Consider the following 57,046-nt stretch of genomic DNA (forward strand, 5'->3'; position numbering starts at 1 on the left):
TCAGCGGCGGCCCGCTGGAACTGGCGGTCCTGTGGGGTGGCTTTCCGCTTCTCGGCGCGGGCGCCGGATGGCTCCTCGCGGCGGCGACGGGCTGGCTCGCCCGGCTGCCCTGGGTGCCGTTCAGCGACCTGATCGAGTGGTTGGACCGGCTGCCCGAGCCGCAGGCCACCGCCGGCACCATCGGGGTGGGCGTCCTGGCCGGCCTGGTCATCGCCGGGATCGGCACCGCCGAACGGTTGATCGTCACCGTCGACGGGGCGCAGGTCCAGCTGCGCCGCTCGGATGAGAACCGGACCATCGCCCGGGTCGACACCCGGGTGGTCTTCCTCGCCGACAAGCACCTGGTGCTGCTGGACGCCGACGGCGCGGAACTCGTCCGGGAGTCGACGGACCTGCCGGCGGCCCAACTGGCGGCGGCGTTCCGGGAGCACGGCTGGGGCTGGGCGGACGACGACCCGCACCGGTCGGCGTACCGGCTGTGGGTTCCGGACCTGCCCGGGTTGCCGGCCGGCGCGGACGCGCTGTTACGGGCCCGGGATCGGGCGATCGAGCGGGACCGCCGCGACGACACCCGGGAGTTGCGCCGCGAGCTGGGGCAGATCGGGGTGGTGCTGCGCGACGAGGGCAAGCGGCAGTACTGGCGGTTGACCACCAGGGCACTCGCTCCCGGGCCGGAGCGGCCGACTTCGGCCGAACGGGAGCCGGACGGGCGGTAGCGTCTGTCCCAGCAGACCCTGGGAGCCGCGCGATGACCGAACAGCAGCCGTACCGGGTGGTGTCCCGACACCCCGGTTTCGAGCTGCGTCGGTACCCCGCCCACCTGGTGGCCGAGATGCAGATCCAGGCGTCGTTCACCCGGGCGCCGATCGAGGCGTTCCGGCCGCTGGCCGCGTACATCGGTGGCGCCAATCGGGCCCGGCACCCGATCGGCTCCGCCGCGCCAGCGCTCGCGGCGGTCAGCGGCTCGGAGAAGATCGCCATGACCGTGCCGGTCGTGCAGATCGAGGGTGAGTGGCCGGGCGCGTACCTGATCCAGTTCGTCATGCCGGCCAGCTTCACCGCCGCCACCCTGCCCGAGCCGGTGGACGCCCGGGTACGGATCCGCGAGGTTCCGGCGCGGCTGGCGGCGGCGATGCGGTTCTCCGGGCGGTGGACGGAGCAGGCGTTCAGCCAGCGGGCCACGATGCTCGGCCGGTCGGTGACCGCGGCCGGGCTGCAACCGACAGGTGCCATCCGGTACGCGCGCTTCGACCCGCCGTGGAAGCCGTGGTTCCTGCGCCGCAACGAGGTGGTGCTGCCGGTCGTCGAGTGAGCTAGCGGAGCTGCCGACGGTCCTCGACGCTCGGCCGCGCCAGCAGCACTGCCATTCCCAACCCGGCGAGCAGCCCGACCAGGGAGACCAGTAGATCGGAGTCGGCGGAGTTGATCGGGCTGTTGCCGGCCAGCGCGGTGAACGCCGCGCCGATCGGCATCAGGATCACCATGGGGATGGCCGTGGCCACCAGGAACACCACCGGACCCACGAGGGCGATGAGCGCGGCCAGGGCGTGGTGCCGCCAGATCGGCCGACCGCCCGGCCAGTCCCAGGCCAGGAGTGTGACTCCGGTGAGCACCACCGCCCCGAGAGCGGCCTCCGGCAGGAGGCGTGTGCCGGGCGCTGTGGCACGGACCCACCCGACGCCGAGCAGGGCCACCACTGTGAGGCCGGCCGCCAGCCCGGCGCGAACCCGGGTCCGCGCCGGCGCCGCCGCCAACGCGGCACCGACGGCCAGGGCCACCAGCAGCGCCGCCGTGGCCAGCGCACCCTGGTGCAGTTCCGGCTCCCGATCGGTCGGTGACTCCATCCCGGCCGCCACCAGCGTCAGGACCCCGGCCACGCAGGCAGCACCGGTCAGCACCCGCCGGTCGGTGGCCGGAGTCGCGCCGCGCTCCCGTGCCGACTCCGTATCGGGCTCCCCCATTGGCGGCACGGCGCGCTCCCACCAGAGCAGCAGCGCCGCGACCACGCCGAGCACGGCGTAGCCGGCGACGGCGAGGCGCACCGTCGCGTCGACGCCGATCAGGTCGGCCCGGTCGACAGCCACGTCGGCCGCGATCCAGCAGCCGCCCAGCACCACAGCCGGGCCGCTCCACCGCATCTGCCCCCGCCCGGCCAGCACCAACCCGAGCGGCACCGCCATGATCGCCATGAAGCGCAGATCGCGCGCCCAGTAGGCGTTGTTGCCCGGCAGGTGCTCCGACCACGGGCCGAGCGGCTCGGTCAGCGGCTGCCACGTGGTCATGCCGTACGCCCAGAGCGCGACGGCGGCGGCGGAGAGGAGCAGCCCGACCGGGCGCGCGGATCGCATCCATGGACGGTAGCTGGCCGATCGTCCGCGCGGGGGGCGCTGTCATCCGACGAGGCCCACCGGTGACCGGGCGGGACGGTGGCGCAGCAGCCGCCACGTCGGCAACACACTGGACAGCACCGCGAGCAGCAGGCACAGCCCCACCACCCCGGCGATCACCGACCACGGCATCACCAGGTCGACGGGGGCACCGACCTGCTCGGCGAGGCCGGCGCTGATGCTGAGCAGACCGACGAACGCGACAGCCCCACCCAGCAGCGCGCCGATCAGAACCACCAGCGCGGATTCCGCCGTGACCAGCCAGATGACCTGCCGTCGGGTCGCCCCGGCCATCCGGATCAGCCGCAGGTCCGCAGCGCGGCCAGCGGCGGCCAGCAGGAGGGTGTTGGCCACCGCGACGGCCCCGTAGCCGGCGGACACCCCGATCAGCAGCAGTGTGAAGAGCCAGACGAGGCGGTCCTCGGCGGCGTCCGCCTCGGCCGCCCAGCCCGGCACGTCGAGGATCCGCGCGCCGACCGGTGGATCGATGCGGTCCCGGACGTACACGGTGGACGTCAGCGCCGACGGGTCGTGCGCCCGCACCACGGCCCGGGGCACCAGCAGGTCGCCGGGGATCGAGGTGTCGTCGACCACGGCGACGACGCGCAGCGACACCGTCGTCCCGTCGGCGAAGACCACCGGGTACGGCTCCGACGGCAGGCGGTTCGCCGAGGCGGTGACCACCACCGTGTCGTCGCCCCTCAGGTCGTTCAGCGAACCGGCGACGACGGTGAGCACCCGGTTCGCGGCGGCGAAGCCTTCCGGGTCCACGCCGAGCGCGGTCATCGGCCGATCCGGTGGCGACGTTCCGGGGTCGGTGCGGTAGACGGTGGTCGGCAGGAGCGCGGTGCCACCGGTCGAGGCGACGGCCCGGTCGGACAGGCCGGGTGCGCGGTCCGGCACGACGATCCAGCCGGCGTTCACGTTGTCCGCCCGACCCGCGGCGTACGCGGCGGTGCTGGTGCGCACCATCCCGGAGACCAGCAGCGCGAACGCGACAGTGAGCAGCACCGGCGCGGCGATGGCGGCGGTCCGCCGGGTCGCGGTCAACGCCCCGCCCCGGACCAGCATCCCGATCGCGCCACCGGGCCGACGCACCGGAGAACGCAGCAGGCGCACCAGCGGCCCGACCACCACCGGGGCGAGCACCGTGGTGCCGGCCACCAACGCCATCACCGCGTAGAGCGCGTACTGCGCCCCCACCTGAGCCTCGTCGGCGGTCGCCGTACCGAGGCTGAGCGCGGCCCCCGCCGCGAGGAGCAGCACCCCGGTGGCGGCGCGCACCCGCCCTACCGGTCGCTGTTCCACAGCAGCCTCGCGTAACGCCTCCAACGGGCGGACCCGCGCCGCCCGGCGCGACGCCGACCAGACGGCCAGCACCGCGATCACCGGCCCGGCCGCGAGCGAGACCGCGATCGGCCAGAGTTCGTAGCGGACCCGGAAGGTCGACGGTTCGAAGCCGACGTCGACCAGCAGCCCACCCAGCAACGGGGCGAGCGCCGCGCCCACCAGCAGGCCGACGAGCCCCGCCGAGACGCCGACGGCGAGCGCCTCGGCGTACACCATCCGGCGGACCTGGCCTCCGGTGGCGCCGACGGCGCGCAGCAGGCCCAGCTCACGGCGGCGCTGCGCGACGGTGAAGGCGAAGGTGGAGGCGACCACGAACACCGTGACGAAGCCGGCGAGGGCCGCCGTGGCGGCGAGCACCTGCATGCCGATCCACCGGGTACGGGCGTCGCCGCGCGGCTCCAGCGCACCACGGGCGGCACCGGTGAACACCAGTCCGTCGCCGCCGACGACTCCGCGAGCCGCCGTGGCGACCCGCTCGGGGTGGGCGTCCGGGGCGAGCACCAGCCCGATGGCCCGCACGCCGGGCGCGAGCGCGGCGGCGACCCCGTCCGCGACGTGGACGCCGGGTCCGTCGACCAGACCGGTGACGGTGTACGACTCCGGGCCCGCCGCGGTCAGCACTGTGACCGGTGCGCCGGCGCGCAGTCCGAGCGCGCTGTCGACGACCACCTCGCCGGGCCGGCGGGGTGGCTCGCCAGCCGTGAGGCGCAGCCCACCCAGTTGGGCGCTGGACCAGCCGTGCCCCTGGTAGGCGTCCTCGCGCCGGGTGTCGGCGGCCGAAGGCCGGCCGTCGACGAGCGGCTGGGCGTAGAAGGTGCGGTCCGGCACCGCCGCCACCACGTCCGGCAGACCGGCCAGCCTGCCGACCAACTCCGCTACCGCGCTGGCCGACCAGGGCCGGGTCGGCATGAACTCGTCAGCGGACGCACCCGCCTCGGGGCTCTGCACCACGACCGCCGCCCGCGCCAGCCGGTCCGGCACCTGCGGGCGGCCGGAGGCGAGCAGCACTGTGGCCGCCGCGACAAGCGTGACCCCGATGGCCACCGCCACGAAGGCGCTGGCCGACCGCCGGACGCTCAGCACGACGACTCCGCGACGGCTTCCCGCTGGGCGATCCGGGCGGCGACGGCGGCGGCGGTGATCCCGCCGGTCAGCTCGTCGACGACGCGGCCGTCGGCCAGCAGAAGGACCCGATCGGCGTACGCGGCGGCGGCGGGATCGTGGGTCACCATCACGACGGTCTGCCCGTGGTCGTCGACGAGTGCCCGCAGCAGCCGGAGCACCTGCCGGGAGGACGCGCTGTCCAACGCCCCGGTCGGCTCGTCGGCGAAGACCACCGCCGGGCGGGTGATCAACGCTCGGGCCACGGCGACGCGCTGCTGTTCCCCGCCGGACAACTCACTCGGCCGGTGCCCGGCCCGGTCGGCGAGACCGACGGCGTCGAGGGCTGCGGCCACGTCCCCGGCCGGCGGACGGCGACGGGCCAGGCGCGACGGCAACTCGACGTTCTGCGCGGCGGTCAGCGTGGACACCAGGTTGAACGCCTGGAAGACGAAGCCGACCCGGTCGCGCCGCAGCCGGGTCAGCGCGTCCTCACTGAGGTCGTCGAGGCGGGTGCCGTCGATCGTGACGGTTCCCTCGGTCGGGCGGTCCAGCCCCGCCGCGCAGTGCAGCAGTGTCGACTTTCCCGAGCCGGAGGGCCCCATCACCGCCGTGAACGTGCCGCTCGCGAAGCGCGTGGTCACGCCGTCGAGCGCCGTCACCCGCCGGGTTCCGGTGCCGTACACCGCTCGCAGCCCCGTGACTGTCACCGTGTCTGTGGTCATGACCGTTACGGTCCCGAACGCGGGGGGTACGGCGCGTCGTGCCGGAGCGGGCACTTCCCGGCCCTCCCCCGGGTGGAGTCGCAGGCCCGGCAGCACCGGCACGTCGTCCTCGGGGATGACGGCCCACGGGCGGACGCGGTCAGTCCAGCCGATCGTTACCGTTCGACGGGTGACTGCTCTCCTGTTGACCCGACGGATGCGGCCGGTGGACCTGTACACGGTGGACGCCCTGCTGGCGGTTGCCGTCGGTGGGTTGCTCTGCCCGTACGCCGCGCTGGAGTCGCCGCTGCACGGTGGCGTGCGCGAGCCGCTCTGGGTGTCGGTGCTGGTCGGGATGGCCCTCGGGCTGCCGTTGGCCGTCCGGCGACGGTGGCCGATGGCGGTGGCCGTCGTGATCAGCTTCGTCGCCACCGTCACTCTGATCACCGGGGTGATCCCCAACTTCGCCGCCGCCGCGCCGGCGCTCGCCATCGGACTGTCCTTCTACACGGTGGCCGTGGCGACGCCCACCCGCCGGTCGCTGCTCTGCGCCGCCGGTTGCCTGGCGCTGGTGAGCGTCGGCCTGGTGCTGACCGCGGGTGACCTCTGGTCGCGGACCGGCGCTGTCGCCTACGCCGCCGTCATGGTCGCGCCGGCCTGGGTGATCGGTTGGCAGATCCGGGAGCGACGAGCCCTCGCCACCCGGCAGAGTGACCAGCTGGTTCGTCAGGCCGCCACCGAGGAGCGGTTGCGGGTGGCGCGTGAGCTGCACGACGTGGTCGCGCACACGCTCAGCCTCATAGTGGTCAAGGCGGCCGTCGCCAACCACGTCGCCGAGGCCGACCCCCGTGAGGCGGGTGCCGCGCTCCGGGTCATCGAGGAGACCGGCCGCACCGCGCTGACCGACGTACGTCGGGTGCTCGGCGTGCTGCGCGAGGACAGCCCGTACGCGCCGACGCCAGGGCTGGACGAGTTGCCCCTCCTCGCCCGGCAGGCGGCGATCGGCGGGGTCGACGTGCAGCTCGACGTGCGGCGGGACGAGCCGGCGGGCGCGGTGCCGGAGTCGGTGGGCCTCGCTGTGTACCGGATCGTGCAGGAGGCGGTGACGAACGTGGTGAAGCACGCGGCGCCGGCCTCCTGCCGGGCCACGGTGACCGTCCTGCCCGACGAGGTGCGGGTGGAGGTGACCGACGACGGCCAGCGGCCGGTCCTGCTCGGCGGGGAGGGGCACGGGTTGATCGGCATGCGGGAACGGGTGGCGTTGCACGGCGGGGAGTTCCGCGCCGGGCCCCGCCCCGACGGTGGCTTCGCGGTGACGGCCAGCCTCCCCTACCGGGTGGCCGCGTGATCCGCGTGCTGATCGTCGACGACCAGGCGTTGCTGCGCGGCAGTTTCCGGTTGCTGGTCGATCTCAGCCCGGACTGCACCACTGTCGGTGAGGCGGGCACCGGCGTGGAAGCTGTCGCGTTGACCGGGCAGCACCGGCCGGATGTGGTGCTGATGGACGTCCGGATGCCGGAGATGGACGGGATCGAGGCGACCCGGCGGATCTGCGCCGACCCGGCGACGGCCGACACCCGCGTCATCATTCTGACCACGTTCGACCTCGACGAGTACGTCTACGGGGCGCTGCGCGCCGGGGCCAGCGGGTTCCTGCTCAAGGACACCCCACCGGCGGACCTGCTGACCGGGATCCGGGTGGTCGCCGCCGGGGAGGGGCTGCTCGCGCCGACGGTGACCCGCCGGCTGATCGACGAGTTCGCCCGGCAGCCGGAGCCGACCCGGCCGCTGCCCCGCCAGCTCGACGGGGTGACCGATCGGGAACGGGAGGTCCTCGCGCTGATCGCCCGGGGCCTGTCCAACGCGGAGTTGGCCGTGCACCTCAACCTCAGCCAGGCCACCGTCAAGACGCACGTCGGGCGACTGCTGACCAAACTGGCGGTACGCGACAGGGCGCAACTGGTCATCGTCGCGTACGAGACGGGCCTGGTGGGGCCGGGCGGCCTACGCTGAGCCGGTCGTCCGCACCCGAGGAGGAGCCATGACCCGCTATGTCGCACTGCTGCGTGGGGTGAACGTCGGCAGCACCCGGCTGGCGATGGCCGACCTGCGCCGGATCGTCACCGATCTCGGGCACGAGGACGCCCAGACGTACCTGCAGAGCGGCAACGTGGTCTTCGGCAGCTCGGTGCGCGACGCGGAGAAGCTGGCCGCCGGCATCGCGCGGGCGCTGACAGACGAGCTGGCGTTGACGGTGCCGGTGCTGGTACGCAGCGCCCGGGAGTTGGCGGCGATCGCCGGCGGCAACCCGTACGCCGACCGGGAGGACGACCCGACGCGGCTGCTGGTGGCCTTCCTCGCCACCGCACCGGAGAAGTCCACAGCGGATGCCCTGGCCGTGCCTGGTGGCGAGAACGTGTCGTTCACTGTGACCGGCCGTGAGGTGTTCCTGCACTACGTCGACGGCGGTTACGGGCGGTCGAAGTTCACGAACGCGTACCTGGAGAAGAAGCTCGGCGTGGTGTCCACCTCCCGCAACTGGAAGTCGGTGCGGGCCCTGGCGGAGATGGCCGCCTCCTGACCGGGTGGGGGTCGCGGCTCGGCGACCCCCACCGACGCTGCTCAGAAGTGGTACGCGGTCTCGTACTCGGGCACCAGCACCCGGCTGCGCGGCGAGATCCGGCGCACCGCCGCGATCATCTCGTTCAGCCGGGTCCGGTCGGTCGGGGCGACCGGCGGCGGGTTCTGCAACGCCGTCTCGAAGTTGTCGTAGTGCACCGGCACCACGACCTTCGGGTAGTCGAGGCCGGCCAGCAGCCGGGGCAGGTAGTCGCCGGTGGTGGTGGCGTTCTGCATGGCCACCATCGCCACGTCTGGCGCGAGGCCGGTGAGGTTCCGCTCGGCGACGTCACTGGCCCCGGTGAAGTAGACCGACGGTCCGTTGTCGACCCGCAGCAGGTAGCCCAGCGTGTCGCCCTCCGGCAGGTCGGCGATGGTGGCCGGCTGCGGCGGCGGGCTCACCCGCACCCCGGGAAAGGCCACCGAGTACGACGGGTTGCGGCTGTGCAGCGAGCCGACCACCTCGACGCTGTGGTCGCCGAAGTCCAGCACCTCCCCACCCTTCACGGCGCTGAGCTGCGTCGACGGCACGTCGTAGGCCAACCCCAGGTGGTACGCGGTCAGCGTGCCGAACACCCGCGCCCCGGTGCGCTTGGCGATGTACGGCACGTCCATGAAGTGGTCCCAGTGGGTGTGCGTGACGAGCACCGTCGTGGCCCGGTCGACCCGTGGGTCGATCACGTCGGTGCGCACCGTCAACTTGGTGTCGGTCTTGAACGCCCCGGTGAACAGCCCGGTGTCGATCCGGCTGAGGAACGGGTCGACGAGAACGGTGCGGTCGCCGATGTCGACGCGCCAGCCGGCAGTACCCCACCAGCGGAAGCTGACGGCGCCCTTGCGGCGAGCGGTCGGCCCGGGGGCTGCGGCGGTCGAGGGCGCGGCCTGGGCCGGGGTGGCGACGCCGGCGGCGAGGCCACCGGCGGAGACCAGGGCGGTGGTGGCGGCGGCGTCGCGCAGGAAGCGTCGGCGGTCGAGACTGGGCATGCGGATGTACTCCCCGTGCTCGGGTGATGTGTCGACCACGAGCCAATCAGCGGCACCGGGCCGCGGTCCAAGATCAAGGGCCGTCGGCTTCGATACGCCGACAGATATCGGTGCTGCTCAGCAGGGGTACGGCGGCGCTCGGTGGGTCGCGAAATCAGTCGCCGCGCAGCGCCTCCACGGCAGTGCGGGCGGCCTCCCCCATCGCCAGGTCCACGTCGATGCGGCGCGGGGTCAACTGTTCGGCGCGGGCGAAGACGGCGATGGCGTACCGGCCGCCGTCGGGGTATTCGGCGACCCCGGCCTCCAGGTGGAACCCGGGCAGGGTGCCGGTCTTCCCGGAGACCCGGACGCCGGGCGGGAAACCGGCGGCCAGCCGGGTCCAGAAGATCTGCCGGGCCATCCAGGTCCGGACCATCGCGCAGGCCGCCGCCGGCCCGGCCTCGTCCCGCCAGATCAGCGTGAGCAGCCGGGTGATCTCCCGGGCGGTGCTTGACGTGGTGTGCGCGGGGTCGAAGACCCGCATCGCCCGCACCCGGTCCGCCGACAGCGTGGGGAAGATCCGGGCGAACTCCGCCTCGGTCCGGGCGCCCACGTCGGCGAGCATCATCTCGACCAGTTCCCGAGGGCCACCGAGGACCCGGGTACGGGTCAGCCCCAGCTCGACGGCGAGCATCGGCAGCAGGTCCGGGCCGACCCGGCGTAGCAGCAGGTCGGCGGCCGTGTTGTCGGTGACCGACATGGCGAAGTACGCGAGGTCGCGCAGCGACACCTCGGCGTCGTCGTCGCAGCCGGCCAGACCCCACCCACCGAGCCGGTCGGCGGCGGTGACCAGCACCCGCTCGGTCGGGTCCAGCTGACCGGCCTCGACCTGCCGGGCGAACTCGAGCACCAGCAGGATCTTGAAGATCGAGGCGATCACCACCTGCTCGTCGGCCCGCACCCCGACCTCCCGAAGCCCGCCGCCCTCGACGGCATCCGGGTCGACGGCGTCCAGGTCCACGACGTGCAGGCTGGCCGTCACCCCGACGGCGGCGAAGATGGCCCCGATGCGTTCCTCCACGTCCACGCCAGCACGGTAACCACTGCCGACCCGGTAGCGCTGGCGTAGGGTCCCGGCCGTGGATCTGCTCCGGCATTTGCGGCACTTCGTGGTGGTCGCACACGAACTGCACTTCGGCCGGGCCGCTGAACAGCTCGGGATGGCCCAGCCGCCGCTGAGCCAGTCGATCCAGCGGCTGGAACGGGAGCTGACAGTCGAGCTGTTCGACAGGTCCCGCCGCCAGGTGCGCCTCACCACCGCCGGTGAGCTGCTGCTCGGCGAGGCGGAGGAACTGCTCGCCGGCGAGGGTCGACTTCGCAGCCTGATGGGGCAGATCCGCGCCGGTGAGCTGGGCGTACTCCGGGCCGGGGTGCCGCCGGAGACGCCCGCCGTGACGTTGCGCTCGCTGCTGGACGGGCTCGCCACCCGGGCGCCCGGCCTGGACGTGGAGCTGCACGAGCTGACCACCGCCGAGCAGGTGCGGATGCTCACCGAGCGGACCCTGGACGTGGGGCTCGTACACCACCCGGTGGCGGCGGACGGGCTGCGCTTCGGCGCCCCTGTCGACGTACCCCTGGGGGTGCTGCTGCCGCGCACCTCGCCGCTGGCCCGTGGCCGCGAGGTGACGCTCGCGTCGCTGGCCGGTCTTGATCTGGTGGCTGCTCCCCGCGCCACCGCCCCCGGCTGGCACGACCACCTGCTGGCGGTGTGCCGGCAGCACGGTTGGCGCCCGGACCGGGTGCGCCCGGCCCGCAACCCGGAGTTCCTCTGCGGGCTGGTGCTGGCCGGCGGCGGGGTGGCAGTGGAACCGGCGGCTGTGGCCCGCCGGGAACCCCGGATGGCCTGGCGGCCGATCGCCGACGCGCCGCTGGCCAGGCGCACCTCGGCGGCCTGGCCGGACCGGTCGGCGCACCCGGCGGCGGCGATGTTCGGCCAACTCGCCGCGGAGGTGCTGGCCGACGCCGAGCCCACAGTGCCCGCGCCGCCCGTGACGTCGGTGCCGGCGGCACGGCCGTGGCCGGTGCTGTTCGACACGACCGGGTGAACCGGTCCGCCGTTGCGTTCGTCACCTCCGGTTGGGCGGTGGATCGTCCGCCCGCCCGGGTATGGATGACAGGTAACGAAGACGCGAAGGAGCCGCAGTGGCAATCACGATTCCCGACATCAGCCTGAACGACGGCACCACCATTCCGCAGCTCGGCTTCGGGGTGTTCCAGATCGAGCCGAAGGACACCGCCTCGGCGGTGACCACCGCCCTTGAGGTGGGCTACCGGCACATCGACACCGCTGAGATGTACGGCAACGAGGCCGAGGTCGGCGAGGCGGTACGGACGTCCGGCCTCGACCGGGGCTCGGTCTACGTGACCAGCAAGCTCAACAACGGCTTCCACCGCCCCGACGACGCCCGCCGGGCGTTCGACTCGACCCTCGCGGCGCTGAAGATGGACTACATCGACCTGTTCCTGATCCACTGGCCGCTGCCGACCCTGTACGACGGCGACTACGTCTCGACCTGGAAGGTGCTGGAGGAGTTCCAGCGCGACGGCCGGGCCCGCTCGATCGGCGTGTCGAACTTCCAGGTGTCGCACCTGGAGCGGCTGGCCGACGAGGCGAGCGTCGTGCCGGCGGTCAACCAGATCGAGGCGCACCCGTACTTCACCAACGACGAGGTCCGCGCCTACGGTCGCGCGCACAACATCCTCACCGAGGCGTGGTCGCCCATCGCTCAGGGCAAGGTGCTCGACGACCCGACGGTGGTCGACATCGCCGGGCAGCTCGACCGGTCCCCGGCGCAGGTGGTGCTCCGCTGGCACGTGCAGCGCGGCGACATCATCTTCCCGAAGTCGACCACCCCGAAGCGGATCGAGGAGAACACCCGGATCTTCGACTTCGAGCTGGACGACACGGCGATGGAGCGGATCACCGCGCTGGACAAGGGCGAGGCCGGCCGGCAGGGTCCGAACCCGGACACCTTCGCCTACCTGCCCAACTGACCTGGGTCCGCCGCTCGGCGGGCAGGTCTCCTGAATGCGTGATGCCTCAGAGTCATCTTGATGACCCTGAGGCATCACGCTGTTCCCGGCGCTCGGAGCCGACGCGCTCGGCGATCCGGCGGAACACCGCGTGGGTCGGCGATCCCGGCTCGGGAACGTAGACGATCATCCGCTGGTCGGTCTCCGGCACCAGCAGGACGCGGCACTCGAACTCCAACGGCCCCAGCTCGGGGTGCGGCACCCGCTTGACGACCGGACGGCGTTCCTCGACGTCGTGCTCGGCCCAGAGCCGGGCGAACCGGGGTGAGGTGCCGAGCAGCTCGGTGACCAGCTCGCGGATCGCCGGGTCGGCCGGGTAGCGCCCATAGGCGGCCCGCAGGTCCGCGACCGTGCTGCGCACGAATCGGATCACCTCGGCATCGGTCCAGTGCGCGCCGGTCGCCGGCTGCCGGAACGTCCAGCGGATCATGTTGCGGTCCGCGTCGGGCACGGCCGCGAGATCCCCCACGAAGTACGTGGCCAGGCGGTTCCAGGCCAGCACGTGGTACGCGGCGTCGACGAGGTACGCCGGGGTGTCGGTCATGGCGTCGAGCAGGTGCCGCAGCCCGGATGGCACCTCCCGGCTCGGCCCGCCGGCCAATGGCGGATTTTCCCCGGCGATCCGGAACAGATACTCCCGCTCGTCCCGGCTCAGCAGCAACGCCCGGGCCATCGACGCGAGCACCTGCCGGGACGGGTGCGGCCCACGGCCCTGCTCCAAACGGATGTAGTAGTCGATCGACATGCCGGCGAGTTGGGCGACCTCCTGCCGGCGCAGCCCGGGGGTACGTCGGCGTTCGCCCTCGGGGAGCCCGACCTCGGCGGGGCGCAGCCGGGCGCGGCGGGTACGCAGGAACGCCGCCAGTTCGTCACGCCGCAGGCCGCTGCTCGTCATGCCCCCAGCATGCCGCGACCAGGGCCGGCCAGGGTGGTACCACCGGTCCCAGCCTCGGCCCGTCTCTCCCCCGACGCCGTCGGCGCGGACACGCTCGACGGCATGACGAACATGATCGCCCTGATCACCGGGGCCAACAAGGGAATCGGCTTCGCCACCGCCCGGCAGCTCGGCGCCCGGGGGATGACCGTGCTGGTGGGCGCCCGGGACGCCGAGCGGGGTCGGGCAGCCGAACGGAAACTGCGCGACGGCGGCGCGGACGCCGCGTTCCTGCCGCTCGACATCACCGACGCCGAGTCGGTGACGGCCGCCGCGAAGCGGGTGGAGGCGGAGTACGGCCGACTGGACGTGCTGGTCAACAACGCCGGCATCGTGCTCGCCGACGGCGCGCGAGGGCTGCCCAGTGAGACGACGGTGGCGACGATGCGCCGGCTGTACGAGACGAACGTCTTCGGGGTGGTGACGGTGACCAACGCGCTGCTGCCGCTGCTGCGCCGGGCACCGGCCGCCCGAATCGTCAACGTGTCGAGCGAGGTCGGCTCGATAGCGGTGATGACCGACCCGAACGGCGCGCTGTTCGAGTTGACCTCCGTGCCGTACCCGTCGTCGAAGGCGGCGCTGAACATGCTCACCGCGATGTACGCCAAGGAGCTGCGGGACACCACGATCACTGTGAACGCGGCGAACCCGGGCTACTGCGCCACCGACCTGAACGGCAACAGCGGCTTCCGCACGGCCGAGCAGGGTGCCGAGGTGAGCGTGCACCTGGCGACGCTGCCGGCCGACGGGCCGAGCGGGCTGCTCTGGGGCTTCCAGATGGACGCCGGCGGCGGGTACGGCGTGCTGCCCTGGTGACTGAGCGCTTGACCTGGAGTGCGCTCCAGGTTGGAGGGTGATCGGTGCGCCCACCGGAAGGGCGCCCGAGAGGAGATCCCCATGCGGTACCGCACGATCGGCGCCGACCCGGCGACCCGGCGCGAGGTCAGCGTGCTCAGCCTCGGCGCGATGCTCTTCGGCAGCGCCACCGACGAGGCCACCTCGTACGCGATCCTCGACCGGTACGTCGAGGCCGGCGGCACGTTCATCGACACGTCCGACAACTACGCGTTCTGGGTGGACGGCGGGCAGGGCGGGCAGAGTGAGGAACTGCTCGGCCGGTGGCGGCGCAGCCGGGGCGTCGGCCCCGAGATCGTCATCGCCACGAAGCTGGGCGCCCGACCGCTCGCCCCGGGGACCAGCTACCTGGACAACGCCGAGGGCCTCTCCGCCAAGGTGATCCGCGAGTCTGCGGAGCGCAGCCGGGACCGGCTCGGGGTGGAACGACTGGACCTGCTCTACGCGCACATCGAAGACCGGAACGTGCCGCTCCAGGAGACCGTGGAGGGCTTCGCCGAGCTGGTCACCGAGGGCACAGTGGGTCTGCTGGGCGCCAGCAACCACCGGGCCTGGCGGGTGGAGCGGGCTCGTGCGTTGGCCGCCGCCGCCGGCCTGCCAGGCTACGAGGTGCTCCAGTACCACCGGAGCTACCTGCCCAACCGCACCGACCTGATCAGCGAACTGGACCCGGACGGCGAGCCGGGCGGTGTCAGCGGAGACCTGCTCAGCTATCTGCGCGCCGAGCCGGAGCTGACCCTGGTGGCGTACTCACCGCTGCTCAAGGGGGCGTTCACCCGGGCGGACAAGCCGCTCAGCTCGGCGTACGACCTGCCGAGCGCGCCCCGGCGGCTGGCCGCGCTGCGGGAGGTGGCGGGGCAGAGCGGCGCCACTGTCAACCAGGTGGTGCTCGCCTGGTTGCTGGGCGGCGAGCTGCCGTCCATCCCGCTGGTGGGTGCCTCGTCGGTGGCGCAACTGGAGGAGAGCCTGGCAGCGATCGACCTGGAGCTGACCGCCGAGCAACGGCACCGCCTCGACACCACCTGGTGACAGTCACCGGCCGCCCCGCCGACCTCAGCTCGCTGTCGGTGGGGCGGTCAGGTCGAGCTGCCAGTCGTTGGCCCGCATCATCTGCCCCGGCGGGTATTCGAAACCCGTCTCGCCGAGCAGCGTGAAGCCGGCCTTGCGGCACACCGCGTTCGAGGCGGGATTGTCGACCGAGGGGTAGGCGTGGGCGTAGTGCCGGTCCCGTCGCGCGCGGGCCACGTCCAGCACCGCGCGCACCGCCGCAGTGGCCAGCCCCTGCCCCCGGTACGCGGGCAGCACCGCCCAGCCCAGCTCGTACACCGGCTGGTCGCGCCACTCGCGGGCCCAGTATCCGACGCTGCCCGCCCGCACCCCGTCCGCCAGCACCAGCGTGAACATGCAGCCCTGCCCGGTGCCCGAGAAGTGCACGTACCTGTCGTGCCGGGCGAGCACCTGCTCGTCGGTCTCCGGGCCACCGGTGTGCTTGCGGGTATCCGGTGAGTTGAGCTGCCGCAGCAGGTCGAGGTCGTCCTCGTGCCACGGCTCGATGCGTACCTGTGCCATTGCGCTCCCCCGTTCGTCGACCCCCAGTCAAGCCGATCCCACCGACATTTCGCCCCCGAACCGCGCCCGCTAGATCGGATCTAGCGGGCGCCTGTCGTCACCTCGCGCCTTCACTGTGGAAGGGGGGTGGGCCATGGCACCGTTGCGGATCGCCGTGATCGTCGGCAGCACCCGGGAGGGGCGGGTCGGCGACCGGCTGGCGCACTGGTTCGTCGAGCAGGCCGCGCGGCACGACGACCTGGCGGTGACGGTCGTTGACCTGACCGAGTACGACTTCCCGGCCACCTACCCCGCCGAGCCGACCGCGTCCATCCGGGCGTTCGTCAGCGAGGTGGGCCGGGCGGACGCGTTCGTCGTGGTCACCCCCGAGTACAACCACAGCTTCCCGGCACCCTTGAAACAAGCCATCGACTACGCGTACGACGAGTGGCAGGCCAAAGCGGTCGGCTTTGTGTCGTACGGCTGTCGGTCCACCGGCCTGCACGCGGTCGACCAGTTACGTACCGTCTTCACCGCACTGCACGCGATGACGGTGCGCGACGTCGTCGGGATCGACCTGCTGGCCGGCGAGCCGACCGCCCAGTGCACCGACGAGCTGCAACGCGATGTCGGCGTCCTGCTCGACCAGCTGCGCTGGTGGGGCCTGGCACTGCGCGACGGCCGGGCGGCTCGACCCTACGTCTCCTGAACACGTCCGACACGAAAGGTAAAGATCATGAGTAGACGCACCACCGGCCTGGCCATCGAGGCAGAGGGGCTGACCCGCTCGTTCGGGGACACCCGGGCGCTGGCCGGCATCGACCTCCAAGTGCCCGCCGGCACCGTCTACGGCCTGCTCGGCCCGAACGGCGCGGGCAAGACCACGGCGGTCCGGGTGCTCGCCACCCTGCTGCGACCCGACGGCGGCTCGGCCCGGGTCTTCGGGCACGACGTGGTCACCGAGGCCGACAAGGTCCGTTCCCGGGTCAGCCTCACCGGCCAGTACGCCTCCGTCGACGAAGACCTGACCGGTACGGAGAACCTGGTGCTCCTGGCTCGCCTGCTCGGCCTGCGCAAGCCGGCCGCTCGGGATCGCGCCGCGGCCCTGCTGGCCGCGTTCGGGCTGACCGATGCGAGCGACCGCCAGGTGAAGAAGTACTCGGGCGGGATGCGGCGACGCATCGACATCGCCGCCAGCATCCTGAACACCCCGGATCTGCTCTTCCTCGACGAGCCGACGACCGGCCTCGACCCGCGCAGCCGCAACCAGGTGTGGGAGATCATCAGGGCGGTGGTGTCGCACGGCACGACGGTGCTGCTGACCACCCAGTACCTCGACGAGGCCGACCAGCTCGCCGGGCGGATCGCTGTCGTCGACAACGGCCGGGTGATCGCGGAGGGCACCCCGGGTGAGCTGAAGTCGTCGATCGGCTCCGGCACCGTCCACCTGCGACTGCGCGACCCCGCTCAGCGCCCCGAGGCGGAGCGGGTGCTCCGGGAGGCGCTCGACGTGCCGGTGCAGCTCGCCGCCGACCCGGTGGCGTTGACCGCCCGCGTCGGCGAGGCCGGCACCGACCTCGACGCCAGCTCCCAGGCCGCTCGCGTACTCGGCGACCTGGCCCGCGCCGGCATCGTGGTCGACAACTTCTCCCTCGGCCAGCCGAGCCTGGACGAGGTCTTCCTGGCCCTGACCGACCATCCCGCCGTGCCGACCGACGAGCGCGACGACGAGCTGGAGGCAGCCCGATGAGCGACACCACGACCACCACCACCGAACGGGCGCCGACCGTCTACGTTCCGTCCGCCGAGGCGCTGGCCACTGTGCTCGCGCCCGGTGCCCGACCGCCGCGGCCGAGCGCGCTGAGCGCGTCGCTCACCTTCGGTTGGCGGGCCATGCTGAAGATCAAGCACGTGCCGGAGCAGCTCTTCGACGTGACCGCGTTCCCGATCATCATGGTGCTGATGTTCACGTACCTGTTCGGTGGCGCCCTCGCCGGCAGCCCGCGTGACTACCTGCAGTTCTTCCTGCCCGGCATCATGGTGACCAGCGTCGTCATGATCACGATGTACACCGGCGTCGGCCTCAACACCGACATCGAGAAGGGCATCTTCGACAGGTTCCGGACGCTGCCCATCTGGCGTCCGGCCGCCCTGGTCGGCATGATCTTCGGCGACGTGCTGCGCTACATCCTCGCCGCCGTGGTGATCCTGAGTCTTGGGCTGGTGCTCGGGTTCCGCCCCGAGGGCGGGGTGGTCGGGGCTGTTACCGGGATCGGGCTGCTGGTGGTCTTCTCGTTCGCGTTCTCCTGGGTGTGGACGTTCTTCGGGCTGATCCTGCGCAGCGAGAAGTCGGTGATGGGGGTCAGCATGATGGTGCTGTTCCCGCTGACGTTCCTGAGCAACGTCTTCGTCGAGCCGAGCACCATGCCCGGCTGGCTCCAGGCGTTCGTGAAGGTCAACCCGGTGACGCAGCTGGTGGCCGCGATCCGGGGAGCGATGAGCGGCGACCCGGACCCGTCGGCGACGATGTGGCTGCTGCTGTGGAGCGCCGGCTTCGTCCTGGTCTTCGGCACCCTGACCATGTACAAGTACAACCGCCGCTAACCCCCACCCCACCCCACCCCCGCGATCTTGCACTTTCTGTCCTGACAAGGGTGACGAATCCACCTGAACCGGCGACCGAAAGTGCAAGATCGCGGAGGGTTGGGGTGTGGTCAGAGCTGCCAGGGCAGCGGGTTGGGGGGTTGGTAGCGGCAGGTCGTGCCGGTGGAGACCGTTTCCCGCAGGTGGCTCGCCAGCGCCGGGTGCCGGTCGTCGAGCTTGCGGAGCGCGTCGCGGATTCGCGCCGTCACCGTCTTGCGGGCCCGCTCGGCCTCGTCGCCCAGGCGGCGGCTCCGGCCGGCGAGGCCCGCCGCGGCACGCAGCTCGTCGAGCAACGCACCCCGCTCGGCGTCCAGCTTGGACACCTTCCGGTCGTCGTCGCGGGCGGCGGCCCGGTCGATCTCCTCGTCGAGGCGGGCCAGGTGCCGCCGGTAGCGGGCCTTCGCCTCGTCGTCGAGGACCGGATCGGCACCCATTCGCCGGGCGGCCACCAGCTCCGGCCCGGCCGCCGGGTCGAGCAGTTCGACGGCCGGCACGTCGCTGCCGGGCCGGCTGAGCAGCAGGTGCAGGTCATGCAGGCCCTTGGCGTCGGGCAGGTGCGCCACGACACTGTCGTACGCGAGTTGCCAGACCCGCCCGTCGCGCCGAAACTCGTACCCCTTGAACGCAGCCGCGACCGGCGCGGCACGACCGGGCGCGACGACCTGGCCCGACCCGATGGCCTGGCCCCAACCAGCAACCTGACCCAGCGAGACGGCCTGGTCCGGGTGGTGGATGTCGCGGGCTGTCGGCGCGGCGAGCCGGTGGAGCACCTGCGTCATGCCGAGGGCGGTCGCCTCCTGGACGGCGGCGGCACGCAACGCTGTCGACGTGGTCGAGTCGCCGGGGTGACCTCGGCCGGCGAGGGCGTTCGCGAGGCCGGTGCGGGCGAGCAGCGACCAGGTTCGGGAGCCCATCCGGTCGGCGGAGTCCCGGGCGGCGGTGAATCCGGCGATGGCGTCTTCCCATCGTTCCTGAGCGGCGTCGATCAGCGCCACCCAGTGGTCGACGGGGCCGCTGATGTCGCAGCCGAAGAGCCCCACCATCCACTCTCCACGGTGTGGGGTGAGCGCGGCCCGCGCGGCATCGCAGCGCTTCGGGTCGGCGGACGCGGCGGCGGCCTGAGCGCGGAGTCGGAGCCAGAGCGGTGACACCGGGCGCGGGTACCGGGTTGCGGTGGCCTCGATGCCGACGGTCAACCGGAGCGCCGTCTCGCCGTCGCCGCGCTCCGCAGCGGTGATCGCTCGCAGCAGCTCCCGGTACGGGTAGTCCGTCGGGGCGAGCCCCTCCACGAGCGCGGCGGCCTCGGTGACCCGGCCCTGGAGCAGTAGCCGGGACCAGCGCAGGTGATGCCCCATGAAACCGAACTCGGCGTAGCTCGCGTCGGCCTGGTCGGTGAGGAAGGCGAACCGCTCGTCGGCCGTGGCGAAGTCGCCCCGGAACGCCGCGATGATCCCGCTGTCGACGGCCGCAGCCATCCGGTGCCGGGCGAAGTCGCCCTCCCGTTCGGCGTCGACGAAGGTGACGAGCTCCTCGACGAAGCGCGGGTCGCCCAGCTCCAGCAGCGCCACCCAGCGCAGCGAGGTGGCCCACAGCTCGGTTTCCCGGTCGCCGGTCCGCCGGGCCACGGCCCGGATCTCGGCGGTGAGCGCGGCTCGGGTCGCGGCGGTGCCGAGCCCCCAGGTCGTGTCGTGGCGGGCCCAGAGGCTGAAGGTGAGCGCCTCGTCGTCCTGCCCCCGACGGGCGATCGTCTCGCTGGCGGTGATCAGATCGGCGACCAGGGCGCCGACTGGCGCGGTGGCGTCCGGTTCGCTGATCAACCGGCGGTACGCCTCGCGCACCAGCTCCGCCGCTTCGGTCGACTGGGCGGCGTCCACCTGGCGGGCGCGGTTGACGATGAGCGCGACCCGGGCCAGCAGCACCGGGTCGTCGAGTGACCGGGCCAGCTTGGCGGCCTCGGCCAGCAGCCTCGTGACCTCTTCCCGGTCGGCGTGGTGGTAGTGCGACTCGGCGAACTCGACGAGGATCCGCACCCGTTGTGCCGGGTCTTCGACCACCTCGAGGGCTCGGCGGAAGTGCAGCGCCGCCTCGTCTCCCGCCAGCCGGGCGAACGCGGCCCGGCCGGCGGCGAGCAGCAGCGTGGCCACCCGGGCCCGGTCGAGCGCGGGGCCGGCGAGGTAGGCGTGGCGGGCGAGGTCGGCGGGGATCAGGCGGTCGGTCAGCTCCCGCAGGTCGTCGACCGCCCGGACGACCGCGCCGTGCCGGGCCCGCCGGTCGTCGTCGGTCAGCCCGTCGTAGAGGGTTTCGCGGACCAGGTCGTGGGCGAAGGCGAAGCGGCCACCGCCCCGGGCGACCACCAGTCGGGCGGTCACCGCCCGGTCGAGCAGCCGGTCGACCTGCGCCGCGGGAGCGGCCGCGCAGGCCGCGAGGACCTGACGGTGGAACTCGCGACCCAGTACGGCGGCGACGGTCAGCGCCTCCACCACGGTGGCGGGCAGTTGGGCGAGGCGGCGGCGCACCGCCTCCCGTACGCCGGGTGCGATGGTGCCGACCGCGTCGTCGGCGTGCCACAGCCGCGCGGTCTGTTCGACGAAGAACGGGTTGCCCCCGGTACGCCGGTGCACCTCGTCGACAAGGCTGGCCTCCGGCTCCCGGCCGGCGGTCCGGGTCATCAGTGCGGCCACCTCGTCGCGGGTGAAACCGGTGAGGGTGATCGTGGTGGCCTTCGCGACCAGCGGCATCAGCAGCGGGCGCAGGGGGTGCTCGCCCGACTCGACCTCGGCGTCGCGGTAGGTGCCGATCAGCAGGAGTCGCTCGAACCAGGTGTGCTGGGCGGCGAAGCTCAGCAACCGCAGTGAGGCCGGGTCGGCCCAGTGCAGGTCGTCGAGGACGACCACCACCGGCCGGTGCTGGGAGACGGCGACCAGGGCGGCGGTCACCGCGTCGTACAGCGCGAACGCCTCCTGGTCGGCGGCGTCCGGGCCGGGGTCGACGCCTGCCCAACCGACGAGGCGACCGGCCTGCTCGCCGTCGGCACCGGACTGGCCGAGCAGGGCCGCGAGGGCCGGCTCGGCGGACTGCCGCGCCACCGCCCAGTCGTCGGCGGAGCGCCGCAGGGCACGCAGCACCTGCACCCACGGCCAGTAGCCGGGGGCGCTGTCGGAGTCCCAGCAGGCGGCACCGAGCACCAGCGCGCCCCGCTGGCGGGCCTCCCGGGCCGCGGACGTGACGAGGGTCGTCTTGCCGATGCCCGGCTCGCCGGTGACCAGGGCGAGGCCGCCGTGGCTGGTGGTGGCGCGATCCAACTCGGCGCGCAGCAGACCTGCGGGGTGATCCCGCCCGATGATGGCGTCGCCGAGCGCGTCCATGGTTCCCAGACGGTACTGGACCTGTCCGACAGCGCGAGCGGGCTAATGCGGTAACGAGTCGACCCCATCACTCCCTATGCTTCCCTCTCTGGGTAGGATAGGGAGCAATGAAGGAAGAAATGTACTCAGTCGAACAGGTCGCCGACCGGCTCAACCTGCACGTACGCACCGTGCGCGGCTACATCCGCTCGGGCCGGCTGCGCGCGGTGCGGATCGGCAAGCAGTACCGGATCGCCGCCGGCGACCTCGACGCGCTCACCGGCCAGGCCCCGGCCGCGCCCGGCGTCGCCAGGCAGGCGGAAGTGTCGAGCATCGTCCAGGTCGACGGTGTCGACAGGGCCGCCGCCGACCGGCTCGGCACGCTCGTGCTCACCAGCGCCAACACCGGCCACGACCAGGCCAACCCGCTGCGGGTGCAGACCGTGTACGACGAGCAACGCCATCGCATGAAGATCATCATCCTGGGCGACCCTGCCGCCACCGCCGAGTTGCTGCACCTGCTCGACGCCGTACTCAACGCCGACAACGGCCTGCTCGACCGGGAGGTCCACGATGCCTGACGAGATCCAGGAACGCGCCGGAGTGCCCGTGCTGGTCTGCGACCCCGACGGCCCGCCGGTGGCCACCGAGCAGGACGCGCTGGACCTGATCGGGGCGGCGTTCCTCGGCGCCCAGGTGGTCGCCGTGCCGGCCAACCGACTCGACGAACGCTTCTTCTCGCTGGGCACCCGCTTCGCCGGCGACGTGATGCAGAAGTTCGTCAACTACCGGGTGCGGCTGGCCGTCGTCGGCGACATCTCGGCGCAGCTCGCGGAGAGTTCAGCGTTGCGCGCGCTGGTGCACGAGTCGAACCAGGGCGGGCAGATCTGGTTCGTCCCCGACCTCGACGCCCTCGACACCCGCCTGCGCGCCGCTCGATAGCCACCTCACCGGTCGGGCGCGACCGCCACTTCCACCGCGTCCGGCTCCACTCCCCTGACCCGAGCCTGCCCGGCCGCCCACCGCAGATAGGCCAACCATTCCTCGGACGACCAGCCGTTGCGCCGGCCGACGCCCGCCTCGGCGGGGAGTTGGCCGGCCACGACACGGTCGAGGATCAGGGGCTGCACGCCGCCCACCCCGCGCCGGTAGCCGACGAAGTAGAGGACCTTCGTGAACAGGCCCGGCCCCAACCAGGGCAGACGAGCGTGGGCGGGGTCGCGGAAGCGGCGGTACGCCGTCCGCAACGCCTCCTCGTCGGGCGCGGGCGTGGACACCTCTTCCAGCGCGTACGCCAGGCGTTTGCCCTCGGGGTCGGCGTCGAGCGACCTGGCGGCGCGCCACGGGCCGTACCCGATGGGTCCGTAAGCCCAGGCCAGCACGGCCGTCAGCAGTTGGCGTGGGCTCGCGGACCCCGCCCGGTACGCCTCGGCCACCGCGAAGACGTCACGCCGCCAGACCTCGCCGGTCGCCGGAAAGCCCTCGGGCCACGCGTCCGGTGGTAGCCCCGCCCGCCAACGGTCCACCCGCACCGTGACCGGCGCTCGCTCGCCCGGTAACTCCACACCTTTGGTCGTCTGCATCGTCGCCTCCCTCGGAGCGCGCGCTCGCGGAACTCCGTGGTTCGGACGCTATGGCCGGGCGCTCCCACACACCGCCCGCCGACGGCAAATCGCGGTATCGACCGCATTGGCGCCTGTCTTCCGGGCAGCCAGCATCCGGCGGGGTCGAGAACGTCGCACGGTTGACCTACGGTGCTCCCGTGCTTCCCCGAAACGTGAAGATCCTCGATCAGGTCCGCGCCGAGGCGCTGCGCCGCGACATCCCCGCTGCCGACGTGGAGCGCTGGTTGGGGCTCGCCCGCCCGTCCGCCCTGCTGACACAGGGGGGTGACGGGCCGGTCGTGGGCGCCATCCGTGGGCCCGTGATGCTTCCGGCCGACGCCGAGGACCCCGAGTTCCCCTTGATCGCCACCATCGACTGCGCTGCTCTTCCGGCAGACGTGACCGACCTTCCACTGCCGTCCGACGGCCAACTGCTGCTGTTCGGCTGGCCCGAAGAAAGCGGCTGGGGCGAGGTCAGGTACGTGCCGGCAGGCGTGGCGGTCGAGGAGCGAGAGCAATATCCGCCTGACTTCCCTCCGGACGACGACGAGTTCGCCGAGGTCTATTACGAAATCCCCCAGGGCGATCTGCACCTCACGGTCGACATCTCTCTGCCCTACGTCAAGACGATCCCGGGGCCCCCGTGGTCTCCGCCGCTGCCGGGAGATCCCCCGTTCGAAGAGCTGACCGATGTGTGGAAGGAAGTCCTGGCCAAGGTGCCGGACGGCGCCTTCTCCTATGGAGGCTGGACGACGCCGCTGCTGTTGGGCGGCTACGGCACTGACTGCAACGGTTTCAACCCCGCGTGGTTGGGCGCCAACCCCTCGGGCCGGTCCGGCCAGGACGGGTCGGTGCGAGGGGTTGGCGGGCCAGCCGACCATGGCGACTGGGTGGTGTTGGCCGAGTTCCACGGCGGCAGACCAGGCGGCGCCAGCATCCACTGGGTGATCCAGCGTGCCGATCTGAAGGAGCGACGCTTCGACCAGGCCCGCGTCCTCGTCTACTGGAATCCGTGAGGCGGGGCGAGCACCGCACCGGCCGCATTATCTCCAAACCGACTACGTCGCGTAACGGACTGGACTTATCGTCTGGCGCCGCTGGACCGACGGACGATACATGGTGATCGATGTCTGTGCCTACCATTCGCTATGCCTGCTCGCCGCGTCACCGCCACCATCGCCCTCGCCGCGCTGGCGAGCCTGCTCGCCGTCAACGCCGCCCGCGCCGACGGCCCAGCGATCAGCACCCCGGGCACCCCGACCGTGGTCGCCAACGAACCGCATCAGCTCACGCTCAGCTGGACGCCCTCCGCCTGGGTCGAACCTGGCACGGGGCAGCCGATCAACTATGAGGTGCAGGTGCCGCTGGGGCCGAACACGTACCGTTTCCTCGGCTCCACCACGGACACCACGATCACGCTCACCGACCTGGCACCCGGCACGACGTACCGGATCGCGATTGCCGCCCGCGCGCTCGGCGGCTACTCGGACACCTCACCCGCCACCACTGTGCGCACTGCCAGCGGACGCGCGACGGTCAGCTACCTCAACCTCGACTGGTCACCGACGAACAACCAGATCCAGCACCTCTTGAAGGTCACCAACACCGGCACCGGGCCGCTCGACCTGAGCACCGTGCAGGTGCGCTACCACCTACGTTTCGAGGGCGGCAACACCTCGCTGGTGCCGAACTGCGACTGGGCGGCGCTGGGTTGTGACCGGATCCAGCAGACCGTGCAGTTCTTCGTACCCCCGGGTGGGCCGTCCGTGTTGTCGACGCCGGCGCCGCCTTATCCCCCGCCGGGCACGCCGGTCCCCGGCTGGGTGGAGCTGACCTTCACCGACGGCACGCTCGCGCCGGGTCAGTCGACCGGGCCGATCCAGCTACGGCACCACCGGCACAGTTGGAGCACCATCGACGAGCGCGACGACCCGAGCTGGCTCGCCGCTACCGGCCAGTGGACCGAGAACGGGCGGATCACGCTGGACGTCGACGGGGTACGCGAGTTCGGCGACACCAACAGTTGACCCAACGGCACCGCCTGCTCAGACGGTCGAACGCCTCAGCCAGTGGCTTGACCGGTCACCTTACGATCCGCTCATGCGGCGTGAGGAGATAGACGGAGTTACTGTCATCCAACGCAATGTGCCTGGCACCCTGGCCGCGTCGTTGACCTTCGGGTGCGGCGCCCGCGACGAAGAGATCGACTCCATCGGCCTGACCCATCTCGTCCAGCACCTGGTGGACTGGACCGAGGACCACGTCGCGGAGAACCACCAGGACAACATATGGATGAACGACACGTCATTCCTCGCAGGCGGCCCACCTGATCAGGTCGTGAGGCATTTCGCCACCATCTGCTCGGCTATCAGCAATCTTCCGCCGGAGGATCTGTCCGACGCGGTCGAGGGCCTCGATGCGGACAGCCGGTACATGTCGAACATCGAAGAAGGGCTACGCGACCCGTGGGGAGCGCTGCTGTCGCGGCGTTTCGGGCCGAGCGGACACGGCCTGTCGCGCTGGCCCGTAGTGGACTACAGGCTCTTCACGGCGGACGAGATCCGACGGTACGTCGAGAGGTTCTTCACCAGCGGAAACGCGGTTCTCACAGTGACGGGCGAACCGCCTCAGGCGATGCGACTCCCGCTGCCCGCCGGCCCGCGAGTCACCCGCAGCACGCCACTCGTCAACAACCAGATCGGGCCGATCTGGTACGCCGACGAGGTCCGTGGTGTCGCGCTGATGGTAGGTGTCGAACCCAGCGCGGAAGCGGTCGATCTGATGTGGGCACTGCGGTCGCGAGTCGCTGAGGCAGTAGACGAGGCCGGGGTGGCCATTGGTGCGGAATTCATGTGCGAGGTCGTCGACAGTACGCGGCACGAGCTCGGGTTGAGGGTCACGCCAGACTTCGGCAAGAAAGCCAAGAAGTTCGACGCCACCGTCGCGGCGGAGCTGCTCTGGGCCGAGCTGCAACGGCTTGCCGCCGATGGGATTGATCGAGAGGAGCTCGCTGACCGGGTGCCAACGGGACGCATGGCCATGGAGGGCGACATCGAATGGATGCAGTCGATCAGCGACCTTCAACCCTTGACCCACCAGGAGCTGCTCGGCACGGCTGAGATCTACGGCTCGGAATCACTCAATGAGCTGACTGGGCTTACTCCGCAAGCGACGCGGGACATCGTGTCGGGCTGGCTCTCAAGCGCCATGATCGTCGTACCGTACGGGTCGAAACCCAACCTTCCTCGCGCCACCGAGGACTCCTGCCGGACCACCCGTTTCGTGCCGGCAGGTGAGGTTGTCAGGCCGCCGTTCTCCAAGCGGCTCCAGAACAAGGCCAAGCTGGTCATCGGCATCGACGCGATTTCGACAGTGGATGGCGACGGGAACGTGCACACCGTCCCGCTGTCCCAGGCACTCGTGGTTGAGAGGTTTGGCGTCATCCGGCTCGCCCACCTCGGCCACGGCTGCGTCACCACGATCTCGGACTTCGCTGACGCTGCCGACAAGCTCCGGGCCGTCCTGCCGCCGCGGCGCTTCCGCCAGGCCGTCACGCAGCTCAGTGCCAACTGGTAATCGACGGGTGTACGAGGGCCGATCAGAGTTCAGCCGGTAGGCACACCATCAGCGGGTGAAGCCCCTGGGCAGGTGGATGCGCGCGGCGGGGATGCCGAGGGCGCGCAGCCGTGATCGCGCGTCGGCCAGCATCGCGGGTGGGCCGCAGAGATAGATGTCCTGATCCGGCTGGTGATGGTCGAGGGCGATGGTCAGGGCGTCGCCCCGCTCGGCCGGGTTGGCGCAGGGGTCGCCGGAGAGGGCCGGCACGACGGTCAGCCAGTCGTGGGCGCACTGCAACTTGTCGAGGGCGATCGGGTCGTACAGGTCGGTGAAGGTGCGCGCGCCGACAATCAGCGTCACCCGCCGGCCGTCCGGTCCGGCGGCGACCTGTTCGACCAGGGCGCGCAGCGGCGCCAGGCCGGTGCCACCGGCGACGAGCAGCAGATCGTTCGTGCTCGCCTGGTCGAGGCTCAGGCCGGTGTCGACGGGTGGGCCGAGCCAGAGCAGCTCGCCGGGGCCTACCCGATGGACCAGGCGGTGGGAGACGGTGCCGGCGGGTACGGCGCGGACGTGCAGCTCGACGGTGCCGTCCGCGCGTGGGGCGTTGGCCGGCGAGAGCCAGCGCCAGTGCCCCGGCAGGCGCGGCGTGCAGACCGGCACGGCCTGACCTGGCTGGAAGGGCAGTCGCCGCCAGGGACGTACCGTCAGGATGGCGATGTCGGACGACGGCCGGTCATGGCCGATGACCTCGACGTGCCACCAAGCCCGGCCGTCGCCGGCCTGGGCGGCGGCGCGGCGGATGGCGTGCGTGGCGCGGTGCAGGGCGCGCTCGGCGGTGACGGTGAGCTGCGGCGTCCACAGTGGGCGCGCGTGGCGGGCGACGGTGGCGAGCAACGCGTCGCCGATGGTGGTGGCGTGCGGGAGCAGGTCGAAGTGACGGTACGCGCGGCCGAGCACCCGGAGCAGCGCCGCCCGACCCGCCGGGTCGCCGCCGCCGACCAGGAGGCGGCCCAGCGCGGTGAAGAACAGCGGCGCGTCGCGCTGCGGGAGCAGCCCAGCTCGGCGGTCCTCGACAGTGCACCAGAAGTCGCCGGCGGCCCGCACGTCGACCGACTCCCAGGCGGCGGCCAGGCCCACGCGAGCCGGGTGATCGTCGTTCACGGTGGGCATTCCGGCTCCAAGTCGACTCGTTGGCTGGCACCGGGGCGGGCGGGAGGAGCTGTGCCGTTGAGGGCCGGCGCAACTCCGAGGCCGAGCACCCGCCCCGGGCCATGCGTCAACTGTCGCGGCTGACCAGGCACAACGGCATGTCACGGTGATCGTTGACGGCATACCTGATCGGTATGCGCTCCACGCCGCGACTGTCGGATCGGGCAGACTGCGGGCATGACGGAACGCCCGGTGCTGTATCTGGTCGTCTGCGCCGCGGGACCGGCGGAACACATCGACGAGCTGGTCGACCTCCTGATCGCCGACGGGTGGCGGGTCTGCATGATCGTCAGCCCCACCGCCGCGCCGTGGCTCGACCGGGCAGCGTTACACGACAAGACCGGCTATCTGGTACGCGTGGAGTGGCGGATGCCCGGCGACCCCGAGCCGCACCCACCCGCCGATGTGGTGGTGGCCGCCCCGGTCACGTTCAACACGGTGACGAAGTGGGCGCTGGGCATCAACGACACGCTGGCGCTCGGCGTCCTCAACGAGTCGCTGGGGGCTGGGCTGCCGATCATCGCGTTCCCGCACACCAAGGCGGAATTGGCCGCGCATCCCGCCTATGCGGGCCACCTGGAGGTGCTGCGTGCTGCCGGCGTGGTCGTGGCCGACGGAAAGCCGCTGGACTCGATGAACGGGCCGGGGCGTTGGGGCGTGGTCATCGAGGCGCTGCGGACGGCGCGCCCGTCCTGAACGGTCGCTGCTTATTTCGCGGTCCTTTGACGATATGCGTCGCGCGTATACCAGAACTGCACGCAGCGTGTTCAATGGACAGGCTCGATGAGGCGAGATGGACGGAGCCGCCGGTGACCCACGCGAACTGCCCTCGGTGCGGCGGACGGCTGGCCCGGGACAACGACAGCGGACGGTGTACGCCGTGCCAGGCCGCCGAGCGTGACCGGTTGAGCGCCCCACCGAAGGTGCCGGCGAGCTTCTGGGAGCACGAGCCGGTGCGACTCGCGCTGGCCGAGCGGCATCTGGGGCGGGTGATCCGGGCGTACCGGTGCCATCCGTATCACGGGCGGGTTGCCCTGCCGCAGTCCGTGGTGGCGGGGTGGTTGGGGATCACGCAGGCGCAGTTGAGTCGGGTGGAGAACGGCCCGCCGCTGGTGCACCTGGACAGACTGGCGCACTGGGCACAGCTTCTCGGGATACCCGCTTCCTGCCTCTGGTTCGGCCTGCCGGACCAGCCCTACCGGGCAGATATCCGCGCGACAGAGCACACAGCAGACGATCCCTATGCGCATGACGCGATATCTGAGCAGGGCAAACTGCCGGCCATCGCGGTTACCGTGGAGGGGGCATCAACCGGAGGGGGTGGCGCTACGGACCGGCGACGCTTCAACGCAATGGCCGCGCTCGCAGGACTCGCCGCAGCCGGTCACCCCTACCTGCTCAAAGACCCTAGCGAGGTGCCTCGGAACATAGGCATGGATCAGGTACGCCTGGCTAGTTCGCTGGTCCAAGATTTCCGTCGAGCCGATGCGGCAGCCGGGGCCGACCAGCTCTGCGACGTTGCCGTCCAGGCGCACGCCCGGCTGTCAACGTGGGCGGCGAAGGCGAACTACAGCCGAGAGGTCGGCGATGCCCTTCAAAGCGCCCTGGCTGACCTTGGCATCCAGGCCGCATGGCTCGCTACTGATGCTGAACGCAGGCCCGAAGCCAGGCCCTACCTGAACGAAGCCATCACCCGTGCCCGCATCGCCGACGATCCTCGTATGGAAGTGCAGGCGCTGACCCAACTATCCATGCTGCTCCGCGAGAGTCAGCCCGGCGAGTCTCTGCACTGCGCCGAAGCCGCGCTGCGCGTCTCGGCCAGATGGGCGACACCTCGGCTCACCACGCTTTTGCATCTGCGGAGAGCGCACACGTACGCCGTGCTAACGGATGCGGGCGGCTTCAGCCGGGAAATGACTAAGGCTCGCCGCGAGTTGGAGCGCGGACCGCACGAGGATGATCTCGGGTTCGTCGACTTCGTGAATGAGCAGGAAGTACACGGCATCCAGGGACTCTCCTACCTCGCCCTGGACCGGCCCGACCGTGCCGCCCAGTCGTTCCGCGCCCTCATTGCCAACCCGTCGCCCGGCCATCGACGTAACCAGGTCTACTACACCGTCCACCTCTCAGAAGCCGCGTATCAGCAGGGCGACGTCAACGAGGCGGCCCGTATCGCGCTGGACGTCCTGCCCGCGGTGAGCCAGATGAACTCGGGACGAATCAGCCGGAACCTTGCGCGGGTGCGTTCGAACCTGGCGACGCCACGGCAGGCGACCACGGCAACGCGCCAGTTCGTCGCCGCCTACGACCGGGCGGTGGGTGTGTGATCGAGGGCTTGCAGCTTCGCCATCACAGCGCCGACGAGGCTGAGGGAATCCTCGATCAGCTCGTGGACCTCTACCTCGAGGTCTACGCGGGTGGCGGCGAGTTCTACAGCGGGGACCGCTACCGGCGTCAGCTCGACCTCCACATGCAGCGAGCTGGGTGGACGCTGGTCACCGCCACTGACGGAAGGGCCTTGATTGGCTACATCTACGGTTTCCCGCTACCTCCAGAGACACGTTGGTGGGATGGCATCCACGAGCCTGTGCCGCCCAGGTTCACAGAGGAGGACGGGAAGCGCACCTTTGCGCTCAGCGAGCTGCTGGTACACCCCGCCTGGCGACGTCAAGGCATCGCAGCTGTGCTTCACGATGAGTTGCTAGCCAACCGGACCGAGGCGCGAGCGACGCTGCTGGTCCGCCCCGGCAACGCTGCAGCCCAATCGGCGTACCGGTCTTGGGGCTGGACAATCTGGGAAGCGGCTCCAGTGTTCGATGTCCTCCTGCGCCCGAATCGAAGCCCTGCCGGGCTTAGCTGAGCAGTGCCCCAATTAGCCCATACATGCGCGATAACGATCTCGCCGCTCAGACACGGAGCACCCCCAAGTGGTGTCGCTGGCGTAGCAGCTCTTGCTTACCCATGTCGGACGCGGCTCTGGCGCACCTGAGGCACCGCCCCTGTCCAGACGGACCCATCCAGATGGCTCAACCCGGGTCAAATCGAGGATCAAGAGCCGTCTTTGGAAGGATGGCTTGCGATCGATCAGCCCTCTAGAGTGTCCACATGAGCCTGACGGTGTCAGCAACTGAAGTTCTTCGGCCCCGCCTGCTAACCATTCCGGACTACCAGCGCGGCTACGCCTGGGAGCAGGACCAAGTCCAGGACTTCCTCGACGACCTCAGCCTCCTAGAACCGGGCAAGACCCACTACACGGGCACGATTGTCTTGCTTGGCGGCGGGGAGCCGCTAGTCGATGATGAGTCGAATGCCCTTGTACGAGCGGATGTTGTAGACGGCCAACAGCGACTGACAACGCTATGCCTACTACTAAACGAGCTGCGCCGCGCCCTGCATTCGGCTGGCCGCGAAGAAGCCGCTCAGGGCCTAAGACGTCAATTCCTTCTCATCTCCGAGAAGGGTGCACCTAGAAATAAGCTCCAAGTGGGACCCGATTCTGCTGCAGTATGGACGGCGTTACTTAATGACACGCATGCAGCTCCACCGGAGACGCTGTCGGCAAGAAGGCTTCAAGCCGCAGCACTGCAGATACGACGACATGTGGAACAGGTCGCTTCCGAGTTAGGCGACCCGGTGGAGGCGCTGTTCTCCCTCCGAAACCTCGTAGTAACCGGGTTGCATTTCACACTGTATACCTTGCACCAGCAGGCTGAAGTGGGCGTCATCTTCGAGACGCTGAATGACCGCGGTAAGCCGCTGACAGAGCTCGAGAAGGTTAAGAATTATCTACTCTTCCTCGCCGCCAGGATCCCGAGCGGGCAGCAAGAGGCTTTGGCCGACCGCATCAACGCGGCCTGGTCGACGATCTACCGACTCCTGCTAGAGGTAGCAATGGTTTCACCAGCGGGCGAGGACCAGTTCCTCCGCGCCCATTGGCTCGCCGCAGTTGACCCGGTCCCGACGAAATGGAAGGGCATCAAGTCACTTAAGTCGCATTTTCCGCGTCAGCAATATTTCGGCAAGCCCGACTTATTGATTCAGGAAGTCGGTGGGTATGTCGACTCACTAGCCAGAGCAGCCCGAGCGTATGCTGACTCACTACGACCTGATTTGCAGGCATTCTCAGAATTCGGAGCCGATGCCACGAAGGCACGTAGCGCCCATGAGCGGTTGTCTCGAGCAGGCACCGTCGCAGTCTTTCAACCATTGATGATTGCACTCCGCGAACGGGCTCCGAAAGATGGCCATGCATACCTCAGAGTTCTCGATTTGTGTGAGCGTTTCGCCGTCCGTACGTATCTCATTGGCGGCTACCGTGCCGATGCTGCGCAAACGCGGCTCTACCGTTTGGCGCACGAGGTTTATACCGGGAAGCGCACCCCACAGTCTGTCGAAGCGGCAGTACGCGCACTCGCGATGGATTACGCGAACGACACGTACGTGCGACAGTCACTTTTGGATACCGAGTTCAACTGGTATCGATGGGGGGCGTTGAAATTCTTCCTTTACGAGTATGAGCTCGACCTCTTGGGCGGAGCGACGACAGACATCAGCTACACCTTCTTCGAGAAGAGTAAGCGCGAAAAGACGATCGAGCATATCTTGCCACAAACCGCAAGTTCCCCATATTGGACGAAACGGTTCGACGGGAATGAGCGACGACAACTGACACACGCTCTGGGGAATCTCGTTCTGACCAGAGATAATAGCGCCTACTCGAATAAGGACTTTCCCGACAAGCGTGGATCGTCCGGTCCAGGCATTGCGGCAAAGACTTGCTACGCCCAAGCGCCCCTCGCACAAGAGCAGGAATTGGCCCGGCTTGCCGACTGGACGCCAGAGCAAGTACTAGGACGACAAGAGCGTCTTGCAGATTGGGCACTCGAACGATGGGCAATCGACTTTTCCGACTTCGATCCAAGCAATCAAATGGAGGACGAGGAGGAGGTGGGTGGCGAAATTGGAGGCCCTAAGCCGGCGGACCTCCTCATGAATGAGTAATTAGCACTAAAGGCCGGGGTGCGGGACCGCGAAGCCAGAATTCGCTAATCGACGCTAAGAATTCTGCTCAGCCAGGGCCTCGCAGGTGAGGAGGCAGCAACGCCAGTTTCGCGGTGGGCGGAAATTGTGTTCCACGCGAGTAGTTCCACCAAGATCCCCTAAATATGTGTCACCGTTCGGACATAAGGCGAGGCCTGTCCAGGGACGCGCTACGGTCCGGCGCCGGATACCTTGCCTGGATGACCGATCTTGAGCGGGGTGTGTACGAGCACCTGATCACCCGTGAGCTGGCTGACCGCCTCCAGCACGTCGATCCCGCCCTGGTTCAGCACCACAACCTCGACCCGGCCGACGCGCACACCACCCTCGCACGGCACATCGCCACATTGGCCGCCCGAGCCCTTCAGTCCGTCCCCAACGGAGACGACAAGCTCCACCACCAGATCGCGATGGCTAACCAGATCGCCGAGGCCATCACGACCCTGAGCCCCAAGGCGGCGACCGATCTGGACCAGGTCACCGATGCCAAGCACCTGCTCCACGCCATCGCCGCCCCGCCAACCCCACCGGCGCTACCAGCCTTCCCGCAGCGCCCCACCACTCCCCTGTCCACCGGCGCGCTGCTGGTCAACGGCCGCCACCAGCCCCGCATCGGCCACGAGGTCAACCACGAGATGGCGTCAGCCGAGAGCGTCGATCTACTCTGCGCGTTCATCAAGTGGTACGGCCTGCGCATCGTCGAGCACGCCATCCGAGACCTGATCGACCGAGGCGGCAAGGTTCGTGTCATCACCACCACCTACCTCGGCGCTACCGATCAGCGAGCGCTAGACCGGCTCAAGGAGCTGGGCGCAGAGGTCAAGGTGTCCTACGAGACGAGGACCACCCGCCTACACGCCAAGGCGTGGCTCTTCCGCCGCGCCAACGGCACTACCACCGCGTATGTCGGCTCGTCGAACCTGTCGAAGACCGCGCTGGTGGACGGCGTGGAGTGGAATGTCCGCATCTCGAACATCGAGCAGCCGCACGTCATCGACACGTTCACGGCGACGTTCGAGGACTACTGGAACGATCCGGCGTTCGAGGCGTACGACGCGACCAGGGACGCCGACCGGCTACGGCATGCGTTGAGCGGGGAACGCCGCGAAGACGCACCGACTGCGATCTCGAACCTGGACGTGCGCCCGTACCCGTACCAGGCGGAGATCCTTGCCGACCTGGACGCCGAGCGCCTGGTGCACGGGCGCTGGCGCAACCTGGTGGTGATGGCGACGGGCACCGGCAAGACCGTCGTCGCTGCCCTGGACTATCGCCGGCTGCACAAGGCGAAGCGGGCAGACTCGCTGCTCTTCGTCGCTCATCAGGAGCAGATCCTGCGGCAGAGCCTGTCGACGTTCCGGCAGGTGATGGGGGACGGTAGCTTCGGCGAGACGCTTGTCGCGGGCGAGAAACCGAACGGTTGGAAGCACGTCTTCGCCTCCATCCAGTCGCTGCACCGCCGCGAGGTCGACCCCGAGGCGTACGACATGGTGATCGTGGACGAGTTCCACCACGCCGAGGCGCCGACGTACACGCGGCTGTTGGAGCGGCTGCGTCCCCGCGTACTCCTCGGACTGACCGCGACCCCGGACCGGGCTGACGGCGGCGACGTGCGCCGGTGGTTCGACGGGCGCGCGGCAGTTGAGCTGCACCTGTGGGACGCGTTGGAGCGGCAGTTGTTGTCGCCGTTCCAGTACTTCGGGCTGCACGACGACGTGGACCTGTCGCACCTCGCCTGGAAACGCGGCCAGGGCTACGACCCGGCGGAGCTGGACGTCGTCTACACCGGCAACCACGCACGGGCGCGGTCGGTATTGCGCGCGGTCAGCGACAAGGTGGACGTCGGGCGGATGCGGGCGCTCGGGTTCTGCGTGAGCATCGGGCACGCCGAGTTCATGGCCAAGTGGTTCAACGACCACGGCGTGCCGTCTGCGGCGGTGACCTCGCGCGCTGGCACCGATCGCGCCGGGCTGTTGCGGGACTTCAAAGCTGGCAAGCTGCGGGTGCTCTTCACCGTGGACCTGTTCAACGAGGGCGTTGACCTGCCGATGGTCGACACGATCCTGATGCTGCGACCCACCGAGAGCGCCACGATCTTCCTGCAACAGCTCGGCCGTGGTCTGCGGCTCGACGACGACAAGCCCTGCCTGACCGTGCTCGACTTCATCGGCGGGCAGAACGCCAACTTCCGCTTCGACCTGCGGTGGCGTGCCCTGACCGGGGTGAGCCGGCGGGCGATCACCGAGGCGGTCCGCGAGGACTTCCCGAGCCTGCCCAGCGGCTGCCACGTCGAGCTCGACCGGGTGGCAAAGGACCTAGTCCTCGCCAACTTGAAGAGCGCCCTGCCGACCTCGAAGGCCGGCCTGGTGTCTGAGCTGCGGCAACTCGGCGACGTCACCCTGGCGACGTTCCTGCGTGAGACCGGCCTGGAGATCGAGGACGTGTACCGATCAGCCAGCATCGGCGGCTGGACTGGGCTGCGGCGGCTCGCCGGCGTCGAGACAGCCGCGCCCGGCCCGGACGACCGGGAGTTGGGCCGGGCCATCGGTCGCATGCTGCACACCGACGACGTCGACCGGCTAGAGCTACTGAAGAAAGTCGCGGCCGGACCGCCCGCGCCAGGTCAGCAGGTGTACGCGGGCAACAGCCGACTGCTCGACATGCTGCACTTCAGCCTCTGGGGGCCGAACGCCCCGCTTGCGACACGCGACGAACGGCTGGCGCGGCTGTGGAAGGAGCCGGCCCGCTGCGCCGAGCTGCGGCAGGTCGCCGAGGTGCTGCGGGACCGCATCCACCGGGTCACGCCCACGCTCGCGGCGGGGGCGGTGCCATTGCGGGTGCACGCGCGGTACAGCCGCAACGAGGCATGCGCCGCCTTCGGAATGACCAACCCGGGATCGCTACGCGAGGGGGTGAAGTGGCTGCCCGACGCCCAGGCCGACCTATTCTTCGTCACCCTGGTCAAGTCGGAAGCCCACTACTCCCCCACCACCATGTACGCCGACCGGGCCATCACCGACACCCTGTTCCAGTGGGAGTCGCAGAGCACCACCTCGTCGGCGTCGGCGACCGGGCAGCGCTACACGTCAGGTGGGTCGACAGTGCACCTCTTCGTTCGGGAGACCCGCATCGCCGACCGCGACCTGGGCGCACCGCCGTACCTGTACGCCGGCACCATGACGTACGACTCACACACCGGCGACCGACCCATGCGCGTCCTGTGGCAGCTCCACCACGCCCTACCCGCCGACGTGTACGCGACCGCCCGAACCATCGCCGCCTAGCTGACATCCCAGGGCTGTATATGGGACGCAACTGACTGACGTCCAACCTTCGGGCGGGACCCAGCTCGACCCCAACACCGGCCGCAAGGAGCGCTAATCTTGCTTGATATACTTGCTTTTCTCTTCTTGCTGCGCTAGATTCTTTGCAAGGAGGGTCAAGGATGGCAACGATCGAGGTGGACGACAGCACCAAACGCTTCGTGGCGTTCGCGGCACGGATGGCGCACGTTACGGAGGGTGAAATCGTGCGGCGGTTGGTCGCCGACAGCCCACTTGGCAGCGAGGAGCCGACCCGCGCTGCCGGCGGCGTACCGATCTACGCTGATTACGAGGGGCACCGAACGCGCGGCCTCTACTTCGCCCCAGCCCGGGTAGAAATCACCGACGGGCCACTCAAGGGCGAGTCCTTCAAGACTCCTACAGGTGCGGCGCGCGCGGTCGTCCGCCACCTCAACCCCAGTGTTAACGACAACCGCAACGGCTGGAGCTTCTGGCAACTCGACAATGGCGTTCCTCGCGTTTGGCTCCAATCCATCCGCCCAACGAACACAGCGGACTGACAACCAACGATCGACGCTAACGGGCTGCGCACAATGAGCAACGGACCGATTTAGGCCTGCCAGGTCGGCTTCACCAAGGATTAAAGGGGCACCCACCGGCAAGTCCGGTCGCTGCCTCTTTTCCTATTTCTGAACGCTACCCACGTCTTGGTTCTAGCAACTCAACAACAGACAGTGCAGTCTCCCCACCAACCAACTTCAAAGCAAGCTCTGCCCGGGCAGCCAAGTCGAGTGGACGAATTCCCTCGGTAAGCGCAGCGTGCGCCAACCTGTCTAGACCGGCACCGACCAAGGGGGCGCCGATACGTAAGGTGGCTTGCAAGGCCACGCCCTTGGTTGAACCGCCATGTAAAACGATGTTTCGGGTCCGGTACAACCTTCGTAAAGCGACCCTGAATGTTTTGACCGCCTCGTTCAGCTCCCGACGTGGATCGTCAACGACGCGAGCCATCCGGTCGACTGCTGCCATGTCGCTGTGCCGTTGAAGCTTGCGTCCGGACGGTCGGGGGCGCAGCGATCCGGACTTGAGTCCTTCCGCCACTGTTCGCGCTCGCTCGATATTGGTAGTACAGCCGTCCAAAGCTGCGCTGAGCTCATCAGGCTCCGTCGGGCTATGACGGTGTGCCAACGCCGTCAGTTCGGCTCGCGGCCAGGAGCAGGCGATGATCGCAGCGAGGCGATCGGCAGCGACGGCCTTGCCAGAGCGCTCTTCTTCCTGGGGATCGTCAGGGTGGGTCAACAGCGATTCCACGGCCGCCCAGCCGCCAGCGACTGCAGGGCCTAGAGCGCCCTGGTTGAGCGGCGCCGCCAACTCCAGCGCGTCATCAATCAGCCTCCGCTCTCCATCGACTCGATAGAGGTGCCCCTCGTGAACCAGAGCGAGAATGTTAGCTCCCCGGGCTGGAGGGAGCAGTGAAATCGGTTGAGGATGACCGCCGACCCATATATTTGGCGCAGCGACGATGCCGCCGCGATTGCTCCGCTGGAATGACGAGCGCGCTACCATCCGCTCGACCATCTCGCGGGCCTGATTAGCCGCACCATACGCATCCAGCGCGTTCATTTGGTAGCGGAAGCCCCCACCAACCCGGAGGCCCTTAACACTGAAATTGTGCTCTTTCAGCCATTCGATGACTTTGCCTTTGGCGGTCCAGTTCGGCTGCTGCTCGGCGAGGGGTCGCTCCGGCACAGCAAGTAGGACCACAAGCACATCGAACGAATGCTCAGACGCTTTCGCTAACGTCGCAGCGGATTGCACGACCTCGAGCGCGGTTGCCTGGCGCGCATTGAGCTCGCTGGCCCAGGCCGCAAGATGGTTGGCGTCGTAGCCGAGATCCAAAAGGTGCGAGGCAACCGTCCGTGCAAGCCTCTCCGGCTTGGGCCGTTCATCGGGAGTTGTATCAACCGCTGCCGCCCAACGATCCACATAGCCCGAACGTGCATGCTCGATAAGCTCCTTGAGCCGCCGTCGAGCTGGGCTCGGATCGGGCAATGGCGCGGCGAGCAGAGTCGTCAACTCTCTGCGGAGCTCCTTCTGTCCTAGTCCGACATCAGGACCAACGATCGTCCGCAGCTCGTTACGCTGCCAGTCACAAGCGGCAGTCGAAAGTACTTTTTGCGCTGCCCAAGAGCCAGCCTCCCACAGTTCCTCCAGCCCCAATAGCGAGCCAACGTCCCACAGCCTTCGTGGCCAGGGGGTGCCATCAATCGTGAAGAAGTCGATCATGCGAGCGATGGCATTGCGGTCGTAGGTCACGGATGATGCCGGCGCGGTGGGGGTGGCCACGTGCGTAGGCTAGTTGACAAGGCGTTCCTGACCACGTTCCGCCATGCACCAGCGAGTACTGTATGATTACCGGCAGACACAGAGGGGCACCCGCCGCGAGGCTACTGCCCCTCTTTTTCTTTGCTCTGCTTCTGTCGAGGTAGCAACTGGCGGCGGCCGGCAGGCACTGGCTTGACCAGCAGACGCCTCGAACAGTTAGCTCCTTCTCGCAAAGATTGTCCGGATCATGCAGTGCGGTGAGCCTCACCTGGAGTCAAGCCGACTCCAGGTTCGGCGAGAATCTCACGTCCAGCCTCCGATCCAAGGCACGGGCCAAGCGCTCCAGGACCGGTAAGGTCGGTACGGTCCCGCCTGCCTCGAAGCGAGCCACCGCGGACTGAGTCATGCCGGCGGTGCGGGCCAACTGGCTTTGACTCCAGCCGTGCCCTTCGCGCAGGTGGCGCACCTCCTGCCCAAGCTCGAAGGCGATCCGGGTGGCCTCGTAGGTCTCGGCCGCCCCTGGCTCCGCCATCCGGCGCTCACGCAGGTCGTTCCAGTCCAGGCGATCACTCATAGCATCAATGCTATGGGATGAGGGGGTGCGAGAGTGCTCCCAGCGTAAGGTTGAAGACCATGGAGCAGCGGATCAGCCTGATCACCCTGGGAGTCGCGGACGTAGCCCGCGCGAGAGCCTTCTACGAGCAGCTCGGCTGGCGAGGCCAGGAGGTCGAGGAGACGGTCTTCTTCCAGGCCGGCGGCCTGGCCCTCGTCCTCTGGGGCCGCGACAAGCTAGCCGACGACGCGGGCATCGAAGGTCCGGGCACCGGCGCGATGGCCCTCGCCCAGAACGTCCGCTCCCAAGCAGAAGTCGACGAGGTGATCGCCACGGCGACCAAGGCCGGCGCGACGGTGACCAAGCCAGCTCGGGAGACCTTCTACGGCGGCTACGCCGGCTACTTCGCCGACCCGGACGGCCACCTCTGGGAGATCGCCTGGAACCCCGGCTTCACCCTCGCGGACGACGGCTCCCTCACCGTCCCCGACTTCAGCGCCACGAACTGAGATTCAGCGCCATGAACTGAGCATACGGCAGGCAGAGACGTCGATCAGGGCGCCGGAGACGGGCAGAGCAGCGGGTCCAGCACCGGCAGCTGAACAGGGTCCAGGCAGATAGCCAGCAATCCCGGATCCGGCGAGGGCGTAGGCGTCGGCGTTGCGGTCGCAGTTGGCACCGGCGAGGCCGACGCGACGGGCGGCGTAGGAGGAGCCGAAACGGGCGGGGCTGTCGTCGGCACCGAAGTGGCCGACGGGGTCGGCACGACGGACGGCGTAGCGGCCGGCGGCAGGGCCACCGCCACCACCGGTGACGGCACTGTGGAGACATCTGCCGGGGCAGACGGCCGGACAAGCGGGACGGACGGCGGGTTCCATACGGCGCTGTCGGCCGAACCGACCCTCGACCTGGGTGCCACCGGACCGGTCGGAACAAGAACCGTCCCAGCCGTCGGCACGTCCAGGGCGACGATCTCCGCCAAGGGCACCGGCCCGCGAGGACCCCATGCGCCAGGCCCCAGAGCATTGGGCCCCAGAGCACCCGGGCCGAGCGTCACGACCACCACGGCGGCGACGGCGGCAGCGCCGAGCGCCCGCCGGTCGGGGCGTACCGCCGTCAGCGGCGCGTCGTCGGGGTCCACCAGCAGAGGAGGCGCGGGCGGAGCGGCCCGGTGTGCGGCCAGCAGCGCGTCCATCTGCGCGATGACGGCAGCGCGATCGTCGGCAGCCGCGAGGGTGAGATAGAAGCGGAAGTTCACCACGGCACCGGCCGGGACCAGCAGCCCGTCAAGTCGACAGCGGTCCGGGAGCAGGGTGACCGGCACATCGGGGTGGTGGGCGGGGCCGATCAAATCGGCGTACCGCCACTCGCGCCGGTGCTCCCGTCCGCCGAAGGCGACGCGTCGACTGGTCACCACGGCCATGCCGCTGTCGACGATCCGTAGGCCCGGCGGCAGGTCCTCGGAAGAGGGCTCAGCGAAGGAACATGAGCCGCCCGGCCTGGGCAGGCCGGGGACGTGCCGCGCCTCCGCCTCTACCAGCGTGGCGACGGGGAGGACGCGGAGGACGAGTTCGTCGTCGTCGAGCTCCACCGGTAGGCCGGTGCGGGGCTGCGTACACCCGAGGAAGCTGGCGGCTTCGATGCGGAGCCGGGCCAGGTGGTCGCCGCGGTGCCGCCAGGCGTCGGTGGCGTCGCGGTACGCGCGCTGCCGGCGCTCGTTTTCGCGCTCGGCCCAGGCGATCCGCCAGGGGGCACAGGCCACAGAGGTCACGGTCACACGCGGTACAACCGCTCACATACGTGACAGGCAACGCGACCGGGATCGATGCATCCCGTTGCGCCCGAAAGGAGAGAATTGACGGGCACCGAAGCCCCCGTTGCCGGGCTAGCCTGCGCGTGATCCCTAACAGCGGAGGAGCTTCCTGGTGCTCGATGACATGCGCGTGCTGCGGGCGGCGGTACGCGACTATCGCCTGGCGGCGACGGCTGCCGGCCTCGACTGGCCGGACTACGGCGAGTCGCCCGCCGGGCAGCCACCGGCGCAGGTCACGCGGATTTTCGGCGTGGATCATATCGCGGAGCAGTTGACCTGGTTGCACGCGCAGCGCTGGCCCGACCGGCAGGTGCTGCCCGACGTGGGGTGGCTGATGCCATGGCCGGAGGACGGGGACGCGCTCCACTATCTGGGGTTGTCGATCGGCACGCCGTTTCCCTGGCGGCACCAACTGCCATTGTTCTTCTTCGATGTCGTTCTCTACACGTTCGTGCTGGCCGGCGACCACGAGGGTGAGATCTGGCGCTACGAGATCTCACCCGACGCCTGGGACTCGGTTCGCGCCGCCACCAGCCTGGCCACCCTCTTCGAACAATGGACCAGGGGAATCGCCGCCGGGGTGGTCGTCTACGACGAGCAGAGCAAGTGGCTCCTGGTCCGCGACCTGGACTCCGCTCCCGACCTCGACCCGCTGGCCTTCCCGGTGGCCCCGCTGGAGGAGACGCTGCTGCGAGCGCGGCAGCGCGAGTGCGGGGTCGACAAGGCCATCGTCGAGGACGGCTTTTCGTACACCGAGGAGTTGTCCGACGCCATCGACGCCGCCAAGGCGTCGATCGGCGCGTAGTCCGTGCCGACGGCTGTCCGGGTGGGCACCCGAACAGCCGCCGGCCAGGCCGGACGCTACGAGGCCGGGGCGATGACTACGGGCGCAACGAGGTGAAGAACTCCCTCAGCTCACCGGCGAGCAGATCCGGCTCCTCCAACGGCATGAAGTGCCCGCCCCGGCCCGGTTCGCTCCAGTGCCGGATGTCGGTGCAGGCCCGCTCCGCGATCGAGCGGGGGAAGTTTGCCTGCACGGGTTCCGTGCTCACCGTGAACGCGGCGGGCACGGTGATGTCGGGTCGTGGTGTGTTGTGGTCGAAGTCGGCGTACTGCCGGAACGACGAGCCGATGGTGCCCGACACCCAGTACAGCGTGATGATGGTGAGCAGGGTGTCCCGGTTGATGCTGTTTGCCAGGTCGCCGTGGTTGTCGCTCCAGTCCCGGTACTTGTCGACGATCCACGCGGCCAGCCCGGCGGGCGAGTCGGCCAGCGCCGCCGCCAGGGTGTCCGGGCGGGTGCCCATGATGGCGCTGTAGCCGCCGTCGGTCTCGTCGTACGCGGCTTCGGCGTCCAGGAACGCCTGCTCGGCCGGCGACAACGGACGGGCGTCGAAGCTGGCCGGGAACGGTGGATGGATCATGTGGATGCCGGCCACCTGCTCCGGGTACAGGGCACCGAGCCAGCCGGTGACCACTCCACCGACGTCGCCGCCGAAGGCACCGTAGCGCTGGTAGCCGAGCACGTCGGTCATCAACTCGTGCAGGGTCCGAGCCAGCAGCGCCCGGGTCACCGGCTCGTTCGGCGCCTCCGAGAAACCGAAGCCGGGCAGTGAGGGCACCACCACGTCGAACGCGCCGCCGGGCCGGTCGGGATCGGTCAGTCGATCGACCAGCGGCAGCATCTCGACGAAGCTGCTGGGCCAGCCGTGGCTGAGGATCAACGGCAACGGCGCTGGCGCGCCGGCCGGGCGCGCGGCCCGGACGTGTAGGAAGTGCAGCTTCCGGCCGCCGACGAGGGCCAGGTGCTGGGGGTACGCGTTGAGCCCGGCTTCCCGAGCCCGCCAGTCGAAGCCGTCGTGCCAGTAGGACACCAGGTCCCGCAGGTAGTCGGGATCGACGCCGCCCTGCCACGGTTGGGTGCCGCTGCGGTCGGTGAAGCGGGTACGGGCCAGTCGAGCCCGCAGGTCGTCGAGAACCGCATCGGAGACGTCGATGCGGAACGAAGAGACAGACATTGGTCCTCCGGAAAAGGAGGGCGCTCCCCGACGCGAGAGGTCAGCTGAGGGGGACGGCGGAGAGGAGCGCCCAGGAATGACGGTGGATGGTCACCGGGCTCACCTCCTCTCGTGGCTGACGACGATCACCGTACCGGACGGTGATCAGCCGGCTCGTCGGCGGTACGGCTGCGGGCCGTGGGTCGGGAACCGCGACTGGGTACGCGGTGGGTACGCCTCGCAGTGCTCGACCCAGTGTTCGGCGGCGGTGGCCAGGGCGTCAGCGGAGACGGTGAGGATCAGCGGGTAGATGGCGCTGGACGGCCGGCGCATCCACGGTGGCAGTGACTCGGCGGAGAACTCCACTGTGAGCTCCAGCCGACGGCGGCGCAGCACCCGGCTGCGCAGGGCCAGGTTGGGTTCGGTGAAGCGGACCGTCGCCGGTGGCGCGCTCAGCCCGAGGGCGGCGGTGGCCTGCCCGTGCAGCCAGCCGCCGAGCGCGCGGGCCTCCTCGACCATGAGGCTCGGGTAGTGGTGTGACCAGGTCTGGCCGTCGGCGGTGCGGGCGTCCACCTCGATGAGCAGCCAGTCGTGCCAGCCGGGCGTGGCCCCGTCCAGGTCGTCGGGCGGGTCGATGCCGGGCTGGTAGCCCACGGGGCGTACCCGCACCCGAGCGCCATCGTCAGACCGGATCTCCACACGATCATTCTGGCCGAGCGAAGCGGACTTCAGGCCCCGAATCGGTCACTTCGTGATGGTCCGCCGCACGCCCTGGTGCCCGGCGCAGGCGTTTGACCGGCCACCGGCCAGGCTCACCGAACCGTCGCGGCACTGCACGAGGTAACCGCGTCCGGCCCAGAACTGCGGTACGCAGTCGAACCAGTCGCACACCTCGACGGCCGGCTTGCGGATCCGCGTGCCGCCACAGAAGTCGTACCCCAGCGGGTTTTCCGGTGCTCCGCAGCGGGAGCTCTGGGTCGCGCTGGGCGACGGGCGTGGTGACTTTGTCGGCTTCGGCGGCGGGGATTTCAGGGCGAGCGCCGGGCCGATCCGCGCGGGTGCGGCGCTGACGGTGGGTGCCGGGGTGGCTGCGGCGGCGACCTCCGCGCCACCTCTCGGGTCGGACGGGTTCGACTCGATGAGTGCCGCCGGCACCAGCAGCGCGATGGCCGCCGCCACAGCGATGCTCCTGCGGCCACCGGGCACGAACGACGACAGTCGGGCCTGCCCGGGGGTGGCCGCGGCCGGCCGGAACGGCTTGAGCTGGGCGTGCTCGGCGATCAGCTCGTCGAGTTGGGCGATCACCGCCGCGCGCTGTTCGATCGCGTCGGCGAAGGCCAGGGTGAGCTTGAACCGGAAGTCCGGCGCGGCGTCGGTGGGCAGCAACAACCCGGAGATACGCCGCCGGTCCAGCACCTGGATCAGGGTGACCGGGGCCGCCGGGTCGTGGGACAGGCCGGTTATTCGGCCGTACGCCCAGTCGCGCCGGCCCCGCCCGCCGAGCAGCACGAGTCTACGGCTGGTGATCACGGCCATGCCGGCGTCGGTGACGCGTACGCCGTCCGGGCGGCGCGGGCGCAGCGGCCCGGTTCCCGGGGCGACGGTGAGGTCCGGCGCGGGCAGTACCGCGGTGTGCCGTACCTCGACCAGTTGCGCCGCGGGTAGCACCCAGAGCACCACCTCGTCGGCGGCCAACTCCAATGCCAGCCCGGCGCCGGCGGCGGCCGAGCCCTGGAAGTCGGCGGCCAGGGCGCGTAGCCGCCGTAACTCGTCGTCGCGTCGCCGCCACGCCGTCTCAGCGCCGCGGTACGTGCTGACCCGCCGCACGTTCTGCCGGTGCGCCCACCGGTACCGCCAAGTGGAACCCGTCGAATCAGTCTTCGCCACGCCGACTCCTTCGCCGCGCAGGCCACCAATCTGGGGTGTCACACGGTTTAACAGGTGCGGCGCGGCACCCGGAAACGCCGAAACGGGCGAACTACCCGATCGGCGGAGCAACCAGCACGATAGGGGGATACTGATGCCGACGTTCATGTTCTCCGAGGGGGTGACGGTCGTGCCGGCAGTCACGCTGCCCGGGGTCGTGATCGGGGTCGACATCGGCACCACCAGCACGAAGGCCGTCGCGTACGACACCGACGGGCGGCAGCTCGGCAGTCACCTGGTCGGCTACCCGCTGGACAACCCGCAACCCGGCTACGCCGAGCAGGACCCACAACTCATCCTCGACGCGGTGCTCAAGTCGATCAGCATGGTCGTGGCCGAGCTGGTCCAGCCGGTGGCCGGGCTGTCGTTCGGCTCCGCGATGCACAGCCTGATCGGGTTGGACCGGGACGGCAATCCGCTCACCCCGTCGGTGACCTGGGCCGACTCGCGGTCCACCCGGCAGGCCGAGCGGTTGCGGGCGGTGCCGTCGGGGTTGGCCCTGCACCGGCGCACCGGCACGCCGATGCATCCGATGTCGCCGCTGCCCAAGCTGCTCTGGTTCGCCGAGCAGGAGCCGAAACTCTTCGAGCGGGTGGCGCACTGGGTGGGCATCAAGGAGTGGGTGCTGCTGCGGCTCTGCGGCGTGCTGGTCACCGACCACTCGATCGCCTCGGCCACCGGCCTGCTCGACATCCACGAGCTGAAGTGGGATCACGAGGCGCTGACCATCGCCGGCATCACCCAGGAACAGCTCCCGCAGCTCGTCGCCACCACCGCCGTGCTGCCGAACCTCACCCCGCAGGCCGCGGCCGAGACCGGCCTGCCGCAGCGCACCCCGGTGGTGGTCGGCGCTGGCGACGGGCCACTGGCGAACCTGGGTCTGGGAGCCGTGCACCCCGGCATGGTGGCCTGTTCGATCGGCACCAGCGGCGCGATGCGGGTGATGGTCGAGCGGCCCGGCGTCGACCCGCTCGGCGGGGTGTTCTGCTACGCGCTGACCGAGCACCGCTGGGCGGTCGGTGGCGCGATCAACAACGGCGGCATCGTGCTCAAGTGGGCCGGCGCGGCGCTCGCCCCGGACCTGGGCGAGCACTCCGAGGAGGACCTGGTCGCCCTGGCGGCCCGCGCGCCGGTCGGCTCGGGCGGGCTCATCATGTTGCCGTACCTGCACAGCGAACGGGCACCACACTGGAGCGCCCTGCCGCGCGGAGCGTACGTGGGGCTGACCCACGCCCACCGCCGCGAGCACCTGGTGCGGGCCGCGTTGGAGGGCGTCTGCCAACAGCTCGCGCTGGTGCTCAGCTCGGTACGCGCGGCCGGCAACGAGGTCCGGGAGGTCCGGGCCGGTGGCGGCTTCGCCCGCAGCGGCCTGTGGCGGCAGATGCTGGCCGACGCCCTCGGCCTGCCGGTGAGCTTCCCGGCCGCGCACGAGGGGTCGAGCTTCGGAGCGGCGCTGCTCGGCATGGAGGCGCTCGGGCTGATCCCCAGCATCGACCTCGCCGCCGACCTGGTGCGGATCGAGGAGACGGTCCGCCCCGACCCGGCCGCCGCGGCCACCTACGCGGCGCTGCTGCCGCTCTTCGCCGAGCTGTACGAGGCCCTCACGCCGACCTTCACCTCGATCCGCCGGATGGCACCCGGCCTGCCCACCAGCCCCGAACCGTCGGCGTGACCGGGTGCCGGGTCAGGGCGCCTCGACCCCGGCGATCAGGTAGCGCCGCACGTCGGCGTCGAGGATGGCGACCTCCTGCGCGTCGTCCGGCCCGGAGCCCCGGAACGCGGCCAACTGCTCTGGTGACTCCCAGCGCTCGTAGACGTGGATCCGGCCGGGCTCCAACGGGTCGGCCGCCAGCAGGAAGTCGAGGCAGCCGGCGGTGGCGCGCGCCCGCGCGATGACCTGTTCGCAGTCGGACAGGTACGCCTCGCGGGTGGCCGGTTCGACAGTCAGGCTGCCGGCGATGATCAGCACGGGTCCTCCGGGGTGAGTGGCTGAGTGGCTGACCTTTGCTCTGCACCCGCCCGTGCGCCAGGCACGGTCCGTAACCGGCGCATCGGCGGGTGCAGAGCAAAGCGGTGATTACCTGTGGGTCACAGTTATACCTGCGGGCCACCGCGGAGGGGGACGTTGCCGCCCGGACGGGTGACGCCGGTCCCGCCGGTCCCACCCGCCCCCGGCGCTTCATATCGTGCAAACGTGAGAAAAAGCGACAAGAGGCGCTCATCTTCCCTGCTGGGGAACTCTGCCCGCGTACCCCTGAAGGTGTTGACGGCGGCGGTCGCGCTCGCGGTGCTCGCGACGACCGGGCCGGCCACCGCGGACGGCCCGGGCCGCGCGCCCGTCGCGGACCCGGCGCAGACGACCGAGCCGGGGTACGGGGTGGAGCCCGGCGACGGTCAGAGCCACGAACCCGGGGTGGACCCGACGCCGGAGCGCCCGCCGACCAGTGAGGTGTCCTGGCTGTCGTTTCCCGGCGGGGTGTTCGCAGTGGACTCGCTCGGGCACACGGTGCGCTACCGCGCCTGCGACGGCGACACCGGTCGGGTCGCCGACCCGGGCATGCGGGTCGCCGCCGGGGTGGCCAGCGGCGCTGTCGTCGTCGGAGGCACCGCCTACCGCTACCGGGTGCCGCTGGTTGGGCGCAGCGAGGGCACGCTGGAGGTGATCCAGCGGCACCGCCCGCCGACGACGCTGACCGGAGTGGTGGTGACCAGCCCGCAGCCACCCACCGACCCGGTCGCCGGGGCCCGGCTGTTCCCGCTCAGCGGCCAGCTCGCCCGGGTCGTCGCCGACGCGAGCCTCAACCCGGCCGGGGTCACGGTGCGCGACCTGTCCGGCCGCTACGGCGACCAGCAGATCGCCGTCAACGGCTCGCTGCGCCCCAAGGCGGCAAGCGTCATCAAGCTGTGGATCCTCGTCGAGCTGCTACGTCGGGTCGACTGTGGACAGGTATTCCTCGACGACGGTGTGCTGGTCTCCCCGGAGGACGTGGTCGGCGGAACCGGCCAACTGCAGTTCGAGACGTTCCCGCAGGTGGTCACAGTGCACCGGCTCGCCCAGTACCTGATCAAGTACAGCGACAACGTGGCCGCGAACGTGCTGATCACCTACCTGGGTGGGTTCGCCCCGGTCAACGCGCTGATCGACTCGATGAACCAGCGGTCCACCATCCTGGCCCGGCGGATGCTCGACAGCGCGGCGGCGCAACGCGGCGAGGAGAACTACACCAGCCCGGACGACGTGGTGTCACTGCTCGGCGCGGTCTGGGACGGCGAGATCCTCACCCCCGCCTCCCGCGACCTGATGATCGGCTTCATGCGGGAGCAGACCCTGAACACGAAGATCCCGGCGGCGTTGCCGCCCGGCGTGCCGGTGGCTCACAAGACCGGTGACCTGCCGGACGCCTCACACGACGTCGGCTACTACCTGATCCCCGGCACCGAGACCGCCGTCGCGTTCCTCACCGCCGGCCCCATGGCCACCGGCGACGAGACGGTCCGGCGGATGGCCCGCACCGTCTACGACTTCCTGGTCACCCCCACCGAGGGGGCGGTCGAGGAGTGAGCCGCCCTCAGGCGCCGGGAATGTTCGCCGGCGGGTCCTCGCCCACCAGGTCGGCCGCCGGCGGGTCCGCCGACACCGGCAGCCCGAAATCCGAGTACGTCAGGTCGAGCTGGGCGGTCTGCGACTGCTCGCTGGCCAACTCGATGCGGTAGCGGACCAGCCGACCCTGCTCGTCCACGGCGGCGGTGAACGGGACCGCCCCCGCCCGGTCACCCAGCACGTTGCCGACGCCGCTGCCCAGCACCGCGCCGCTCTGGCGCAGGTCCAGCGTGCCCGCGTACTCCCGCTCGGCGGTCAGCCGGACCCCCGTCGGCGCGCCCAGCGTGCTGGCCAGCCGGGTGTTGTCCAGGCCCTGCTTGGCCGCCGGGGCACCCGCTCTGCCGACGTGCCACCAGGTCTTGCCGTCCCAGACCGGGACGCGGCGGTCCGGGGCGGTGACCCGCACGTACACGTCCGGCCCGGTGGTCAACCGCTCGATCTTCACCACACCGGTAGGAACCTTCAGCGAGGTGGTCTCCAGACCACGCTTCGCCTTCGGGTCCCAGAGCAGCACAGTCGCGTCCCCGTCCGTGCCGCCGGTGCCGACCGTCAGCTTGTACGGCTGCTCGTCGGCCTTCGCGGCGGCGGCCTTCAACACACCGACCGGGTCGGCGCTCGCCGACGCCGCCGGACGACCCGGGCCCGGGTCGTCGTCGCCGGCGGCGACCAGCGCCCACGCCCCGGCACCGACCGCCACCACGAGCACTGCGACAAAGGCGATCAGCTTCGGTTTCGGCACTGTCATCTCCCCCGGGCGGTGCGGTCCGGCCAGACTAGCCGGACCGCCCGTCGTCACGCCCGGCTGATCGCGTTGGCGTGGATGGCCTCGTGCAGATACGCGGCCAGCCCCGGCGAAATGTTCTCGTAGTGCGCGGTGAACCGCTCGTCGGCCAGGTACATGTCGGCCAACCCGGTCTGCATCTCGTACGAGCACTCGTAGAACCAGCGGCTGATGATCTGCCGGTGCTCCTCGGCCAACTCCATCGCCTCCGGGCCGTCGGCCGGGGCACCCGAGGCCATCACCGCGACGATCCGTCGACCCCAGTCCTCGTTCTCCGCCTTGATCCGTAGCCAGTCCTCCTTGCCGTAGCGGGAGGCCCGCCGGTTCGACTCCCGGTACGCGTCGGTGTCACCCCAGCGCTGCTCCGCCTCGGCCCGGTGCTCCTCCGGGTCGAAGTCCCCGAAGACCTCGAACCGCTCCTCCGGCGTGAGTTGAATGTTCATCCTGCTCGCCTCCATCGCGAACTCGATCGCCGTGACCATCTCCTGCAACCGTGTGAGCCGTACCGTCAGCAGTTCGTGCTGCCGGCGCAGGTGCGCGGCCGGATCGGCCGCCGGGTCGTCGATGATCGCGGTGATCTCCTCAAGCGGGAAACCAAGCTCCCGGTAGTACAGGACGAGTTGCAGCCGTTGCAGGTCCGCGTCGTCGTAGCGGCGGTAACCCGCCGAGGTGCGCCCGCTGGGCGAGAGCAACCCGATCTCGTCGTAGTGGTGCAGCGTCCGCACCGTCACGCCGGCCACCTTCGCCACCTGACCCACCGTGTACGCCATGGTCCCCCTCCCTTCCGGGAACCAGGCTCCTGCCTGCCGCTACGTGAGAGTCAACTCTGATTCTGGCCCACCATGGCGGGGCCGTCCGGCCGCCCGTACAGATAGCCCTGGCCTCGCGGGCAGCCGATCGCGGTGACCGCCTCGTGCTGACGCTCGGTCTCCACCCCCTCGGCGACCACCGCCAGGTCGAACGCGCCGGCCAGGCGGGTGACCATCTCCACCGTCGCGTACGCCCGGTCGTCGGTGCCCAGTCGGGCCACGAACGACCTGTCGATCTTCAGCTCGGTGGCCGGGATGCGGTGCAGGTAGCTCAACGACGAGTAGCCGGTGCCGAAGTCGTCGATGGCGATCCGGATGCCCAACTCCCGCAGTTGGTGCAGCCGCTCCAGCACCGCCTCGGTGCCCTCGATCAACGCCGACTCGGTCAACTCCAGGGTCAACGCCCGTGGTGCCAACCCGGCGGCGCTGGTCGCCGCGGTGACCGTGGCGATCAGATCCGGCCGGCGCAGGTGCGCGGCGGCGATGTTCACCGCGACCGTCGCCTCCGGCATCCGGCCCCGCCAGGTGGCGGCGGCCCGGCACGCCTCGTGGATCACCCAACGGTCGATCGGCAGGATCAGCCCGGTCTCCTCGGCCAGCGGCAGGAACCTCGACGGCGACAACATCCCCAGCCGGGGGTGCCGCCAGCGCACCAGCGCCTCGGCGCTGCGCACCGCGCCGGTGGTCAGGTCGACGATGGGTTGGAACTCCAGGTGCAACTGGTCCTCGTCGACAGCGCGGCGCAGGTCGGCGATCAACTCGGCGCGGGAGACGGCCGACTCGCGCAACGCCGCCGTGCACGTGCGGTACGCGGACTTCCCGGCCGCCTTGGCCGCGTACATGGCGATGTCGGCGTCGCGCAGCAGGTCGCTGTGGGAGGCGTGCTGCGGGCCGTACTCGGCGATACCGATGCTCGCCGACGGGTGCACCCCGACGTCCTCCTCGTCGTCGGAGGGCCGCAACGCGTCCAGCAGCCGCTCGGCGAGCCGTTCGGGTGACACCGGCCGGTCGCCGTCGACAAGCACGGCGAACTCGTCACCACCAAGCCGGGCGATGGTGCCGTCACCGTCCACGGCAGTGTGCATCCGGGCCGCCAGCCCGGTCAGCAGGGTGTCACCGGTGGCATGCCCGAACCGGTCGTTGACCTGCTTGAACCCGTCCAGGTCGAGCAGCAGCACCGCCACCGGTCGCCCGTCGCGCAGGGCCAGGCGCAGCCGCCGGTTGAACAACAGCCGGTTGGGCAGCCCGGTGAGCTGGTCGCCGTACGCGAGCCGGCGCAGCCGGGCCACCAACCGCAGGTTCTCGTTGGCCGCCAGCCCCTGCCGGACGGCGAGGGCGGCCAGCAACACCATCATGGTCACGAACACCAGCTGCGGGGTCTGCCCGGTGGGCCGACGGGCCAGCACCACCGCGAAGATCGCCCCACCCACCGGCAGGTACGGCAGCGCCACCCGCCACCAGGGCGGCAGCGGCGACTCGGCGGTGTCGTCGGTGCCGTCGCAGTCCGGTGGCGGCGGGTTCCGGGTGGCCAGGCCGATCAGCAGGTAGCTCAACGGCCAGCACAGGTCGATCGGGTGACCGGCGGTGTAGTCGGCGCGGGCGACCAGCGACACGTAGACGACGTCGGCGACGACCCGCAGGGTGAGGCTCGCCGCGAGGATCGTCATCGGCCGCCACATCGGCCGGGCCGGCCCGGAGACCGCGACCAGGATGGTGAGCTGCATCAGGTCGAACATCGGGTAGAGCAGCCCCAGCGTGCGCGCCGGGTCGGCCAGCTCGGCGGCGGCGACCCCACGGAAGACCAGCACCCAACCGATCGGCACCAGGGCCAGGGCGACGATCACCCCGTCCAGCAACGTACGGGCCCGCCCCACCGCGGTCCTCGGTGCGGACGGCGAGCTGAGCAGCGCGGCAGTGCCGGTGAGGATGCCGGCGGTGAAGACCACCCCGACCACCGGCGTGTGCGGCAGGTCACCGCCGACGAGCCGCTGCGCCGTCCAGATCGCCCGACCGATCGCGGCCAGCCCCATGGTGAGAGCGAGCAGCGTCCAGAACCGGCGCAGCGGCGCAGGATGCCGACGGGCCACCCCGACGCACGCGAACGTCGCCCAGCCGGCCACCAGCATCCCACCGAGGTCACTGACCAGCGCGGCACCGGGCAACGCGGCAAACAGCCAGCCCGCCTCCAGCAGGATGACGGCAGCCGCGACGAAAGCACCGGCGGGGTTCAGCGTCCCCGCAGCCTGCTTTCCGTCCTGTCGGGACACGGTCGCTCCGGCTCTTTCGTCGTGCGTGCACCCTCGGCGGCGCCGGTCCACGGCAAACCCCGAAAGCCTAACCAGCGCCCAGAAAGGCCGCCAGAGCCGAACGTTCACCCCGCTGCGGCTCCCGCCTCCGGTCAGCGGCCAGCAGATCGGTTCCAGGGTGAACGGGGCAAGGCGGTGCCGGCCAACGGACGGCGTGCGCGGCGGCGTCTACGCCGGCCGGGGGTGCAGGGCGGGCGGGCAACGGTGTGCACAGCCACGTCGACCGAGGACGTCTGTCGACCGATCAGCCAGCAGAGGAAGCGTTCCATCGTCGGATCAGCCGACCGGGAGGCGCTCGGCGTCGGACCTGGCAACCTCGTACTCCGCCCCGCAGAACGTGCACTGCTGCGCGTACCGGGTGCGGATCGGGATGAGGGGAATGAAGAAGACTGTGAATTTCGTCGAGCGGCGGGTGATCACCTGCGCGGCCTGGTTGCCGCAGTGGCGGCAGACCTGCTGCACGACACCGGACCGGTCGACCTTGGTACGCAGACCAAAGATGAAGAACATCGCCAGCCAGTACCCACCCAACCGCGAAAAGTCACCAGATCCCGGCAGCAGATCAGGGAAAGCCGGGCGACGGACGTACAAGATCGTGCTCGATCCTGGATGTAGTGGCCTCCGGGGCGAACGAGGCCACTACATCCCTGATCGAGCACGATCAAGGCAGGCGATCAACGCATGACGATCACGGTGACGCGACCACCGTGCGGCTGTCAGCCTGCCGGCGCGGGCTCCAGGCCGGGGATCTCCTCGGAGAGCCAGATCGACTGCCAGTTCCGCATCTCGTGGAAGCGGCGCAGCTCGAACAGCCCGGCAACCGACCCGCTCCAGGCCCCGTACGGCGGGTTGGCCTCGTCGAAGCCGCTCTGCACGAAGGTCAGCGTGGTCCGGCCACCGGACTCGGCCAGCTCCCAGCTCGTCACGCCGGTCGGACCCCAGTCGACGGACATCCGGCGGCCGGGCTCCAGGTCGACGACCTTGGCCGCGTAACCGGTCTCGAAGCCGCCCATGGCGTACCGGCCGCCGACCCAGGGCTCGATGCCGATCGGGTAGCCGAACCAGGCGCTGGCCTGCTCGGAGTCGGTCAGCGACTCCCACACCTTGTCGGCGGGGGCGGCGATGACCAGCTCGCCCCGCAGGTCGGCGGAGGTGAAGTCGGTGCGGGGCAGCAGTGGCTTGCCCTCCAGGTGGGCGGCCAGGTTGGCGATGGACAGCGCCCAGTACGTCTGGAGCACGCCCCGGATGGTGGAGCCGCTCATCGCCTCGGCGAAGTCGAAGTGGCTCTGGATCAGCGTGAGCACCGTGCTGTCGGCGCCCTCGGCGGTCAACTGGAACTCGGTGGTGGTCTCCACGCCGTCGAGCAGCCAGCCGAAGCGCAGCGTGTCGTCGTCGGCGTGCAGCAGCCGCTGGTGCGGGGCGTCGCCCTCGGGCGTGTAGCGGCCCCAGAACTCGTACCGCCGGGGCAGCTCGACCTCGGCGTGCTCGGCCAGCCAGAGACGCAGCTCGGCCGGGTCGGTCAGGGCCTGGCGGACGCGCCCGACGGGCGCGGAGAGACGGGCCTTGACCTTCATCGGCTCACTCATTGTCGTTCCCTTTCGGATAGCAGGCGACGGCCAGCTTGAAGGCATCTCCTTCGCTGCCGCCGTAGCGGGTGAACAGGTCTTGAAGCGCGGTCTGCAGGTCGTGCAGGAACTGCTGACGCTGCTCGGCCGGCACCCGGATCTCGCCGGAGACCCCGATCGAGGGCAGCTCTGGTGCCGCCCGGTCCAGGCCGGCGATGTCGGCCTGGACCTCCTCCATCAGGTCGAGCAGGTAGCCCAGGCTCAGTTCGTCGCGGGCCCGTCGCAGGCCGATCCGGCCGACGAGTCGCGGGGAGAGCCAGTAGGAGCGGGCGGCGGCCTGGTAGATGCCTTCGGTGATGCCGCGGACCTTGCGTTCGTTGACCAGCTCGACGAGGCCAGCCGCGACGAGCTGCTTGACGTGGTAGTAGACGCGCTGTGGCGTCTGGTCGAGTCGGGCCGCGACCTCGGTGCAGGTGCGCGGCTCGGCCAGTTGCCGCAGCACCTCGACGCGATGCGGCTTGAGCAGGACTTCGGCCTGCTCGATCTGCTCCAGGTACAGGACGTCTCTCATGGCAAAATCAGTTTGTACGTACAAAACTTCTTTGTCAATCGCTTCGCGAGAAGCCGCGCCGACTTCTTTCGACGCGGCTTCAGGCGACGGTCAGCAGGTGATCAGGGCAACCAGTCCGGTCGCAGCGGGTAGCCGCTCACGCCGTTCGGGCCGTTGTGGGTGGCCAACACCTGGTGCAGCTGAATGCCGTTGCGCTCGAACGCCATCCGCGACCCGGCCATGTAGAGCCCCCACACCCGGGCGGTGCCCGCGCCCACCTCCGAGACGCAGAAGTCCCAGTGCTCGACCAGGTTGCGACACCAGGCGGCCAGCGTCAGCGCGTAGTGCTGGCGCAGGTTCTCCTCGTGGTGCACCTCGAACCCGGCATCGTGCACCTCACTGATCAACCGGCCCGGACCGGCCAGCTCACCGTCCGGGAAGACGTACCGGTCGATGAACGCGCCCGAGCGGTGCGGCGCCCGGTTGTCAGCGCGGGTGATGCAGTGGTTGAGCAGTCGCCCGCCCTGCCGCAGCCGACTGCGCAGCGACCCGAAGTAGGCCGGGTAGTTGCGCACCCCGATGTGCTCGGTCAACCCGATGGAGGAGATGGCGTCGAACTGCTCGGCCGGCGCGTCCCGGTAGTCGAGGTATCGCACCTCCGCCAACTCGGTCAACCCCTCCCGCTCGATCGCGGCCTGCGCCCACTGCGCCTGCGCCTTCGACAGGGTCACCCCGAGCGCCTTGACGCCGTACTCGCGGGCCGCATGACGCACCATGCCACCCCAGCCGCACCCGACATCCAGCAGCCGCATCCCCTTCTTCAGCGCCAGCTTGCCCGCGACCAGGTCGTACTTCGCCGCCTGGGCCTGCTCCAGCGTGTCATCCGGGGACCGGAACACCGCGCAGGTGTACGTCATCGACGGACCCAGCACCTTCTCGTAGAAGGCGTTCGACACGTCGTAGTGGTGCGAGATGGCTGTGCTGTCCCGCACCCGCGAGTGCCGCATCCCGTTCATCACCCGCTTCCAGCGGGGCTGCGCCTCCTGCGGCGGTGCCGGCGGCGGCATCAGCCGCTCCCAGCCCAGCCCACGGACCAGCGCCAACCCCTCGGCCAGCGACGGTGGGCGTAACCGCAGCTCGTCCTTGAGCACCCGCAACGCCTCGTACGGGTCACCCGGGTGCACGCCCTGCAACGCCAGGTCACCACTGACGTACGCACGGGCCATGCCCAGGTCGCCGGGCGCCGTGAGCAGGTACGAAAGCCCACGCTCGGAATGGATCGCCAGGGTGATGCCGGCGTCGGACGGGCCGACGGCGCTGCCGTCGTACCCGGTGATCCGCACCGGCAACGGCCCCGTGGTGACCGCGCGGATGACATCCGCGACGGTCGGACCCGTCTGCCGGCCCCCCGCCGGCGGGGTGGCGGGAACGCTCGCCGCCCCCTGATCTCTGTCGGTCAGGCTCATGCTCGTGCTACCGCCTTTTCGTACAGTCCCGTCAGCCGGTGGTCCGGGTCGTAGCGGTCTTTCACCGCGCGCCACGTGTCGCCGCCGTAGAGGCGATCGAAGGCGTCCCGGTCGTAGTACGCATCGGAGTAGAGCGACTTGTGCCCGCCCGACTCCGACACCCTGCGTTCGATCGTGCGGTTGACGTCGCCGTCGGCGGCGCCCGGCGCGATCGGCACGCTCCCCCAGAACCCGATGTTGACGTAGTCCTGCCCGGGCCGCAGCGGATACAGCGGCCAGGACCGCGCCGAACCGGGCCCCGCCGGCTCACGCAGTCGCAACGGACACAGCCACACCGGGTTCATTCCCACCCTGCCTGCGAACCAGCGCAGGAAGTCGGCCGTACGGTCCAGCGGGATCTCCACGTCCTGCACGACCCGCTCCCGGGCCGGTTGCCCGCGCAGCCGGTCGATCCGGGCCGCCACCTGGTGGCGGTGCTCCAACCGGACCAGTCGGTGGTAGAAGTCGCTGCGCCGGTAACGCGCCGGCCAGAGCCTGCGCACGACCGGGTGCTGCGCGCCGAACGCCGACGAGCACCAGAACCAGTCGGTGTCCCAGCGCCACAGATAGTCGTACGCGGTGAGCACGTCGCGGGTGCGCTGGCGCAGCGACCGGTAGTAGATCGACTGACCGGTGTAGTCGCTGGGCGGGTCGGCCCCGTCGGTGAACGTGGCGAAGACCAGGTACGCCTCGCCGGGGCTGAACATCACCCCGTCCATCGCGTCCACCGGTTCGCCGGCCCAGGACCGGGTGGCGGTCACCTCCGCGATCGCGTCGGTCAGCGCCTCCAGTTGGGTGAACCGGACGTTGCGCAACGCCACGTACCGGCCGACCGGTTGCAGCTCGATGCGCAGCCGGGTGGCGTACCCGAGGCTGCCCAGCGAGTTGGGGAACGCGGCGAACAGGTCGGCGTGCTCGCCGTCGGGTCGGGCGGTGATGATCTCGCCGGAGCCGGTGAGCACGTCCAACTCCTGGACGGACTCGTGCGGCAGTCCGTTGCGGAACGAGGTCGACTCGATCCCGAGGCCGGTCACCGCGCCGCCCAGCGTGATGGTGCGCAACTGCGGCACCACGAGCGG

The 57,046-nt window shown here is 70.2% G+C and carries 52 protein-coding genes (2 of these 52 only partly in view); 27 read left to right on the top strand and 25 right to left on the bottom strand.

All coding sequences use genetic code 11. The annotated features are described in order from the left end of the window. Both ABZU43_RS06275 and ABZU43_RS06280 read left to right on the top strand, forming a co-directional pair. Positions 1-716, top strand: the 3' portion of a protein-coding gene (locus ABZU43_RS06275; RefSeq protein WP_355005476.1) for a hypothetical protein. It extends 34 nt beyond the left edge of the window; only the last 716 of its 750 coding nucleotides appear in the window; its start codon lies off the left edge, out of view; it ends in the stop codon at positions 714-716. Positions 717-748: 32 nt separating this feature from the next. Then, complete coding sequence (locus ABZU43_RS06280) at positions 749-1,312, top strand: heme-binding protein (protein ID WP_355005477.1); 564 nt, start codon at positions 749-751, stop codon at positions 1,310-1,312. Between the two features lies 1 nt (position 1,313). On the opposite strand, the gene ABZU43_RS06285 is transcribed toward ABZU43_RS06280, so the two are convergent. From ABZU43_RS06285 to ABZU43_RS06295, 3 genes are read right to left on the bottom strand one after another with little or no spacing between them, the layout of a single operon-like run. Next, positions 1,314-2,348, bottom strand: a complete 1,035-nt coding sequence (locus ABZU43_RS06285) for a hypothetical protein (RefSeq protein ID WP_355005478.1) — start codon at positions 2,346-2,348, stop codon at positions 1,314-1,316. A gap of 42 nt (positions 2,349-2,390) precedes the next feature. Continuing rightward, the gene (locus ABZU43_RS06290; protein WP_355005479.1) at positions 2,391-4,820 is read right to left on the bottom strand and encodes an ABC transporter permease; all 2,430 of its coding nucleotides are present in this window, start codon (positions 4,818-4,820) and stop codon (positions 2,391-2,393) included. Continuing rightward, positions 4,814-5,563, bottom strand: coding sequence for an ABC transporter ATP-binding protein (locus ABZU43_RS06295; RefSeq protein ID WP_355005480.1), 750 nt, complete (start codon positions 5,561-5,563; stop codon positions 4,814-4,816). Before ABZU43_RS06295 ends, ABZU43_RS06290 begins: the two co-directional genes overlap by 7 nt. 169 nt (positions 5,564-5,732) lie before the next feature. On the opposite strand from ABZU43_RS06295, the gene ABZU43_RS06300 reads away from it, so the two are divergent. The 3 genes from ABZU43_RS06300 to ABZU43_RS06310 are packed head-to-tail and all read left to right on the top strand — an operon-like array spanning position 5,733 to position 8,123. After that, on the top strand, positions 5,733-6,890 hold the full coding sequence (locus ABZU43_RS06300) for a sensor histidine kinase (RefSeq protein WP_355005481.1): 1,158 nt from the start codon (positions 5,733-5,735) through the stop codon (positions 6,888-6,890). Then, entirely contained in the window at positions 6,887-7,555 is a 669-nt protein-coding gene (locus tag ABZU43_RS06305; RefSeq protein WP_355005482.1) for a response regulator transcription factor, read from the top strand. The genes ABZU43_RS06300 and ABZU43_RS06305 overlap by 4 nt, the downstream gene beginning before the upstream one ends. A gap of 28 nt (positions 7,556-7,583) precedes the next feature. Then, positions 7,584-8,123: a DUF1697 domain-containing protein gene (locus ABZU43_RS06310; RefSeq protein ID WP_355005483.1), complete on the top strand. Its 540-nt coding sequence runs from the start codon at positions 7,584-7,586 to the stop codon at positions 8,121-8,123. A 41-nt stretch (positions 8,124-8,164) separates the two neighbouring features. Here ABZU43_RS06310 and ABZU43_RS06315 read toward each other — a convergent pair whose 3' ends face one another. Both ABZU43_RS06315 and ABZU43_RS06320 read right to left on the bottom strand, forming a co-directional pair. Further along, positions 8,165-9,145, bottom strand: a complete 981-nt coding sequence (locus ABZU43_RS06315; RefSeq protein ID WP_355005484.1) for an MBL fold metallo-hydrolase — start codon at positions 9,143-9,145, stop codon at positions 8,165-8,167. A gap of 154 nt (positions 9,146-9,299) precedes the next feature. After that, positions 9,300-10,211: a serine hydrolase gene (locus tag ABZU43_RS06320; RefSeq protein WP_355005485.1), complete on the bottom strand. Its 912-nt coding sequence runs from the start codon at positions 10,209-10,211 to the stop codon at positions 9,300-9,302. A gap of 52 nt (positions 10,212-10,263) precedes the next feature. Between ABZU43_RS06320 and ABZU43_RS06325 the strand changes: the two genes are divergently transcribed. Both ABZU43_RS06325 and ABZU43_RS06330 read left to right on the top strand, forming a co-directional pair. After that, the gene (locus ABZU43_RS06325) at positions 10,264-11,229 is read left to right on the top strand and encodes a LysR family transcriptional regulator (RefSeq protein WP_355005486.1); all 966 of its coding nucleotides are present in this window, start codon (positions 10,264-10,266) and stop codon (positions 11,227-11,229) included. A gap of 97 nt (positions 11,230-11,326) precedes the next feature. After that, complete coding sequence (locus ABZU43_RS06330) at positions 11,327-12,178, top strand: aldo/keto reductase (RefSeq protein ID WP_355005487.1); 852 nt, start codon at positions 11,327-11,329, stop codon at positions 12,176-12,178. Between the two features lie 52 nt (positions 12,179-12,230). On the opposite strand, the gene ABZU43_RS06335 is transcribed toward ABZU43_RS06330, so the two are convergent. Next, positions 12,231-13,112: a helix-turn-helix transcriptional regulator gene (locus ABZU43_RS06335; RefSeq protein ID WP_355005488.1), complete on the bottom strand. Its 882-nt coding sequence runs from the start codon at positions 13,110-13,112 to the stop codon at positions 12,231-12,233. 102 nt (positions 13,113-13,214) lie between these two features. Here ABZU43_RS06335 and ABZU43_RS06340 point away from each other — a divergent pair, with 102 nt between their 5' ends. Together ABZU43_RS06340 and ABZU43_RS06345 are read left to right on the top strand one after the other, a co-directional pair. After that, positions 13,215-13,967, top strand: a complete 753-nt coding sequence (locus ABZU43_RS06340; RefSeq protein WP_355005489.1) for an SDR family oxidoreductase — start codon at positions 13,215-13,217, stop codon at positions 13,965-13,967. A gap of 81 nt (positions 13,968-14,048) precedes the next feature. Continuing rightward, the gene (locus tag ABZU43_RS06345; protein WP_355005490.1) at positions 14,049-15,035 is read left to right on the top strand and encodes an aldo/keto reductase; all 987 of its coding nucleotides are present in this window, start codon (positions 14,049-14,051) and stop codon (positions 15,033-15,035) included. A gap of 24 nt (positions 15,036-15,059) precedes the next feature. Here ABZU43_RS06345 and ABZU43_RS06350 read toward each other — a convergent pair whose 3' ends face one another. Then, on the bottom strand, positions 15,060-15,575 hold the full coding sequence (locus ABZU43_RS06350) for a GNAT family N-acetyltransferase (RefSeq protein WP_355005491.1): 516 nt from the start codon (positions 15,573-15,575) through the stop codon (positions 15,060-15,062). A gap of 133 nt (positions 15,576-15,708) precedes the next feature. On the opposite strand from ABZU43_RS06350, the gene ABZU43_RS06355 reads away from it, so the two are divergent. From ABZU43_RS06355 to ABZU43_RS06365, 3 genes are read left to right on the top strand one after another with little or no spacing between them, the layout of a single operon-like run. Next, positions 15,709-16,263, top strand: a complete 555-nt coding sequence (locus tag ABZU43_RS06355) for an NAD(P)H-dependent oxidoreductase (RefSeq protein ID WP_355005492.1) — start codon at positions 15,709-15,711, stop codon at positions 16,261-16,263. 27 nt (positions 16,264-16,290) lie between these two features. Beyond that, positions 16,291-17,304, top strand: coding sequence for an ATP-binding cassette domain-containing protein (locus tag ABZU43_RS06360; RefSeq protein ID WP_355005493.1), 1,014 nt, complete (start codon positions 16,291-16,293; stop codon positions 17,302-17,304). After that, positions 17,301-18,158, top strand: coding sequence for an ABC transporter permease (locus ABZU43_RS06365; protein WP_355005494.1), 858 nt, complete (start codon positions 17,301-17,303; stop codon positions 18,156-18,158). The genes ABZU43_RS06360 and ABZU43_RS06365 overlap by 4 nt, the downstream gene beginning before the upstream one ends. A gap of 110 nt (positions 18,159-18,268) precedes the next feature. Here the strand turns inward: ABZU43_RS06365 and ABZU43_RS06370 are convergent, their stop codons facing one another. Next, the gene (locus tag ABZU43_RS06370; protein WP_355005495.1) at positions 18,269-21,562 is read right to left on the bottom strand and encodes an AAA family ATPase; all 3,294 of its coding nucleotides are present in this window, start codon (positions 21,560-21,562) and stop codon (positions 18,269-18,271) included. A gap of 107 nt (positions 21,563-21,669) precedes the next feature. Here ABZU43_RS06370 and ABZU43_RS06375 point away from each other — a divergent pair, with 107 nt between their 5' ends. Next, positions 21,670-22,122, top strand: a complete 453-nt coding sequence (locus ABZU43_RS06375) for a helix-turn-helix domain-containing protein (RefSeq protein WP_355005496.1) — start codon at positions 21,670-21,672, stop codon at positions 22,120-22,122. After that, the gene (locus ABZU43_RS06380) at positions 22,115-22,483 is read left to right on the top strand and encodes a DUF4180 domain-containing protein (protein WP_355005497.1); all 369 of its coding nucleotides are present in this window, start codon (positions 22,115-22,117) and stop codon (positions 22,481-22,483) included. Before ABZU43_RS06375 ends, ABZU43_RS06380 begins: the two co-directional genes overlap by 8 nt. 5 nt (positions 22,484-22,488) lie before the next feature. Here the strand turns inward: ABZU43_RS06380 and ABZU43_RS06385 are convergent, their stop codons facing one another. Further along, the gene (locus ABZU43_RS06385) at positions 22,489-23,124 is read right to left on the bottom strand and encodes a hypothetical protein (RefSeq protein WP_355005498.1); all 636 of its coding nucleotides are present in this window, start codon (positions 23,122-23,124) and stop codon (positions 22,489-22,491) included. Between the two features lie 194 nt (positions 23,125-23,318). Here ABZU43_RS06385 and ABZU43_RS06390 point away from each other — a divergent pair, with 194 nt between their 5' ends. From ABZU43_RS06390 to ABZU43_RS06400, 3 genes are all read left to right on the top strand, one after another. Beyond that, complete coding sequence (locus ABZU43_RS06390) at positions 23,319-24,161, top strand: hypothetical protein (protein WP_355005499.1); 843 nt, start codon at positions 23,319-23,321, stop codon at positions 24,159-24,161. A gap of 132 nt (positions 24,162-24,293) precedes the next feature. Continuing rightward, positions 24,294-25,172, top strand: a complete 879-nt coding sequence (locus ABZU43_RS06395) for a fibronectin type III domain-containing protein (RefSeq protein WP_355005500.1) — start codon at positions 24,294-24,296, stop codon at positions 25,170-25,172. Between the two features lie 73 nt (positions 25,173-25,245). Next, complete coding sequence (locus tag ABZU43_RS06400) at positions 25,246-26,721, top strand: hypothetical protein (RefSeq protein ID WP_355005501.1); 1,476 nt, start codon at positions 25,246-25,248, stop codon at positions 26,719-26,721. Positions 26,722-26,769: 48 nt separating this feature from the next. On the opposite strand, the gene ABZU43_RS06405 is transcribed toward ABZU43_RS06400, so the two are convergent. Further along, positions 26,770-27,873 (bottom strand): FAD-binding oxidoreductase, encoded by a 1,104-nt coding sequence (locus ABZU43_RS06405; protein ID WP_355005502.1) that lies wholly within the window; start codon positions 27,871-27,873, stop codon positions 26,770-26,772. A gap of 216 nt (positions 27,874-28,089) precedes the next feature. Between ABZU43_RS06405 and ABZU43_RS06410 the strand changes: the two genes are divergently transcribed. The 6 genes from ABZU43_RS06410 (at position 28,090) to ABZU43_RS06435 (ending at position 36,796) form a co-directional block, all read left to right on the top strand. Then, positions 28,090-28,608: a flavoprotein gene (locus ABZU43_RS06410; RefSeq protein ID WP_355005503.1), complete on the top strand. Its 519-nt coding sequence runs from the start codon at positions 28,090-28,092 to the stop codon at positions 28,606-28,608. A gap of 209 nt (positions 28,609-28,817) precedes the next feature. After that, on the top strand, positions 28,818-30,239 hold the full coding sequence (locus ABZU43_RS06415; protein ID WP_355005504.1) for a hypothetical protein: 1,422 nt from the start codon (positions 28,818-28,820) through the stop codon (positions 30,237-30,239). Continuing rightward, a complete protein-coding gene (locus ABZU43_RS06420; RefSeq protein WP_355005505.1) occupies positions 30,236-30,772 on the top strand; it encodes a GNAT family N-acetyltransferase in 537 nt (178 codons plus the stop codon). Before ABZU43_RS06415 ends, ABZU43_RS06420 begins: the two co-directional genes overlap by 4 nt. A 245-nt stretch (positions 30,773-31,017) precedes the next feature. Continuing rightward, positions 31,018-32,913: a DUF262 domain-containing HNH endonuclease family protein gene (locus ABZU43_RS06425; protein ID WP_355005506.1), complete on the top strand. Its 1,896-nt coding sequence runs from the start codon at positions 31,018-31,020 to the stop codon at positions 32,911-32,913. Positions 32,914-33,152: 239 nt separating this feature from the next. Continuing rightward, positions 33,153-36,236, top strand: coding sequence for a DUF3427 domain-containing protein (locus ABZU43_RS06430; protein WP_355005507.1), 3,084 nt, complete (start codon positions 33,153-33,155; stop codon positions 36,234-36,236). 161 nt (positions 36,237-36,397) lie between these two features. Continuing rightward, the gene (locus tag ABZU43_RS06435; protein ID WP_355005508.1) at positions 36,398-36,796 is read left to right on the top strand and encodes a hypothetical protein; all 399 of its coding nucleotides are present in this window, start codon (positions 36,398-36,400) and stop codon (positions 36,794-36,796) included. A gap of 136 nt (positions 36,797-36,932) precedes the next feature. Here the strand turns inward: ABZU43_RS06435 and ABZU43_RS06440 are convergent, their stop codons facing one another. Then, entirely contained in the window at positions 36,933-38,582 is a 1,650-nt protein-coding gene (locus ABZU43_RS06440) for an integrase (RefSeq protein WP_355005509.1), read from the bottom strand. A 253-nt stretch (positions 38,583-38,835) separates the two neighbouring features. Next, the gene (locus ABZU43_RS06445; protein ID WP_355005510.1) at positions 38,836-39,135 is read right to left on the bottom strand and encodes a helix-turn-helix transcriptional regulator; all 300 of its coding nucleotides are present in this window, start codon (positions 39,133-39,135) and stop codon (positions 38,836-38,838) included. Between the two features lie 59 nt (positions 39,136-39,194). Here ABZU43_RS06445 and ABZU43_RS06450 point away from each other — a divergent pair, with 59 nt between their 5' ends. Next, entirely contained in the window at positions 39,195-39,623 is a 429-nt protein-coding gene (locus tag ABZU43_RS06450; RefSeq protein WP_355005511.1) for a VOC family protein, read from the top strand. A gap of 44 nt (positions 39,624-39,667) precedes the next feature. On the opposite strand, the gene ABZU43_RS06455 is transcribed toward ABZU43_RS06450, so the two are convergent. Further along, the gene (locus tag ABZU43_RS06455; RefSeq protein WP_355005512.1) at positions 39,668-40,891 is read right to left on the bottom strand and encodes a hypothetical protein; all 1,224 of its coding nucleotides are present in this window, start codon (positions 40,889-40,891) and stop codon (positions 39,668-39,670) included. Positions 40,892-41,039: 148 nt separating this feature from the next. On the opposite strand from ABZU43_RS06455, the gene ABZU43_RS06460 reads away from it, so the two are divergent. Continuing rightward, positions 41,040-41,732, top strand: a complete 693-nt coding sequence (locus tag ABZU43_RS06460; RefSeq protein ID WP_355005513.1) for a hypothetical protein — start codon at positions 41,040-41,042, stop codon at positions 41,730-41,732. Positions 41,733-41,808: 76 nt separating this feature from the next. Here ABZU43_RS06460 and ABZU43_RS06465 read toward each other — a convergent pair whose 3' ends face one another. The 3 genes from ABZU43_RS06465 to ABZU43_RS06475 form a co-directional block, all read right to left on the bottom strand. Beyond that, positions 41,809-42,945 carry an epoxide hydrolase family protein gene (locus ABZU43_RS06465; protein ID WP_355005514.1) on the bottom strand — a complete coding sequence of 379 codons (1,137 nt, stop codon included), beginning with the start codon at positions 42,943-42,945 and terminating at the stop codon, positions 41,809-41,811. Positions 42,946-43,089: 144 nt separating this feature from the next. Beyond that, positions 43,090-43,623, bottom strand: coding sequence for a hypothetical protein (locus ABZU43_RS06470; protein ID WP_355005515.1), 534 nt, complete (start codon positions 43,621-43,623; stop codon positions 43,090-43,092). Positions 43,624-43,668: 45 nt separating this feature from the next. Then, the gene (locus ABZU43_RS06475) at positions 43,669-44,811 is read right to left on the bottom strand and encodes a hypothetical protein (RefSeq protein ID WP_355005516.1); all 1,143 of its coding nucleotides are present in this window, start codon (positions 44,809-44,811) and stop codon (positions 43,669-43,671) included. A gap of 133 nt (positions 44,812-44,944) precedes the next feature. On the opposite strand from ABZU43_RS06475, the gene ABZU43_RS06480 reads away from it, so the two are divergent. Then, complete coding sequence (locus tag ABZU43_RS06480) at positions 44,945-46,522, top strand: gluconokinase (protein WP_355005517.1); 1,578 nt, start codon at positions 44,945-44,947, stop codon at positions 46,520-46,522. A 12-nt stretch (positions 46,523-46,534) separates the two neighbouring features. Here the strand turns inward: ABZU43_RS06480 and ABZU43_RS06485 are convergent, their stop codons facing one another. Beyond that, positions 46,535-46,819 (bottom strand): antibiotic biosynthesis monooxygenase, encoded by a 285-nt coding sequence (locus ABZU43_RS06485; protein ID WP_355005518.1) that lies wholly within the window; start codon positions 46,817-46,819, stop codon positions 46,535-46,537. 294 nt (positions 46,820-47,113) lie between these two features. Between ABZU43_RS06485 and ABZU43_RS06490 the strand changes: the two genes are divergently transcribed. Beyond that, positions 47,114-48,412, top strand: a complete 1,299-nt coding sequence (locus ABZU43_RS06490) for a serine hydrolase (protein WP_355005519.1) — start codon at positions 47,114-47,116, stop codon at positions 48,410-48,412. A gap of 7 nt (positions 48,413-48,419) precedes the next feature. Here the strand turns inward: ABZU43_RS06490 and ABZU43_RS06495 are convergent, their stop codons facing one another. The 8 genes from ABZU43_RS06495 to ABZU43_RS06530 all read right to left on the bottom strand — a co-directional run. Further along, the gene (locus tag ABZU43_RS06495; protein ID WP_355005520.1) at positions 48,420-49,190 is read right to left on the bottom strand and encodes a hypothetical protein; all 771 of its coding nucleotides are present in this window, start codon (positions 49,188-49,190) and stop codon (positions 48,420-48,422) included. 53 nt (positions 49,191-49,243) lie between these two features. Continuing rightward, on the bottom strand, positions 49,244-50,002 hold the full coding sequence (locus ABZU43_RS06500) for a MerR family transcriptional regulator (RefSeq protein WP_355005521.1): 759 nt from the start codon (positions 50,000-50,002) through the stop codon (positions 49,244-49,246). Positions 50,003-50,052: 50 nt separating this feature from the next. Next, positions 50,053-52,308 (bottom strand): EAL domain-containing protein, encoded by a 2,256-nt coding sequence (locus tag ABZU43_RS06505; protein WP_355005522.1) that lies wholly within the window; start codon positions 52,306-52,308, stop codon positions 50,053-50,055. 315 nt (positions 52,309-52,623) lie between these two features. Next, on the bottom strand, positions 52,624-52,857 hold the full coding sequence (locus ABZU43_RS06510; RefSeq protein WP_355005523.1) for a zinc-ribbon domain-containing protein: 234 nt from the start codon (positions 52,855-52,857) through the stop codon (positions 52,624-52,626). A 206-nt stretch (positions 52,858-53,063) separates the two neighbouring features. Further along, positions 53,064-53,933: an SRPBCC family protein gene (locus tag ABZU43_RS06515; RefSeq protein WP_355005524.1), complete on the bottom strand. Its 870-nt coding sequence runs from the start codon at positions 53,931-53,933 to the stop codon at positions 53,064-53,066. After that, the gene (locus ABZU43_RS06520; RefSeq protein ID WP_355005525.1) at positions 53,926-54,483 is read right to left on the bottom strand and encodes a helix-turn-helix domain-containing protein; all 558 of its coding nucleotides are present in this window, start codon (positions 54,481-54,483) and stop codon (positions 53,926-53,928) included. Before ABZU43_RS06520 ends, ABZU43_RS06515 begins: the two co-directional genes overlap by 8 nt. Positions 54,484-54,584: 101 nt before the next feature. Continuing rightward, on the bottom strand, positions 54,585-55,928 hold the full coding sequence (locus tag ABZU43_RS06525) for a class I SAM-dependent methyltransferase (protein ID WP_355005526.1): 1,344 nt from the start codon (positions 55,926-55,928) through the stop codon (positions 54,585-54,587). Then, positions 55,925-57,046, bottom strand: partial view of an FAD-binding oxidoreductase gene (locus ABZU43_RS06530; RefSeq protein ID WP_355005527.1) — the 3' portion only. It continues 276 nt past the right edge of the window; the window shows 1,122 of its 1,398 coding nt (coding positions 277-1,398); its start codon lies beyond the right edge, outside the window; the stop codon is at positions 55,925-55,927. Before ABZU43_RS06530 ends, ABZU43_RS06525 begins: the two co-directional genes overlap by 4 nt.

The organism is Micromonospora sp. NPDC005205 (genome assembly GCF_040608275.1).
GTDB lineage: Bacteria > Actinomycetota > Actinomycetes > Mycobacteriales > Micromonosporaceae > Micromonospora.

Excerpts from the sequence above, each read along its gene's own strand:
- ABZU43_RS06280 (WP_355005477.1), top strand. The coding sequence starts at position 749 with ATGACCGAACAGCAGCCGTACCGGGTGGTGTCCCGACACCCCGGTTTC.
- ABZU43_RS06285 (WP_355005478.1), bottom strand. The coding sequence starts at position 2,348 with ATGCGATCCGCGCGCCCGGTCGGGCTGCTCCTCTCCGCCGCCGCCGTC.
- ABZU43_RS06295 (WP_355005480.1), bottom strand. The coding sequence starts at position 5,563 with ATGACCACAGACACGGTGACAGTCACGGGGCTGCGAGCGGTGTACGGC.
- ABZU43_RS06310 (WP_355005483.1), top strand. The coding sequence starts at position 7,584 with ATGACCCGCTATGTCGCACTGCTGCGTGGGGTGAACGTCGGCAGCACC.
- ABZU43_RS06315 (WP_355005484.1), bottom strand. The coding sequence starts at position 9,145 with ATGCCCAGTCTCGACCGCCGACGCTTCCTGCGCGACGCCGCCGCCACC.
- ABZU43_RS06335 (WP_355005488.1), bottom strand. The coding sequence starts at position 13,112 with ATGACGAGCAGCGGCCTGCGGCGTGACGAACTGGCGGCGTTCCTGCGT.
- ABZU43_RS06340 (WP_355005489.1), top strand. The coding sequence starts at position 13,215 with ATGACGAACATGATCGCCCTGATCACCGGGGCCAACAAGGGAATCGGC.
- ABZU43_RS06345 (WP_355005490.1), top strand. The coding sequence starts at position 14,049 with ATGCGGTACCGCACGATCGGCGCCGACCCGGCGACCCGGCGCGAGGTC.
- ABZU43_RS06350 (WP_355005491.1), bottom strand. The coding sequence starts at position 15,575 with ATGGCACAGGTACGCATCGAGCCGTGGCACGAGGACGACCTCGACCTG.
- ABZU43_RS06355 (WP_355005492.1), top strand. The coding sequence starts at position 15,709 with ATGGCACCGTTGCGGATCGCCGTGATCGTCGGCAGCACCCGGGAGGGG.
- ABZU43_RS06360 (WP_355005493.1), top strand. The coding sequence starts at position 16,291 with ATGAGTAGACGCACCACCGGCCTGGCCATCGAGGCAGAGGGGCTGACC.
- ABZU43_RS06365 (WP_355005494.1), top strand. The coding sequence starts at position 17,301 with ATGAGCGACACCACGACCACCACCACCGAACGGGCGCCGACCGTCTAC.
- ABZU43_RS06370 (WP_355005495.1), bottom strand. The coding sequence starts at position 21,562 with ATGGACGCGCTCGGCGACGCCATCATCGGGCGGGATCACCCCGCAGGT.
- ABZU43_RS06375 (WP_355005496.1), top strand. The coding sequence starts at position 21,670 with ATGAAGGAAGAAATGTACTCAGTCGAACAGGTCGCCGACCGGCTCAAC.
- ABZU43_RS06380 (WP_355005497.1), top strand. The coding sequence starts at position 22,115 with ATGCCTGACGAGATCCAGGAACGCGCCGGAGTGCCCGTGCTGGTCTGC.
- ABZU43_RS06385 (WP_355005498.1), bottom strand. The coding sequence starts at position 23,124 with ATGCAGACGACCAAAGGTGTGGAGTTACCGGGCGAGCGAGCGCCGGTC.
- ABZU43_RS06395 (WP_355005500.1), top strand. The coding sequence starts at position 24,294 with ATGCCTGCTCGCCGCGTCACCGCCACCATCGCCCTCGCCGCGCTGGCG.
- ABZU43_RS06400 (WP_355005501.1), top strand. The coding sequence starts at position 25,246 with ATGCGGCGTGAGGAGATAGACGGAGTTACTGTCATCCAACGCAATGTG.
- ABZU43_RS06405 (WP_355005502.1), bottom strand. The coding sequence starts at position 27,873 with ATGCCCACCGTGAACGACGATCACCCGGCTCGCGTGGGCCTGGCCGCC.
- ABZU43_RS06410 (WP_355005503.1), top strand. The coding sequence starts at position 28,090 with ATGACGGAACGCCCGGTGCTGTATCTGGTCGTCTGCGCCGCGGGACCG.
- ABZU43_RS06425 (WP_355005506.1), top strand. The coding sequence starts at position 31,018 with ATGAGCCTGACGGTGTCAGCAACTGAAGTTCTTCGGCCCCGCCTGCTA.
- ABZU43_RS06430 (WP_355005507.1), top strand. The coding sequence starts at position 33,153 with ATGACCGATCTTGAGCGGGGTGTGTACGAGCACCTGATCACCCGTGAG.
- ABZU43_RS06435 (WP_355005508.1), top strand. The coding sequence starts at position 36,398 with ATGGCAACGATCGAGGTGGACGACAGCACCAAACGCTTCGTGGCGTTC.
- ABZU43_RS06445 (WP_355005510.1), bottom strand. The coding sequence starts at position 39,135 with ATGAGTGATCGCCTGGACTGGAACGACCTGCGTGAGCGCCGGATGGCG.
- ABZU43_RS06450 (WP_355005511.1), top strand. The coding sequence starts at position 39,195 with ATGGAGCAGCGGATCAGCCTGATCACCCTGGGAGTCGCGGACGTAGCC.
- ABZU43_RS06465 (WP_355005514.1), bottom strand. The coding sequence starts at position 42,945 with ATGTCTGTCTCTTCGTTCCGCATCGACGTCTCCGATGCGGTTCTCGAC.
- ABZU43_RS06480 (WP_355005517.1), top strand. The coding sequence starts at position 44,945 with ATGCCGACGTTCATGTTCTCCGAGGGGGTGACGGTCGTGCCGGCAGTC.
- ABZU43_RS06500 (WP_355005521.1), bottom strand. The coding sequence starts at position 50,002 with ATGGCGTACACGGTGGGTCAGGTGGCGAAGGTGGCCGGCGTGACGGTG.
- ABZU43_RS06510 (WP_355005523.1), bottom strand. The coding sequence starts at position 52,857 with ATGTTCTTCATCTTTGGTCTGCGTACCAAGGTCGACCGGTCCGGTGTC.
- ABZU43_RS06515 (WP_355005524.1), bottom strand. The coding sequence starts at position 53,933 with ATGAGTGAGCCGATGAAGGTCAAGGCCCGTCTCTCCGCGCCCGTCGGG.
- ABZU43_RS06520 (WP_355005525.1), bottom strand. The coding sequence starts at position 54,483 with ATGAGAGACGTCCTGTACCTGGAGCAGATCGAGCAGGCCGAAGTCCTG.
- ABZU43_RS06525 (WP_355005526.1), bottom strand. The coding sequence starts at position 55,928 with ATGAGCCTGACCGACAGAGATCAGGGGGCGGCGAGCGTTCCCGCCACC.